Origin of the sequence: Limosilactobacillus reuteri (assembly GCF_013694365.1) — a bacterium.
GTDB classification, from domain to species: Bacteria; Bacillota; Bacilli; order Lactobacillales; family Lactobacillaceae; genus Limosilactobacillus; species Limosilactobacillus reuteri_E.
Window position 1 is genome coordinate 1960830 of the sequence record NZ_CP059275.1, and the last position, 41671, is coordinate 2002500.

The window sequence follows — 41671 nt, forward strand, 5'->3', positions numbered from 1 at the left end:
TAACGCTGTGGTTCTCAAGACAGGATCACGTTCTGCTGTACAAACTCAAGTAGCAAATGAGAATGCTCAATTACCACAAACTGGTAATGCTGATTCTGTTCTTGCACTCGCTTTTGGTAGTTTATTAGCAATGTTTGGAATTGGTGCTCTTCGGAAGCGGGAGTATTAGATGAGTAACAGTTTGAAAGGTCAGTTTGTTAAGGTTCCAGCGGTAAAAATCAATGAACTTGTGAATAATGTTGTTAATGTTGACCCTAAAAAAGCTATGAATGAACTACTTGAAGATCCTAAACTGGTTAAGACATTAAAGAAATTATCATTGGTTTAAATGCTTGGACAAGTGGATAATGGTTTCTTTGGATATACACCTTATCCCACAATATTGCATAAAGCTACATATTTTTGGTATACAATTTCAACTAAGCAAATGTTTAATAATGGCAATAAGAGAACAGCACTATTAACATCATTATTGTATTTAAAAATTAACGGTTTTTCTTTTGACATTTTGGATGAAGTTAAGTTATATAATATTTCGATTCAAGTAGCCAATAAACAATTCTCCTATAATCAGCTTTATCAATATATTCTTAGACATAGTTACATTGATTTTGAATTTTCTAAAAGAATTCTTTCAGATAAAAAAGCTTGAATGATTCAATTAGTAGAGTTGGTTACCGTTGATAATGAAAATTTAGCCTACCATTATGCTTCAGATGATATTGATGCTGTGTTTAATTACGAGAAGAAGTTTAATGACTTAACTAAGGATATTCCGCTTTCATTCAGTTCTCATATTTTGGCTACGGAAGATTCTACATTTGATTCTTTATGTGAAAAGGATCCGTACTTTAAGCAATTCAGAAATTATTCTGACTTAACGAGTTTCGTTAAGAAAACACAAGAAAAAAGTCAACTTACGGAAAGAACATTACTAACCGATGATGATATAAAGAATTATCATTATCTAGAACATAATTATGAGTGAGTGAATGCTGTTGACACGTTAAACAGAGTCATTCCACTTATCAATCAACTTTATTTGGATTATAATAAATATTATTTTAGTGGAAATCCGAAGATATACAGAATGAATAAGCTATCATGTACAGATACATTAAATGCAGGTATGCTTTAAATCGCGGTTTGTAAAATTAAGTTAGAAAAATAAAAAGCCATTTGTGGTAGACTTTTGAATACCCATACATCAAAAGAAAGGACACCACAAATGACCTACTATCATCTTACCATAGACGAACTAACGATGATCGCTAATTTTCGTGACCAAGGAGTAAAAGCCTACCGGGCCGCCAAACTTTTGCACCGGAGCTTAGAAACCGTCTACCGAGTTTATCGCTTTCTGGCATGACCTACTATCATCTTACCATAGACGAACTAACGATGATCGCTAATTTTCGTGACCAAGGAGTAAAAGCCTACCGGGCCGCCAAACTTTTGCACCGGAGCTTAGAAACCGTCTACCGAGTTTATCGCTTTCTGCCGCAAGGAGATTACCAAAGGTGAAGCTATAAATAACTATAGTAGTGCTCAGATCATAGCGACTAATGATTGGATGAATCACTATCCACGAGCTATGTTTAATGGACATTCGTCAATGGATATCTATTGTAAGGCCTTCTACCAAGAGATATCACAGCTCCATCAACCAATAATCAATTGGTCAGTATTATTTATTTGAGTCCAGTGGCTAACTTATTCTTGAAATTTAGGCGCAAGGAGATTACCAAAGGTGAAGCTATAAATAACTATAGTAGTGCTCAGATCATAGCGACTAATGATTGGATGAATCACTATCCACGAGCTATGTTTAATGGACATTCGTCAATGGATATCTATTGTAAGGCCTTCTACCAAGAGATATCACAGCTCCATCAACCAATAATCAATTGGTCAGTATTATTTATTTGAATGACCAAACAAGTTTTTGCCCTTTCTGGGGATTATGGCTACATTAACCAAATTGAAACAACCGCAAAATCCATTCTCTACCACAATTCGGGTGCTGAAATTTACGTTATCAATAAGGATATTCCCCAAGAGTGGTTTAGTAACATTAATAATAGGATTTCATCCATCAATAGTAAAATACATAACCTTAAAATTGATGAAAATATGTTAGCTGACGAACACGTTTCCCAGCCACAAATTAATGAAATGTCGTATGGACGCATCATGATTCCGGACCTCATCAAGGCTGACCGCGTCTTGTATTTGGATAGTGACATTGTAGTTGATCAGAATTTAGACGAACTATTCACGATGGATCTTGGTAATCATCCGATTGCTGCCATTCCCGATTTACTGTATGACAATAACTTCAATTCTGGCGTGCTCCTTTTTAATATGCCAAAATTAAAGGAAACACCAGATATCGTTTCGCAAATGTTAGCAGCTGGCAATAACGACCAGCTGATTGAAGGTGATCAATCTGTCCTGAATTTTTTCTTTGCCGATACATACCTTCATTTGCCGTTGAAGTATAACCTAGCAATCGGATATGATTTCCTATGCAATTATTACCCAGCATATGATCATAATTACTTTGAAAAAACTGGTAGCACGGTTGGCAGTGTTATTCACTTTACTAGTCCAACTAAACCCTGGCAGCAATTTTCATTTGGTCGGTACAGAAACAAGTGGTGGCAGTACCATGACTTAGAATGGTCTGAAGTGTGCCAGCATGCCCCACTACCGGCAATATTTGATTATCAAGAAAGTGGCCAAGTCCTGATCTTAACTAATAGTGAAAATATCAAGGACCTAGAAAAGTTGGTTCAAGCATTACCAATGGTGACCTTCGACATTGGAGCTTGGACTAACATGGGTGGTAAATTAATTCGGTTAATTACGTATCCAAACGTCCACCTGTTCCAGTCCACTGGACGACCGGTTACTGACCAATTAATCGAGAATGCTAATGCATACCTGGATATTAATTATGGTGCAAAAGATGATAACTTCATTGCCCGCTTCCAAGAAACCGGCAAACCGATTCTTTCCTTCGACGAGGTTAACTCGCAAATTAAAGATGCCATTAACTACGAGAGCTTTGCTAACGACGATGTCGATGGTATGGTGAATAAGATTAAAGCAATTATTAAAGGGTAGATGGTCATCAAGATGTACTCCAAGGGCGTCACAACTCGTGAAATCGCTGATATGGTTGAGAGAATGTACAGCCACTACTACTCACCAACCACGGTTTCAAACATCACTAAGCGGACGGAACACCTGGTTGAAGAGTTCCACGAGCGCAGATTCAAGTATTCACAGTACGTCTGTGTGTTCCTCGATGCTACTTACATTCCGTTACGCCGTGGTACCGTTGAACGAGAAGCCGTTAACGTAGCGATCGGAATTCGAAGTGACGGCGGTAAGGAAGTTCTTGACTACAGTATCGCACCGACCGAGAACGGAGCCGCTTGGTCTGAACTACTCCAGGGATTACGCGCACGGGGGATTAAAGATATTCAGTTATTCATCGCCGACGGTTTAGTTGGACTTCAATCTGCAATTGAGGCTAACTACCCGCAGGTGAAGTTTCAACGGTACTGGGTCCACGCAGAGCACAACCTTTTAGAGTACGTTCGCAAAAACGATCGCAGGGAGATTATCACCGACTTTAAGGCTATTCGGCAAGCAGAGAACCTACAAGCCGCCAAAGAACGATTGGCGGCTTTCAGTGCTAAGTGGGAGTCCAGTTATAAGCGTCGAATCAAGAATCTAGTCCAAATGGAGAAGCTATTCACGTTCTTCATTTTTCCAACTGCGATCCGTCAGACCATCTACTCGACGAACCTAATTGAGTCGTTCAATAAGAGCCTGAAGAAGATGGTCTGAATGAACCAGTTTAACAAAGATATTATCGCAGCGCTATCTTCCGACAAAGATATTACCCTGAATGAAGTCTTACGTCGTCAAATTGAAGTGGCCGCTAATCAGTTCCTTCAAAATGAACTGACTGCGGTGCTAGGCTACGAACCACATACTCGGATCGACCGATCAAAATACGACGTGAACTACCGGAACGGGACGAACACCCGCACTATCGACACTGAGTAAATGAAAAAAGTAATTGCCATTTCAACAGACCAAAATTATTTAATGCCAGTTGAAACCTTAATTAAGTCGATTGCGTACAATAATCGGAATTTAAAAATTTATGTTATTAATGAAGACATTTCACAAGAATGGTTTATTAATCTAAATCGACGTCTAGCACCGCTAAATATCACTGTTCAAGATGCTAAACTCGATCCGGCTATTATTCAAGATGAAAAAATCAGTGTTGATTACTTAAGTAAAATGGCATACGGACGAATTTTGATTCCAAAATTGATTCCCGAAGATCGGGCTTTATACTTAGATGCTGATACAATTGTTGACCGTAATCTGGATGATTTATTCAACATCGATATGCAAGGATATCCTGCCGGTGCAATTCCGGATTACTTTGGTGACTTCTTTAATTCTGGGGTAATGCTGTTTGATAACCAGCAATTACGAGAAACTAACTTTGTTCAGGATTTGCTTGAACGTGGTAAGACCGCCACTATTGATAATGACCAGACTTTACTTAACGAGGAGTTCAAGGGTAATTACTTAGTGCTACCAGGTACTTATAACGTCCAGGTTGGTGGCGACCTGGTTACCTTCTTCGATCCGAGCGACGTTGACCGCTATGAGAATGAGCTAAAAAAGAGTGAACCATATTCTATTATTCATTACACTACTAATGATAAGCCATGGAAGACGACCACTTCCTTACGGCTGCGCGATAAGTGGTGGCAATACCGGGAATTAGATTATAGTGAGATCGTTAACCATCAACCATTGCCGAATAATGATATTCCTAATAAGCAGGGAGTCTTATTTACATTCACCAACGATGAAAACATTAAGTATCTTTATGAACTAGCAGAAGCTTTACCAAACTATGAGTTTAATATAGCCGCCTATACTTTAATGGGCTTTAAGTTGATCCGGGCACTTCGCTATCCGAATGTACATCTGTATCCATCAATTACTTCTTACAATCGAAAGCGCTTATTAGCTAAGGCGGATGGTTACCTCGATATTAACTATGGGGGTAAAAACGAGGAAGTAATTCAAAAGTACGTTGATAAAGGCATTCCAGTATTATCATTTGATGAAGTGGCTACCGAAAGGTTTAAGAATGCTGATAATTACCAGACGTTTGCTAATGATGATTTGTCAGGGATGGTTGAAGCAATTCGAAAGCTTAAATAAATGAGTATGCGAAAAGACGTTTATGAAAGGATGAGATATTTTGTGTTAGAGAAGATAAAACCAAATTACTCCGCTATTGCACGACAATATGGTGTTGATCCACGAACTGTAAAAGCGGCATATTTAAGAGCTCAGAGTGGTGAAACAACAGTCGTTAGGAAGCGACGAAGCCGTCGTAGTAAGCTAGACGGATATCAAGATATCATTGAGGATAAATACACTGCCGGATGTTCTGCCAAATCGATTTATGACTTTATCGTTGAAAAAGGCTTTACTGGTAAATACACAATCGTCAAAGACTATTGTCGTCGGTTTCGTAAAGTGCAAACTAAGAAAGCAACGATTAGGGTTGAGCATACGATCGGCTTAAGTGCTCAAGTCGATTGGAAAGAACGAGTTACCATGACTGACCGAAACGGTGTTCCACATACTTTCAGTATTTTCTTGTATGTCTTACCCTATTCAAAAGGTTTAAATCTCCTCACTTCTGATATAATAACGGAAACAACTTAGATGGAAAAGAGCAATGAACAATTGAAGAAAGAAAACCAAGCACTTAAAGAACAAGTAGTTCAATTACAAACGATGGTTAAGTTACTTCAAAATCAGCTTTTTGGAAAAAAAACTGAAGTAATCGAAAAAGTAATTGATGGCCAACAATCATTATTTAATGATGATGAGCTTGATCAATTACAAGAATCAGCCACAACAATCACTGAAGTGATTGAAACAAAAGCAAGAAAAGTAGTGCGTCACCGGCAAGCAAAAGCAACTGGTCGACGGACTGCTTTTTTGGATCGTCTTCCCCAAATTAATGAAGAAATTGACTTAATCAATAAGAATTGTCCACATTGCCATCAGGAAATGAAATTAATTGGAAAACATCTCTATAGTCGTGAAGCACAGTTAAAGCCGGCTGAATTATATTGTAGGAATTTATTCCAAACTAGTTATAAATGTCTCGACTGTGAAGAAGCGGGAAAAGATGTAATTATTAGTAGTAAAATGCCACAATCATTAATTCCCCATAGCTACTTTTCCAGCAGTATTCTTGCCAAAGTAGCCGAGTATAAGTTTGAACTCGCATTACCCTTTCATCGACAGGTGAAACTTTGGCAAGCCATCGGTTTGCCAATCAAAGGGAAACAATTAGCTACTAATATAATTAAGCTAAGTCAGACATATCTTGAACCATTATATGAACAACTAAAGACGGAAATGAGTAAAGAACACGTCATTCATATGGATGAAACACCGTTTAAGGTAATTGAAGAGGACAAGACTAATAGTTATTTCTGGGTTACCAGGACAACTAAAGAATTTAGCCATCATCAACTAGCAGTTTTCCATTACCGAAATACGCGCTCCGGACAGACAGTTGGAGAGATTGTAGGTTCAGCTTATCAAGGGTTAATTATGTGCGATGGGTATGGCGGATATAGTGATCGACTTTATCCTTCGGCAAATTTTGGTTCGTGCTTAGTACATATTCGCCGAGAATTTGTTCGAATTGTGCAATCATTAAGGCCAAACAGACGTAATGATTCAAAAGCTGAGCAAGCAATCGCCTTATTAGCTCCGGTTTTCCATACGGAAAACCAATTAAAATACCAAACGAGTAGTGAGAAATGTAGCGAAAGGATTCGAAGGGTAAAGCCATTATTAGATAAGTTTTATCGTTACATTAACAACATTGAATTTCCTCAAGGTAAATTAAGAGCTGCCATTGGGAATGCCTTAAAGTTAAAAGAACGAGTATATCGGATTTTTGAAGATGGTCAATTACCGTTGACTAATAATCCGGTTGAACAGATAATTCGACCATCAACATTAATCCGTAAAAACAGCTTATTTGCGAAAAGCATTGCCGGTGCTCAGGCGAGCGCAATTTATTATAGTTTGACCGCCAGCGCCAAACTAAATCATTTAAATATCTATAAGTACTTCAAGTACCTGTTTGATCATTTACCAAATCAAAATAGGACAAGGCTTGAGGCTTATTTGCCATGGTCAAAAGAAGTACAAATAAATTGTCATGAAATCGAGTAGAAATCGAGTAGGAGATAATTGATTAGTTCGATTATCGACCTCTCACACCACCGTACGTACGGTTCCGTATACAGCGGTTCGACAACTTAATCACATTGAATTGACTGGAGCGTCTTGGACATATTCAATGATGAAGCGACCTGAATTTTTAGAAACTAAGCGGACACCGCGTTATAGTTTACGTAAGCTTAACGTTGGTGTGGCTTCGGTATTATTAGGAGTAACCATTTTTGGAATTAACTTTACAGATCATTCTGTAAAGGCAGCAACTACAGAAAGCGTTGCAACAGAAAAAGTTCAACAAACTACTACTCAGGAAGAAACTAGTGCAACAGGAGAAGTTCAACGAAGTAGTGGAAGTAACAATGCAACAGCTAATAATTCTACAAAAGCTGCGACAACCCCACAATCTTCACCAGAGACGCAAGGTAGTGCTGACACTGATATTAAATCATTAGATATTAGATCATTAACAGCTATATCAGCAGCGAAATTAGCAACTATGAATTTAATGCAAACTACTGGTATTAATGGTACTGATACTGACGGAAATGCAGCAGGTACACCTGATACTGACGGAAATGCAACAGGTACTTCTGGTACTAATACTGGTCGTGACAGAAGTGCAGCAGTTACAGTAAATCGAGATAACATTAATACTCAGCCAGCTAAAGAAAATCAAAAATTGGCCAATGAGCATAATCTGTCTTCTTCAGATAACTACAGTTCTAATATCTATAAAGGTACAGATGGAAAGTATTACAAGATTATAACTATTTATGGTAATGACTACGTTTACCGTGCTGCTGATATTCAAGCTAGTGGTGCTAATTTGCTGGGACGTCCTAAACAAACAGCTAAAGATATTAAAAATAATATCAATATTTCTAAAGAAGATTTAGGAAATGGTAAGACCCGTTGGACTGTTGTTTTCTTCCCTAATAAGGGATTACAAAATTATCACAGTACATTAAGTGGGTTAAGTAATGCAAAATTTGGTATTGCTCTCACTTCTGACTACCAAATCGTTGGTAATGTTGACATGGACGTAATTAGTGATCCTAAACAATCATTTGTGTCTCATACATTTAAGGACAATAGTAATAGCGCTACTGACATTCCAGTACAAAATCCATCACCTGAAGTGAAGTTTTCATTTAATCCTAACACAGATGTTGATCCAAATACTGGTTTAATTAATAGTAAAACTATGCCAGCTTATAACAATAAATATTTGCAAGGCCCATACTATTTCACTACTGCTACTAGTGCTGGTACTAATAACTTATGGCAGACTTACTTTAAAGATGCTGATGAACGTAAGAATGCATATGATGGTACGACCCCTTATCTAGGTGGCAATCATGACTTTCATGTTAATACTTTTAAAATTGCAAATGAAACTGGAGTTGACGGTGCAAAATATGCAGATTCAATCATTTATGACAAACGGGGTGGAGTTAACGGCGTATTTAGCAGTGATAACTTTAACCAAGCAATGGAATTTAAGTCACAAGGTTACACTGGTAATGGTCAATCACAATTTTCTTCTTATGTTATTTCCTTTACTACGCAACACACAGACTCTCATGAAGTAGAATTAACTACAGGTTCTACAGGTTCGAAAAATCAACAATTCTCAGGAATCTCAGCTAATATTTATTCTTTTCAGAATGGCTACTATAGCATGATGTCTAGCTTATATGGTGAGCAGAGAGCACTGGATCCAGCTGGTGCACTAGTAGAAGCTAAAAAAATTATTCCTCATTGGGGTGATGTCAAGCCTTATATGGATAAGATTAAGCAAGACTATTTAAATAATGCTCAAATTAATGTTTTGCGGAATAAAATTCTAAATAACATTACAGACCCTGCTGCTTTAAATAACATTGTTAGTGAAGGAAATTCCTTAAACGGTGCTATGAAAAAGCTTGGTAATAGTATCGGACAGTATGATGATGGCAATTTTGCTGATCACAAGGAAGATACAACAAAGGCATCTGATCGCTATAAATACGCAAGTCCAGATAAACAGGAAGCTTATGACAATGCAACTGAAGTAACTAAAGCTTTGATTAACAAAGATACAGGTACCTATGCAGATCAAGCGACGGTAGAAAAGCTTACTGAAGCTGAAAATGATGCATGGTCTGCTCTTGATGGTAAGAAGCCAACCGACGCTGAGAAGATCACACCAAATGTTCCAGCAACCAAGGTACCAGTAGCAGATACCACCAACTTAACTGAAACTGAAAAAGATCAAGTTAAGAAGAATGTGGAAGACGCTAATAAGGGTAACTTCCCAGATGGCACTACAGTTACAGTAGGTAATGACGGAACAGCTACAGTAACTTACCCAGATAAAGATAAGTCAAGTGATACAATCAACGGTAGCGATTTGGTACGTCCAGAAACCGACGCTGAGAAGATCACACCAAATGTTCCAGCAACCAAGGTACCAGTAGCAGATACCACCAACTTAACTGAAACTGAAAAAGATCAAGTTAAGAAGAATGTGGAAGACGCTAATAAGGGTAACGCTGTTCCGTCATTACCTACTGTAACTGTAGTGCCATCTGGGAAGTTACCCTTATTAGCGTCTTCCACATTCTTCTTAACTTGATCTTTTTCAGTTTCAGTTAAGTTGGTGGTATCTGCTACTGGTACCTTGGTTGCTGGACAACGCTTTCTGTAGTTGCTGCCTTTACAGAATGATCTGTAAAGTTAATTCCAAAAATGGTTACTCCTAATAATACCGAAGCCACACCAACGTTAAGCTTACGTAAACTATAACGCGGTGTCCGCTTAGTTTCTAAAAATTCAGGTCGCTTCATCATTATTTTTACCTCCCAAATTTAATAACTAGTGGTGTATTGCAGTACACCAGAACAATAGCTCTACCGTTAAGCTATCAGCCTAATTGTTGAGTATAATATTTCTTTTGGGTGACTACAGTTACGCTAGTAATAGATTAGGAAATTCGTTGGCAGTCTACATGCGCTATTATGTGAAACCATTTAACCGTGGATATGGTGAATTAATGGATCAGTACCTTAATATATAGATGGGGGGCGTTAATCGCCACTCACCTATTTTTCGTGATTTTAAATGGCCATTAAACTCATTTTTCTTTTCAGGAAACGAGTCACTTATTTTAAGAACCCAGTATCCTTCTGACTTAGTTATATTTGAATACCTTAGGGTCTGAACGCCGTTTGTAAAATTAAGTTAGAAAAATAGAAAAGCCATTTGTGGTAGACTTTTGAATACCCCTAAACAAAAGAAAGGAAACCACAAATGACTTACACCCATCTTACCACAAACGAGCTGACAATCATCGCCCATTCTTTCGTGCAAAAGCTTAAAGCGTACCGAGTGGCCCCAATGATCAACCGTTGTGCCGAAACCGTTTATCGCGTTTATCGTTACCTGGAAACCGGTACCTCAATTGCTGATTATCAAGATCACTATATGCGCAATAAGCAACGTTGTGGCCGAAAACGTACTCAGTTGTCACTGGCTGAACTCACTTATATCAACGACAAAATTGCCCAGGGGTGGACACCTGATACCATTATTGGGCGCGCTGAGCGCCCAATTAGTTGTAACCGGCGAACTCTTTACCGGATGTTTGAACGTGGCCAGTTCGGCTTCGATGTCCGTTCCTTGCCGATGCGAGGTAAGCTGCACCCGAATGGCTATGTCGAGCGCAGCGGGAAGGCTGGTCAATTGGGGCAAAGTATTCACGAGCGTGCCAAGGACTTTCCGCACTATGCCACTGAATTTGGGCACCTTGAAGCTGATACCGTCCAAGGCAAAAAGCACCAAGGGACGGTAATGACCCTGACCGAACGCCAATCGAAGGTCGAAATTGTACTCAATGTGCACGAAAAGACGGCTGATGCGATTAACCAACACTTAAGTCAGTGGCTTCGGAAATTCCCGCGGCACTTCTCCAAATCGATTACCTTTGACAACGGAAAAGAATTCGCCGGCTGGCGCGAGATTGCCAATCAATTTGACCTTCACACTTACTTTGCCGAGGTTGGTGCTCCCAATCAATGAGGGCTGAACGAAAACAACAACGGTCTTTTAGGCCGGGATGGCTTAACGAAACAGCTAGATTTCCGCAATCTTCCTGATGAATTGGTAACCCAACTGATGAGTAAGCGAAATAACCTGCCCCGTAAATCACTAGGCTATCGAACTCCATGTGAAGTATTTATGTCTTACGTCACTAATGAGCAACTATTTTCTTTCTAACTTAAATTGACATTTCGGGTATGACTTACACCCATCTTACCACAAACGAGCTGACAATCATCGCCCATTCTTTCGTGCAAAAGCTTAAAGCGTACCGAGTGGCCCCAATGATCAACCGTTGTGCCGAAACCGTTTATCGCGTTTATCGTTACCTGGAAACCGGTACCTCAATTGCTGATTATCAAGATCACTATATGCGCAATAAGCAACGTTGTGGCCGAAAACGTACTCAGTTGTCACTGGCTGAACTCACTTATATCAACGACAAAATTGCCCAGGGGTGGACACCTGATACCATTATTGGGCGCGCTGAGCGCCCAATTAGTTGTAACCGGCGAACTCTTTACCGGATGTTTGAACGTGGCCAGTTCGGCTTCGATGTCCGTTCCTTGCCGATGCGAGGTAAGCTGCACCCGAATGGCTATGTCGAGCGCAGCGGGAAGGCTGGTCAATTGGGGCAAAGTATTCACGAGCGTGCCAAGGACTTTCCGCACTATGCCACTGAATTTGGGCACCTTGAAGCTGATACCGTCCAAGGCAAAAAGCACCAAGGGACGGTAATGACCCTGACCGAACGCCAATCGAAGGTCGAAATTGTACTCAATGTGCACGAAAAGACGGCTGATGCGATTAACCAACACTTAAGTCAGTGGCTTCGGAAATTCCCGCGGCACTTCTCCAAATCGATTACCTTTGACAACGGAAAAGAATTCGCCGGCTGGCGCGAGATTGCCAATCAATTTGACCTTCACACTTACTTTGCCGAGGTTGGTGCTCCCAATCAATGATTGAAGATTTACGCTGGCATCAGTGGTTGGGGAGTGCTTGTCTTCTGGCTAATTGCCGTTATTTTAACTAGTGGTGATAGTAATGTCTTACAAGCAATTTCCTTTGTAGTTGATGTTATTGAATTTGTAATCTGGTGCTTACCATCCGGATACATTAATAAGCAAGGTTGGTGGAGTCCAAACTACGATAATGATGTTGAAGTACCTTCACTAAGAAACGAATAAATGACAGACAAACTAACACATTTCAATGACCAGGACCGAGCCCGCATGGTCGATGTTACCGCTAAAAAGGTTACCTTCCGTACCTCTACAGCTCAAGGACAAATCCATATGCAAGCAACCACCCTGCAACGAATTGAAGATGGCCAAATAAAAAAGGGCGATGTCCTCGCTGTCGCCCAGGTGGCAGGAATCATGGCCGCTAAACGGACTTCTGAAATGATCCCCATGTGCCACCTCATCCCCCTCACCGGTGTCGATATCCACTTCCACAATAACGGTCAGGATACTATTACTGCAGAGGCAACCGTTAAGACCAAGCACGTCACCGGCGTTGAGATTGAAGCCCTCCTTGTCGTGCAAATCGCCCTCCTCACCATCTATGATATGTGTAAAGCAATGGACCGGGGAATGGTCATTAGTGATGTTCATCTCGTTGAAAAAGACGGTGGTAAAAGCGGCCACTTCATCTTTGACCAACAATCTAAATAAATAATCGAGTAGGAGATAATTGATTAGTTCAATTATCGACCTCTCACACCACCGTACGTACGGTTCCGTATACGGCGGTTCGACAACTTAATCACATTGAATTGACTGGAGCGTCTTGGACATATTCATCAACCAATTAAGACCCTTTTTAGTAAATAACCAAAAATGCGAACTACAATTTTTGATTAAATCAAAAATCATAGTTCGCATTTTCTTAGTTAGAAGCTAGAAAATAATAGTTAATTCCCAGCCTCTTATGAAAACATTCGATTATGATGATATTCAGTTGGTCCCAAATAAATGTGTGATCAAAAGCCGTAAGGATGCAGATACAAGCGTCAAGTTTGGCCCTCACACATTCAAGATCCCTGTTGTACCTGCAAATATGGAGAGCGTCATCGATGAAGATTTAGCAATTTGGCTTGCCCAAAATGACTATTATTACGTGATGCACCGCTTTAATCCAGAGACACGAGCAGCTTTCGTTAAAATGATGCACGAAAAAGGATTATTTGCTTCGATTTCGGTCGGGATTAAGGATGATGAGTATAATTTTATTGATCAACTAAAATCCGAACAATTAAATCCAGAGTATATTACAATTGATGTTGCCCATGGTCATTCTGATTTTGTGATCAAAATGATCCAATACATCAAAGAAAAACTTCCCGACACTTTTGTAACCGCGGGGAACGTTGCAACTCCCGAAGCTGTTCGCGACCTTGAAAATGCTGGGGCGGATGCTACTAAGGTTGGGGTTGGTCCCGGTAAAGCCTGCATCACTAAGCTAAAGACTGGTTTCGGTACTGGCGGTTGGCAATTATCCGCTATTCGTTGGTGTGCTAAAGCCGCGCGGAAACCAATCATCGCTGACGGCGGTATTAGACATAATGGGGACATTGCTAAGTCTGTCCGTTTTGGCGCTTCAATGGTGATGATTGGCTCAATGCTTGCCGGTCACCTCGAATCACCAGGACATGTCATCAACATTGATGGAAAACAATACAAACAATATTGGGGTTCTGCATCTGAGGTTCAAAAAGGTGCTTATCGAAATGTTGAAGGAAAGCAGATGCTCGTTCCTTACCGTGGCTCCATCAAAGACACTTTAACCGAAATGCAGGAAGACTTACAATCATCCATCTCTTACTCGGGTGGTCGTGACCTTGAAGCTATTCGGAAGGTCGATTATATGATTGTAAAAGATTCAATCATGAACGGCGATTTTTAAATGTCATCAGTTGTTATTGTTGGTAGTCAATGGGGCGATGAAGGAAAGGGTAAGATGACCGATTACCTAAGCCAAGAAGCGGACGTTGTTGTTCGTTCACAAGGTGGTAATAATGCAGGTCACACAATTGCATTTGATGGTAAGAAGTTTGCCCTCCGTCTAGTGCCATCTGGGATTTTTGCTAAAGACAAGTTAGCGGTGATTGGTAATGGAGTGGTTATTAATCCACCTGCATTATTAAAGGAATTGCATTATCTTCAAGACAACGGGATCGACATTTCAGGTTTACGGATTTCTAGTCGTTCACACATCACCTTCCCATACCATATTCTTCTTGATAAATGTCAAGAAGAGGCAAAGGGTGATCACAAGGTGGGAACGACCAAGAATGGGATCGGTCCTACCTACATGGATAAGGTTTCTCGTGTTGGTATCCGGATGTGTGACTTACTTGAGAAAGACACCTTTAAGGAAAAGCTTGAACGTAACCTCGCTGAAAAGAACGAATTATTCACTAAGTTATACCATGTTGACCCAATTAACTTTGACGATATTTTTGAAAGTTACTACGAATATGGTCAAGAATTAAAGCAATACGTTACTGATACAGCTCAAATTGTCAATGATGCCCTTGATCAAGATAAGAAGGTCCTCTTTGAAGGTGCACAAGGGGTTATGCTTGATGTTGACCAAGGAACATATCCATACGTTACTGCTTCTAACCCAATTGCGGGGGGAGTATGTACTGGTGTTGGCGTTGGTCCTAACAAGATTGAAACCGTTGTTGGAATTTGCAAGGCTTACTCTACACGGGTTGGTGCTGGTCCATTCCCAACCGAATTAACTGATGAGATTGGTGATCAAATTCGTGAAACAGGTCATGAATACGGAACGGTTACGGGTCGGCCACGGCGCGTTGGTTGGTTTGATAGTGTCGCAATGCGTCATGCACGGCGGGTTTCAGGAATTAGTTGTCTTAGCCTTAACTTGCTTGATGTTTTGACTGGCTTGAAGACTGTTAAGATCTGTACTTCATACAAACTTGATGGTAAGCAAATTGATTACTACCCAGCTAGTTTGAAGGAACTTGAACGCTGTGAACCAGTTTATGAAGAACTTCCAGGATGGGATGAAGATATTACTGGTGCAAAGAAGTTTGAAGACTTACCAATTAATGCACAAAACTACTTGAAGCGGGTAAGTGAATTATCAGAATCACCACTTGCAACTGTTTCCGTTGGTGCTGATCGGATTCAAACGATTATCGTTAAGGATCCGTGGGAATTAGCACATAAATAAATGACACAGCCAACACTAACAGTAGAAAAACATTATTTAAATTGGCCACTTAACCGTCCTTTAAATCAAGCTGACATAATGCATGAGTTGGGTGTGCATGCATCCGATGAAAATGGCCAAGATTTAACGAGTAAGGTGATGATGAACCTAACTCAAGTGGATGTTAACAAAGTAGGAGAATACCCTGTGATGTTAAATGTAATGGATAATAACGGACAAAGTGCCCAGGCAAGCATTACCCTAAATATTCAACCGATGCGGACACAGAATGCACCTAAGGAAACTGCAACGTCCCCAAAGTCAAGACGGGGATGGTTATGGGTTATTATCGTAATCGTGGTTATCTTATGTGCATGGTGGGCGATCAGCTCTCATAACCGACAAGCGGCTAATCAAGCGGCAACTGATAGTCAGCAGAGCAGTCAAATAAGCAACAATTCAAGCAGTATCAGCGATTTAACAAAAGATAATCAACGTCTTGCTAGCCAAGTTGCAGAACTTAAAGGGGCAACCCAACAATATCAGAAAGACCATGATCAACAAGCGTTAGAAAGCCGACTTGATAAGATCCAAAGTCAAATCCAAGACTTGCAAAATCAAGTTCAAAGTAACAGCGTGAAGCAAGATTTAAACCAAGTTAATGAAACAGTTAATGAAGTACGGGAAAACCCAGATAATGGGACGAAAATTGTCAACAATCTAAAGAATAAAGGCGACTTTCAAGAAATTTGGGGAAATATTAGCCAAGAAGTCCAGAAGTGGTTAGACGAGTTTGCTAATTAGATGATGGCTCATGAGATCTTAGATGGCTCAAGTATGCAACGTGCATTGACCCGGATTACTTATGAGATTATCGAACAAAATAAGGGTGTCGATAACTTAGTATTTGTTGGAATTAAGACGCGGGGGGTATATTTAGCAAAGCGCCTCGCCAAGCGACTAAATCAGTTGGAAAATGTAGAAATTCCTGTGGCAGCACTTGACGTCTCTCTTTATCGTGATGACCGTCATGTACCAGATTATACTCAAGAACCAACCGTAAAAACTGATCAATTAGATATTGATATTACTAATAAACATGTTATTTTGGTTGATGATGTACTCTTCACTGGACGGACAGTTCGGGCGGCCTTAGATGCCTTAATGGATATGGGGCGGCCAAACCGAATTTCACTAGCGGTCCTTGTCGATCGGGGACACCGTGAATTACCAATTCGGCCAGATTTTGTTGGAAAGAATATCCCAACAGCAATGAATGAAACTGTTCATGTAGCAGTTGAAGAATATGATGGCCATGAAGATGTAACAATCGAGCATAATTAAATGCGTAATATAATTCTCAATCCAACTAAACGCCAAGTTCACAAGATTAATAAGCGAATTGAAGAAGTTTATCGTCCGCGACAAAAACAAGCATTAATAGTATTTACCACCAACATCAGTAATAATCCCATCTACAAAATTAGTCTCGATACATTCCCTGCTCTGGGAACAGGTATTTCGATGACCATGGTTAGTGAGATTCCAGTAGATGATATTAGTAAAGAACAATACATCCTTCTTCTCTATGCTCTTTATTCTCACTGGAAAAAATTACCATTAGTATTTCGGGGATTTACGCCCAAACAAGTCCGATGGTTTCAGAAAAAATTTGGTACCCGGGTATTTAATGAGCATTCAACGGTGGATTGGTGGCGAAAGCTAAGATAAATGCCAAACTGGTTTGCAATTTTTGGAATGGTCTTTGGTTTCGTGATTTTACCGTTAATTTTATTCTGGTTAACGCGTCGTGAGCGAGCTGAAAATGACGAACGAGTAAAATAGCCCGAAATGTCAATTTAAGTTAGAAAAAAAGTAGTTGCTCATCAGTGACATACTTCATGAATACCTCGTAAGGTGTTTGATAGCCCAATGACTTGCGAGGAATGTTGTTCCGGTAACTCATTATTTGATTGGAGCAGTACAAGGAATAATTCCGATTAACACGGCCACAAGTAGACCAATGGGACAACTTTTTAAGGCACTAACCCACTAAAACTGTATATTTAAAGGCTACCTATGAAAACTTGACAGATACGTTGACACTTTCAAAACTGCAAGATGGGAAAGTCTCAATGTGGCAATATAATCATATGCTAGCATTAGGCAAAAAGATGCGGTCTGGTAACTTTACTTATCAGATTGCCAATGCCGGTCAAGGAATTGATCATAAAGCGACTAAGTTTGAACAAATTCGATGAATGCTTAATAAATATTCAATCTCTACTAGTGGGCCGCAAAAAACAACCATCGCCCTTAAGCAAGCTGATTTAATTATTCTAACTCGGCCTACTGACGAAGAAATTCAACAACTTTGTCAAACATTTAACTTAAACAAATTTTCTTTTCGCTATCGCTCTTCACCTGAAGAAGTATCACGCTTTCACCGAACTACTAGTGGTGTGTTAGATAACCCCTTTTTCCTTGTAGTTTATGATTATATTTCTTCTTTCAAACATATTGAAAAACAACTTGCACCATCACTCATTATTTTTGATTCTGATCACCTTATTATTTGCACTGATAGTGAAGATAGCTGTAAAAATATTACTAATAGCAACTACTCTAATTTAAGTGAAATTCTTTTTAACTATATTTCGCAATGCCAATATAAAATTATGGATGTTCTTGTAAGCTATAAAAAACAAATTGATGACTTAGATAGTACTGCAAGACGTGGCTTTAGTAATACACGATTAAGAGAATTGACAACTCTTACCAGAAAACTAGTCTTTCTTGAGCATACAATGGTTGATCAAACGTCAACAATTGAAGCTTTAGTTAAGTCAGATTTTTGTCAGAATGTCCCACAAGACATCTGTCAAAATTTAACAGTTGAACAACAGCGGTTAACAAAAGCTATTCATATTTTTCGCGATTTATTAGACTCTATCAGTAGTCTTTTTACTGCAATGATGGATAGTAATCTTAATAACTTAATGAAATTTCTTGACTCAGCTGGGCTAGTAATTGCAGTAGCGGCATTAGTTACCGGCTTCATGGGAATGAATGTTGGTGGTCTTCCTTGGAAAAATGATTTGTATGGATTCTGGATAACGCTTGGGATCGCTTCTATCTTGTCATTGCTAATTGCCTACCTGCTTCATCGTAAACAATATCTTAAATAAATGGCAATTTACTTACGACGGGCAAACCAGGATGATCTTCAAAAGGTTATGGAAATTATTGAGCAAGCTCGAGCGCAACTAAAAGAGAAGGGTAATCCTCAATGGCAAGATGGGCATCCTTTCCGGGAAACGATGAAAAATGATATTAAAGCTGGTTATAATTGGGTGTTAATTGATAACCAAAAAATTGTTGGGACGGCTACTTTACAACTAACCCCGGAACAAACGTATGAAGAGATTAAAGATGGATCATGGTTAAAGCCGAATGAGCCATATGCGATCATTCATCGACTAGCAGTTCTTCCTTCTAAAAATGGTCAAGGTTTTGGAAAACACATCTTTTCTAACTTAATTACGGTTGGTTATTTGCAGGGCGTAAGGAATTTCCGCTATGATACGCATTATAAAAATATTCCCGTCCAAAAAATAGGCCAGGAGATTGGATTTATAAAACGCGGAACGATTTATATTGATGACAAAATCGACAATAAACATATGGGGTTTGAACTGAATTTAAAATAAATGCAACGACAGACAACAATTATCGAAAACAGCATGATTTGGTGTGGCGCCGGGATTTCAATTGCCGAAATCCTAACTGGGACTTACTTAGCTCCCCTTGGTTTTACAAAAGGGATCGCCGTAATTATCCTTGGCCACATTATCGGCTGTTTTCTGCTCTTTTTAGCTGGAATTATTGGCGGTCAGCAACGTCTTAGTTCAATGAACGCCGCAAAAATTAGTTTTGGCCAAAATGGCAGTAAGTTTTTTGCCCTATTGAATGTTCTCCAATTGATCGGTTGGACCAGCATCATGATTTATGATGGTGCATTAGCAGCCAATGGGGTCTGGCACCTTAATCAGGCATTATGGGTCATTTTAATCGGCGCCCTGATTATTGGTTGGCTGCTCGTCGGGGTTCGGCACCTTTATTACCTTAACCTTGCGACCATCTCAACATTATTAATTCTAAGCGGTCTCCTATGTGCCGCCATTTTTACCCACCATTCTACCAGTTCACCAACTGGTACATTGTCATGGGCTCAGGGGATGGAGCTAGTTATCGCCATGCCATTATCGTGGTTGCCACTTATTAGTGATTATACCAGTGTCGCTCACCGACCCGTGCCAACTAGCGGGATTAGTGCAGTTGTCTATGGCCTGACTAGTTGTTGGATGGCCTTCATCGGTTTAGGAGCTGCTATCCTTACTCATGACATTAACATCGCCACGATTATTTTACGGGCCGGCTTGGGAATTGCCGGTTTATTTATCATTATTTTTTCCACAATCACAACGACATTTATGGACGCTTATTCTGCTGGTGTTTCTTCAAAAACGATTTTCAGTAAATGGTCAGGAACAATGGCCGCAATTAGTGCAACAACTCTAGGAACAATTAGTGCGTTGATTTTCCCCATGGACAACTTCAGTAATTTTCTTTACCTTATTGGTTCTGTCTTTGCCCCAATGATTGCAATTCAAATTACAGATTACTTCATCTTGAAAGTAGATTATCGTAAACAAAATTGTCAATGGGCTAACCTAATTCTCTGGTTGATTGGGTTTATCATCTATCGAGTTCTGCTAAATTATTCATTTCCACTCGGCAGTACCGTTACCACAATCATTATCATCATCGCAATGACATGGGGCACCTGTCGCGTTATGAAATTAGTTAAAGCAAAATAGATGGCTAAATACACTGTTGAATTAAGTGAAGAAGATATCCAAATGATTAAGGATTGTCATTCAAAGAATCCTTCTATCATGAAGGCAATGAACGACGCTAAAAAAGTTGAAGATTAACCCGAAATGTCAATTTAAGTTAGAAAGAAAATAGTTGCTCATCAGTGACGTAAGACATGAATACTTCATATGGAGTTCGATAGCCTAGTGATTTACGGGGCAGGTTATTTCGCTTACTCATCAGTTGGGTTACCAATTCATCAGGAAGATTGCGGAAATCTAGCTGTTTCGTTAAGCCATCCCGGCGTAAAAGACCGTTGTTGTTTTCGTTCAGCCCTCGTTGATTGGGAGCACCAACCTCGGCAAAGTAAGTGTGAAGGTCAAATTGATTGGCAATCTCGCGCCAGCCGGCGAATTCTTTTCCGTTGTCAAAGGTAATCGATTTGGAGAAGTGCCGCGGGAATTTCCGAAGCCACTGGCTTAAGTGTTGGTTAATCGCATCAGCCGTCTTTTCGTGCACATTGAGTACAATTTCGACCTTCGATTGGCGTTCGGTCAGGGTCATTACCGCCCCTTGGTGCTTTTTGCCTTGGACGGTATCAGCTTCAAGGTGCCCAAATTCAGTGGCGTAGTGCGGAAAGTCCTTGGCACGCTCGTGAATACTTCTCCCCAATTGGCCAGCCTTCCCGCGGCGCTCAATATAGCCATTCGGGTGCCGCTTACCTCGCATGGGCAAAGCACGGACATCCAAACCGAACTGCCCCCCGTTCAAACATCCGGTAAAGAGTTCGCCGGTTACAACTAATTGGGCGCTCAGCGCGCCCAATAATGGTGTCAGGCGTCCACCCCTGGGCAATTTTGTCGTTGATATAAGTAAGTTCAGCCAGTGACAACTGAGTACGTTTTCGGCCACAACGTTGCTTATTGCGCATATAGTGATCTTGATAATCAGCAATTGAGGCACCGGTTTCCAGGTAACGATAAACGCGATAAACGGTTTCGGCGCTACGGTTGATCATTTGGGCCACTCGGTACGCTTTAAGCTTTTGCACGAAAGAATGGGCGATGATTGTCAGCTCGTTTGTGGTAAGATGGGTGTAAGTCATTTGTGGTTTCCTTTCTTTTATTTAGGGGTATTCAAAAGTCTACCACAAATGGCTTTTCTATTTTTCTAACTTAATTTTACAAACGGCGTTATTTGGATGTCCGTGCTTTGCCCATGCGAGGTAAGCGGCACCCGAATGGCTATATTGAGCGCCGCGGGAAGGCTGGCCAATTGGGGAGAAGTATTCACGAGCGTGCCAAGGACTTTCCGCACTACGCCACTGAATTTGGGCACCTTGAAGCTGATACCGTCCAAGGCAAAAAGCACCAAGGGGCGGTAATGACCCTGACCGAACGCCAATCGAAGGTCGAAATTGTACTCAATGTGCACGAAAAGACGGCTGATGCGATTAACCAACACTTAAGCCAGTGGCTTCGGAAATTCCCGCGGCACTTCTCCAAATCGATTACCTTTGACAACGGAAAAGAATTCGCCGGCTGGCGCGAGATTGCCAATCAATTTGACCTTCACACTTACTTTGCCGAGGTTGGTGCTCCCAATCAACGAGGGCTGAACGAAAACAACAACGGTCTTTTACGCCGGGATGGCTTAACGAAACAGCTAGATTTCCGCAATCTTCCTGATGAATTGGTAACCCAACTGATGAGTAAGCGAAATAACCTGCCCCGTAAATCACTAGGCTATCGAACTCCATATGAAGTATTCATGTCTTACGTCACTGATGAGCAACTATTTTCTTTCTAAATGACTTACACCCATCTTACCACAAACGAGCTGACAATCATCGCCCATTCTTTCGTGCAAAAGCTTAAAGCGTACCGAGTGGCCCAAATGATCAACCGTAGCGCCGAAACCGTTTATCGCGTTTATCGTTACCTGGAAACCGGTGCCTCAATTGCTGATTATCAAGATCACTATATGCGCAATAAGCAACGTTGTGGCCGAAAACGTACTCAGTTGTCACTGGCTGAACTTACTTATATCAACGACAAAATTGCCCAGGGGTGGACGCCTGACACCATTATTGGGCGCGCTGAGCGCCCAATTAGTTGTAACCGGCGAACTCTTTACCGGATGTTTGAACGGGGGGCAGTTCGGTTTGGATGTCCGTGCTTTGCCCATGCGAGGTAAATGATGGCTGATAAGGTAATGACGAGGGATGAACTAGCAAAGTACAATGGCCAAGCTGGTCAACCGGCCTACGTAGCAGTTGAAGGTGTAATCTATGACGTCTCTGCTAACCCGGCCTGGCAGGGTGGCCGCCACCATGGAAACTTGGCCGGCCAGGACTTGACCGACGTTTTGCTTGAAAAGTCACCCCATGGTAAACGGGTATTAAAGGATCTGCCAGTCGTCGGTAGACTTGCTGAATAGTAAATCCTAAATTTCAAGAATAAGTTAGCCACTGGACTTAAATAAATAATACTGACCAATTGATTATTGGTTGATGGAGCTGTGATATCTCTTGGTAGAAGGCCTTACGATAGATATCCATTGACGAATGACCACCATTACCAAATGGTAATTAAGTAAGTATACTGAATGCTGATTTCTATCTAATTCTATTGTTATCACCACATTTTATAGATATATACTAAATATATCATAGAACAAAAGAAAAAGCACTAACGCACTTTAAGAGAGCGATTCATCCCCTACTTATAGAAGTGGGGGTATTCTCGCAAATTTATGGATAAAATATGCTTTCGGGAATGTTAGTAGGCGCATTGAGTCCTAAATTGCAAAAGATTCCATTAACTACTCGCTATAAAACTACCCTTATCTGTCTTACTCTTGGCTTATTCTTAACGTATACCGATTACCTATATTTGCTTGGGACCGCGATAACAGTCTTTTGTGCCATCTTATTAGGAAAGTGGGCACGAAAACAAGTTCCCGATAAATATAGCAGTATCGATTAAGTGCTAGCAATTATTGGGATTATCCTTGAACTACGAAATATTCTGGGACAACCTTTTAAACTATTTCGTATTTGGCTCGGAGCGATCAAGAATTATGTCATTATCTATACTTTACTATTTGCTTTTCAACAGAATAAAGCTTATTGAATGAAGAAAATTTTAGCAATTAACCATGAATTTGTTGCTCGAAGCTATATTCTATTTCCAACGTTGCTATTTGCATTCTCTATCATTGCCCATGCAAATATAATCACATTTGTTTGGCCGTTCATTTTTGTTTACACCGTTGAAAAAGTAATGCCCTTTATTCTCGATGGACGCCTAAATTTAGCTTCTTGGTCTGGTGTTACTAAGTTTTGTTCGGTTATTGCTTTTATTGGGGGAACCCTTGCTTCTATTGGAATTTATTTTCGCTTTGAGCGGCTTGCTAGCTTGGCGGCGATCTTGATCGGTTTTGGCGTGACAGGATTAAAATTGCTCGGCGATCCCAATAAGGAAATTTCCGGGATTGATTTGAAGCAAGTAAATGTTATTGCGGGCTTTAGTGTAATTATCGGACTGATCGCCCTCGGGATTTTACTGATGAAGCTGCCGTTAGTTGTCGGTTTTGTTTTTTATACTTTTTTCCTGGGCTTGGAAGTTATTTACGCTTACGTTGTTGTTAAACGAGATAAGACACCATTGGATTTAAAATTCTCTTTTAATTTAAAAACGGCTTTTCCTGCCATCGCTGTGCTTACCGTGGTTTTTATTATTAGTTTCTTTAAGAAGACGGGTCAAATTTCTGATTTTGGCTAGATGAAAAAGATATTTACTGCATTCCTCGCAATTGTCGTTATTTGTATTTTGCTAGCGCTTGGGGATGTTGCTTTCAACCAGCAAAAAACTGGTGGTGGAAAACAAACTCTGACAATTTACAATTGGGGAGACTATATTGATCCAGCATTGATAACGAAATTTGAACATCAAACTGGCTATCATGTAGATTATGAAACCTTTGATAGCAACGAATCAATGTTAACCAAGATTCGGCAAGGCGGGACTAATTATGATGTTGTTGTGCCGAGTGAATACACTGTTCAACGGATGAAAAAGGAGCATTTAATTGCACCTCTTAACCATCAGAAATTACCTAACCTTAAGTATATTGATCCGCAATTTTTAAATCGTTCTTTTGACCCCGAGAATCGTTATTCTGTACCATACTTTTGGGGAACGTTAGGTATTATCTACAATGATCAAAAAGTAAATGGCAAAGGCGTCCAGCATTGGGAACAACTTTGGAATCCGCGCTTAAAGAATAATGTCATGCTGATTGATAGTGCGCGGGATGTGTTTGCGGTTGCCCTTATTACCCAGCATCATTCTGTTAATACGACTAACTACCATCAATTGAAGCTTGCGCAGGCCCATTTAAAGCAGTTGACGCCCAATGTAAAAGCGATTATTGCTGATGAGATGAAGATGTACATGGAGCAAAATGAAGCAGCCGTGGGTGTGACCTATTCTGGTGACGCGCGCAAAATGATGAATATTAATCCGCACCTTCACTATGTTGTGCCAAGCGAAGGAAGCAATATATGGTTTGATAACATGGTGATTCCTAAAGCAGCACGTAATAAAAAGGCGGCTTACGAATTTATTAACTTTATGTTAGATCCCCAAAATGCGGCTCAAAATGCTCAATACGTTGGATACGCGACACCAAATAAAGCGGCTAAAAAAGAATTACCTAAGAAAGTTACTAATGACAAAGCTTTTTATCCTCCTGAAACAACGATGAAGCATTTGCAAGTATATCGTGATTTGCCATTACGCGTTTTAGGTGAATACAATGATTTATTTTTAGAATTTAAGATGTTTGCTAAATAAATGAAAAAGCAGCGATGGTCATGGGGAAAAGCGTACCTGGCATTAGTTTTTGTGATCTTATATGCGCCAATTTTGTATCTAGTTGTTTTTTCCTTTAGCAGCGGACAAACAATGGAAAAATACCATGGCTTTTCTTGGCAACACTATGCGGATTTGCTTGCAGATACGCGAATGATTACCATTGTTATTAATACCTTGTTAGTAGCATTTTTGGCGTCACTATTAGCAACGATTATCGGTACATTAGGAGCCTTGGCAATTAAGGATGCACGGCGCCCGTGGAAGAATAGTTTATTATCCTTGAATAATGTTTTAATGGTCTCGCCCGATGTAATTATTGGGGCAAGCTTTTTAATCTTTTTCACCATGCTGGGGGTAAGACTAGGCTTTGTCTCAGTCCTCTTAAGCCATATTGCCTTTTGTATTCCAATTGTTGTTTTAATGGTGTTGCCAAAATTAAATGAAATGTCCCCAACATTAGTAGATGCTGCCTATGATTTAGGGGCCAGTCGCTGGCAAGTTCTTTCTCGGGTAGTACTGCCGTCAATTGCCCCGGGTATTTTTGCGGGCTATTTTATGGCTTTTACGTATTCACTTGATGACTTTGCTGTGACCTTCTTTGTTACTGGAAATGGCTTCTCGACATTATCGGTGGAAATATATTCGCGGGCGCGGCAAGGAATTAACCTTGAAATCAATGCCCTCTCTACGTTGATGTTTATTGTTTCGCTTCTGTTAGTAATTGGCTATTACCTTATTAGTAAACGGGGCGGTCGACGGACACGGATTGTGGCTGTTAAAGAGGGGGATGCACAATGAATGCGGCAAAAAGCGATGTTTATCGTCCCATATGCATTGTGGATTATCCTATTTGTGATTGCGCCATTGGTATTGATCTTTTATCAATCATTTTTTAATATCAATGGTCAGCTGACCCTTAATAACTATGCTGAATACCTGACATCGGGTGTTTATCTTAAGATGACGCTTAACTCTGTCTGGTATGCCTTTTTGATTACCTTTGTGACATTGGTGATTAGTTATCCGACAGCTTATGTTTTGAATAGGTTACCTAACAAGCAGTTTTGGCTATTACTGGTGATTTTACCAACATGGATCAACTTATTATTGAAGACGTATGCGTTTATTGGCTTGTTTAGTCGAACAGGGACAATTAACGGTTTCCTCCAGTTTATGGGCCTTGGGAGTCATCAGCTTTTGTTCACGGATGCCAGTTTTATGTTTGTGGCTGCTTATATTGAAATCCCGTTTATGGTGTTGCCGATTTTCAATAACCTGGCTGAAATAAACCCGTCACTAATAAATGCTAGCTATGACTTGGGTGCTACTCATTGGCAAACCTTTCGTCGGGTGATTTGGCCGCTTTCTATGCCGGGCGTAAAAGCTGGAATTCAAGCGGTCTTCATCCCATCGCTCTCCCTCTTTATGATTACCCGTTTGATTGGTGGAAATCGTGTAATTACTTTAGGGACTGCGATTGAAGAACATTTCCTCACAACGCAAAATTGGGGAATGGGTTCAACGATTGGGGTCGTGCTGATTATCGCAATGTTTATTATTATGTTTATGACTGGTGATAAGAAACAGAAAGGAGGACGCCATTAAATGGTAAAAAACATAATGGAATTTCAGCATGTAAGCAAACAGTATGATGATAACGTTGTGTTGCGTGATATAAGCTTTGAAATTGAGGCCGGTAAATTCTATACCTTATTAGGACCATCGGGATCAGGAAAGACAACGATTTTGCGCTTAATTGCTGGTTTTGATCATCCTAGTAGTGGAAAAATTTATTTTGATGGAAAGCAAATCAATGATATTCCAGCCAATCAACGGCAAGTCAATACCGTCTTTCAAGATTACGCCCTTTTCCCTCATATGAATGTGGCAGAAAACGTTGCCTTTGGATTACAAATTAAGGGTGTCAAAAAAGCAGAAATTAAACAACGCGTAAAAGAAGCTTTGCACCTGGTTCAATTAGATGGCTATGATGATCGGGAAATTACCGCAATGTCTGGTGGGCAAAGACAGCGAGTTGCCATTGCCCGGGCAATAGTTAATAAGCCGAAAGTACTATTGTTGGATGAAGCCTTGTCTGCGCTGGACCATAAGTTACGAGTTCAAATGCAGACTGAATTACGGCAATTGCAACGGCGGCTAGGGATTACATTTATCTTTGTTACTCATGACCAAGAAGAAGCATTAGCGATGAGCGACCAGATTATGATTATTAATGATGGTAAGATTCAGCAGAGTGGGACGCCCGTTGATATTTATGATGAACCGCTTAACCATTTTGTGGCTGATTTTATCGGTGAAAGCAATATTGTCCCGGGCATTATGAAAAAAGACTATGTAGTTTCAATCAATGGTCAAGACTTTGATTGTGTCGACGCGGGGATGAAACCAAACGAAAAGGTTGAAGTTGTCATCCGGCCAGAAGACCTTGACATTACGACGGTTGAGAAAGGAAAATTAGTCGGCACTGTTGAAACCCAGCTTTTCCGTGGCGTTGATTATCAAATTACGGTGATTGACCAACGTAACCATAAGTGGAAGATCAATTCTATTCATAAAACAAAGGTCGGGGCTAAAGTAGGGATTACATTTGATCCCGAAGATATTCACGTTATGCGGTATAACGAAAGTGAAGAAGATTTTGATGCTCGCCTTGATAGCTATGAGGAGGGGGACTAATTATTTTGAACTACTCCCATTTAGCTAAACCTACGGTTTAATGCTTGAAGTGGGAGATTCTGGAAACATCGCATACTTACCCTACCGATTCTGAACGAACCTTCAAGCAGAGGTTACGACTATTAGCCAAGGCTCGTCCCGAGCCTACTTAGTATTCGACACACTAAAGGCTACTGGTCTTTTCTTTTTTTGTAAATAAGTAAATTGGTCTACAAAAAAGATTTCCACGACCAGATGAATTATTCATCCAACCTATGAAAATCTTACACTAACAAATGGATAATAACAATAATCACGAATCACGGGAACATTACCGTAAACGGATGGAAGAACGTATCCAACGTGACGTTAATGAGCGTAAACGGCGAGAACGCGAAGAAGCACATAATAATCGTGAAAATCGATTGCGGCACGAAGAAGCACAATCATCACCAGACTTTCAGCCACCGCAAAAACACCACTACCGAACTCCTAATTGGGTACGGCTCCTGATTGGTCTCCTAATCTGCCTTGTGGTTGCTGGTGGATTTTACGAATATCATAAAGTTCACTCAGTTGCCAAAGGAGTGTTTGGCGCTGGTGATGGTAAGATTAGTAAGAAGCTGCAAAAAGGTGAGCCTGTCTCTGTTCTTACGATGGGAACCGATGTTGGTGCCCTAGATCGGGGTAACAAGGGTGGTAATACCGATTCACTAGAATTATTCACCATTAATCCAAAGAACAAAACAATCACAATGACGAGTATTCCCCGTGACATTTTAGTTCGTGTCGAAACTAGTGATGGTCCAGACTATGTCAAAATCAATGCGGCTTATGCAATTAATGGCCCTAAGCAAACCGTTAAACAAGTATCAGAACTACTTGATGTGCCAATCGATTACTATGCCGTTATCAACATGGGAGTTCTCGAAAAAGTTGTAAACTCTGTTGGCGGAGTTGAAGTCAATAATCCATTTGCCTTTGACTATGAAGGTCATCACTTCAAAAAAGGAAAACAACACCTTAATGGAACAAACGCGTTGAAGTACTCACGGATGCGGTACGATGATCCAAATAATGACTACGGTCGGCAAAAACGGCAACAACAGATTCTGAAGAGCGTTATCAATAAATTCAAAACTTCCGGATCAATTGGAGCAGCTAATAAGATTCTTGATGCTGTTGGGGATGGGGTTAAAACTAATATTCCGATTGACGACATTGCAACCCTTTATGGTAACTACCATGGAGCAATGAATAACGTTAAAACGTACCATTTCCAAGGTCAAAACTCAACAATCGAAGGAGTATCCTTCCAAATTGCCAGTCCAAAAGAAATCAACCGGGTATCTAAATTAGTTCGTGCGCAACTGGGCTTAAAAGCTAAAAATGTTGTTAATCACGAAACTAAGATGTACAAGTCGCAACCACACTACAACGGATATAATGAAACTAACTTCATTCTTCCAGGTGGTGCAAGTTACAACGATCCTGGTAGTGGTAATGGTAGCGATGAGGTTACTGGCTCTAGTCACCATTCACAAACTAGTCAAAGCGAAGGAGAAAGTACCTCAGTAAACAATAGCAGCGAAGCATACAGTGAATCACAAGCTGTTCCTGCTACAGAAAATCATGCACAGGCTGCTACTACCCAACGTTACTCAACACCGCAATATCACACTTATCGCAGTTATAATAATGGTTATCATTCAACCTACACTCACCCAGCATACGGTAACCATTATGGATATACACATCGATATTATTAAATGTCTAAGCAAAAATTTTATCATTGGCTTTTTTGGCCGTTAATGTTATTGTCGATAGCAACTTTAATCTGGATGTGTACGAAAATCCAGTTTGTATTTCAACCATTTTTAACTTTTATTTCAGTTGTTTTTGTTCCCCTGATTATCTCTGGCTTCTTGTATTATATGTTAAATCCGGTTTTAAAGCTTTTTATGAAGATTAAAATTGGTCGTTTTCGGATGAACAAGGGGCTAGCTAGTTTATTAATTGTGCTGTTGCTAATTGTGATTATTGTCGGGGGGATAACGATGCTGATTCCGCCGGTAGTAAAGGAAATATCTTCCTTAGTTCGTCATTTACCGCAAACAGTTACCGGATTACAGCATTTAATTAATGATACTATTCAACACTCATTTTTAAGGAACGTTGATTTAAATTCTTATTACCGTCAGTTTGATCACCAGTTAGCTGGCTATGCTCAAAAAGTTCTACAGGGACTATCTGAACGGGTGGGTGATATTATCGGGATGTTGACAAACGTTACTGTTGTGACTATTACTGTTCCCGTAATGCTATTCTACATGCTTAAGGATGGTTCTAAGCTTATTCCAAGTATTCAGAAATGGCTTTCACCGCATCATGCTAAAGAGGTGAATGAGCTTCTTGGGAAGATGAATTCCACCTTGTCCTCATATATTTCCGGACAGATGATCGAGTGCCTATTTGTTGGTGTGTTTACATCAATTGGTTATGTAATTATCGGCCAGCCATTGGCAATCGTGCTAGGAATTGTTGCTGGACTAACTAATATTATTCCATACATTGGGCCTTATATTGGGATTGCACCTGCCTTATTTGTGGCATTAACAATGGCGCCAAATAAAATTATTTGGGTAATCATTGTTGTAATTGTTGTTCAACAGGTAGATGGAAACATTGTTTATCCAAACATTATTGGTAAGACATTACAAATCCACCCGTTAACAATTATTATGCTGTTGCTTGCTGCTGGTCATATTGCTGGAATTGGTGGAATGATTCTTTGTATTCCATTCTATGCGGTTATTAAGACCATTTGTGAATACTTCTTTGATATTTACCGAATTGAACATCCAATAAAGGAAGAACAAGAGTAAATGAAATTAAATAAATTATTTACAACTTTAGCTGCTGGGACCTTAATGTTAACTTTAGCTGCGTGTGGTAATAATAGCGCTTCTGATAATTCTGATAGTAGTTCTGAAGTTACCTCAAGTAAGGTTACTAAGAAGCACCATTCTAATAAAGATAAGGTTAGTTCTGAAAAAGAAACTGCAAGTAATAGTAATGAAGATTCTCAAACTAGTGAAAATAGCGCATCTTCTAAGAATAGTACTTCTAGTGCAAGTAACTCATCAAGTAATGCTAATTATGCTGTTTCTTCAACAACGACATCAAGTAACAGCGGTTCTGCTAAGTCAAGCGTAAAACAAAGCTCTAATGCCCAACAGTCAACAATGACTGCTACCGATGCGCGGAATATTGTTAAGGAACATATTGGTAACCAATTAAATGATCGTGGGGTAGCAGGAAAGTCTACTGATGATTTGCCATCAATTGATTCAGTAGATGGTTACACTGCTACGCAAAACGGTACTAATAATTGGACTGTATCTGGAAATGGTCATACTTACCATGTTACTGCCAATTCTGTTACAGGTAATTAAATGGGAGAACAGAAACACTACAAAATGTTTAAGAAGGGCAAAAATTGGTGCTACATGGCAATCGCTACAGCAGCAATTGCATTTGGAGTATCAACTACTAGTGTAGCTAATGCTGACACAACAGATGCAGCAACTACACCAGTAACTTCACAACAAGTTGAAGTTTCTGATCAAACAGCTATCAATAATAGTACGGCTACTGATAATACATCACAGATAGGTAACCAAGCTCAGTCTAGTCAAGTTGCTCAACCGGCAAGTCAAGTAACTCAGTCAGCAAGCACCAGTACAAGTATTGCTACTGATGCTGTAGCCGTTAAGCCTCAAGCAGCTGCACCGGCTCAATTAAATGGTTGGCAAACAGAAAATGGTAACACTTATTACTACAGTGATGGTCAAAAAGCAACTGGTGTTAAAGACATCAACGGCTCACAATATTACTTTAATGATCAAGGCCAACAACAAAAGGATTATTTCTTAAACCAAAATAATCATACTTACTACTTCCAAGCCGATGGTACGCGGTTAAATGATGGCTTCTATAACAATTGGGGTCACACCTATTACTTCCAAGCTGATGGAACACGTTTAGACGATGGTTTCTACAATAACTGGGGTCATACTTATTACTTCGGTAAAGATGGCGCCCGTTTAGATAATGGTTTCTACAACAATTGGGGTCATACTTATTACTTCCAAGCTGATGGGTCACGTTTAGACGATGGTTTCTACAATAACTGGGGTCATACTTATTACTTTGGTAAAGATGGCGCTCGTCTAGATAATTCAGTTTATACTAATTGGGGCCACCAATATTACTTTGGTAATGACGGTGCTTTAGTTCAAAATAATGATGTAACAGTTAATGGTAAGAAATATCATGCTGATTCAGCAGGTGTTTTAACCGTAAAGAATAATACTGATGCTAAAGTAGATCGTGCGTTATCACAACGCGGTGTTCCTTATGTCTGGGGTGGAAACACCCCAGCTGGTTTTGATTGTTCTGGTTTAGTTCAATGGGCTTATGGTTTAGGGGCATCATACCGGACTACTTACCAACAAGCTACTTTAGGAATTCACAAGCGTGATGTTATGAATGCGCCAAAAGGTTCATTATTATTCTTTGGTAGTGATGGTGCACCATACCACGTTGCTATTTCTCTTGGTAATGGTACTTATGTTCATGCCCCAGAACCAGGTGACGTTGTAAAGATCGGTTACTCAAAATACTTTAAGCCAAGCTTCTACATCAATATGTAAATAATCGAGTAGGAGATAATTGATTAGTTCAATTATCGACCTCTCACGCCACCGTACGTACGGTTCCGTATACGGCGGTTCGACAACTTAATCACATTGAATTGACTGGAGCGTCTTGGACATATTCATAAGTCCAAGACGCTCCAGTTTTCTATTAGTTAGAGAATAGCTCAAGGTCTTACTATGTGCAGTTTGCCAGTAGCCCTTGCGGGTACTAGCGAAGACATATGCATCACGCTGGGACAGCCCCAATTTCTGTAAGTTAGTTACCTTAGTTTTAAACTTTTTCCATTGCTTCCAGATATACTGCCTTATTCGGACCCTCAACCACTTGTCGAGGCGTTGAATAAAGTTAGTTAGTTTCCCAATTGAGTAGTACTTACTACTCAATTGGGAAACTAACTAACTTTATTCAACGCCTCGACAAGTGGTTGAGGGTCCGAATAAGGCAGTATATCTGGAAGCAATGGAAAAAGTTTAAAACTAAGGTAACTAACTTACAGAAATTGGGGCTGTCCCAGCGTGATGCATATGTCTTCGCTAGTACCCGCAAGGGCTACTGGCAAACTGCACATAGTAAGACCTTGAGCTATTCTCTAACTAATAGAAAACTGGAGCGTCTTGGACTTATGAATATGTCCAAGACGCTCCAGTCAATTCAATGTGATTAACATCGATGCAGTACTTTGCCTTAGACTTCCTTCAGATTCCACCTCACGGTGGACACCCTTGTCCTCAGCTCATGGTTCCGACTACTACGGCCCATAGCGGACTTTCACCACCTAGCTAATACCCATGACGGGCGCACTAAAAAAGTCGATGCAGTACTTTGCCTTAGACTTCCTTCAGATTCCACCTCACGGTGGACACCCTTGTCCTCAGCTCATGGTTCCGACTACTACGGCCCATAGCGGACTTTCACCACCTAGCTAATTGGAATGTTACAAACTAGCAATTGACGTAGCTATTTATATTCATGAAGATTATCGACAGCAACATCTTGGCCGTGATTTATTAACATATGCGCAAAAACAAATTGAAGATCATCTAGATATAAGAACCGTAATTGCGTATATTTATATTGAAAATCAAGCAAGCTATCATCTTTTTACCTCCTGTGGGTACAAAGAATGGGGTAAATTACCACAGATTTCTGAAATAAATGGTCAAATGCGATCCCTTTATATGATGGGCAGGTATTTTAATGAGTAATTGTTAAGCTACTTTAAGTCTAGTTATGATCGCCATGATTTTCAAGCGGTTTTTGCCTACACTTGTTCTGAATTACAACAGTTGATGCAAGATTTTGTCCCACGAAAATTTATGGAACGGCGCAATATTGAACACGTCAAACTATCTGACGCTGAGATAATGGCCCTAATGCTCCTCAAAACGCAATATCATGTTCCAACTTGGACGGCCTTTTACGATTTAGTGCAAGCTACGATCCCTTCGTTACCCTTGTTGGAGTATTCCCGCCTAATCCGTCGGATTAACCAGGTCACACCAGTTTTTCAAGCAATTCGCCGAGGATTGCTAACGTGGACTACGCCTTCCCAAACAGCCATTATCGATAGTTATCCGCTCCCGCTTTGTCAAGGGGTTCGTAATGCTCGAGCTCGCTTGTTTGCTGGGATTGCTAACATTGGCTATAACGCTACGAAACAGCTGTACTTCTATGGTTTCAAAGTTCACATGATCGTAGAACCTAGCGGCCTGATTCTCGATTATGAAGTGACACCAGCTTCAATCCATGACGTTAAGGCTGCTCCAGAATTGATTCAAAACTGCCCTTGTCCACAAATTCTAGCTGACGTCGGCTACGTCGGTAAAGACTTACGAAGTAAGGTTAAGCAACAAGGTCACGACATCTGGACGCCGTATCGTTCAAATATGAAAGGTGCAAAACAGCATAATCGGTCAGCCCGTAAGCGGACGCGTCGCCTTATTGAGACTTCATTTGCTAAATTGAAACTCTTGGGAAGCGAACAGACTTATGCTCGTAGTTTGGTGGGATTGCAAGCACAGATCGAGGCACTTGTCATGACGAATAATCTAGCAAAATTTGGAATGTTACAAACTAGCAATTGACAACGTTTTCTATGGTTGCTGCCTTTACAGAATGATCTGTAAAGTTAATTCCAGAAATGGTTAACTCCTAATAATACCGAAGCCACACCAACGTTAAGCTTACGTAAACTATAACGCGGTGTCCGCTTGGTTTCTAAAAATTCAGGTCGCTTCATCATTATTTTTACCTCCCGAATTTAATAACTAGTGGTGTATTGCAGTACACCAGAACAATAGCGCTACCGTTAAGCTATCAGCCTAATTGTTGAATATAATATTTCTTATGATGAAGCGACCTGAATTTTTAGAAACCAAGCGGACACCGCGTTATAGTTTACGTAAGCTTAACGTTGGTGTGGCTTCGGTATTATTAGGAGTTAACCATTTCTGGAATTAAGTGCTTTTGATTCCCAGCTTTAACTTGGTCGCGCGGCCCTTAAATGCCTTAATCTTTGCGGCCTTTATTTCGGCGAACCCCCTCTGGATTGGGCTGGCCTGTGGGAGCTACTTAATCGCCAGTGTCGCCTTTCGCCGGCACCGGACGCAAGTGTAGACGTCCAGTGCAACGCTAGGCGGGGAAGCACCAGCCACGTCAGCTAGTGGCGCAGCGGGCGAAACGCCAACATCCGGAACGGATACGCCGGTGACGAGCGGCGACAAGCCAACGTCCAGTGCAACGTCAGGCGGGGAAGCCCCGGCAACGTCCGGCAGTACTTCAGCGGGTGAAACGCCAACGTCCGGGACGGACACGCCAGCCACGTCGGCTAGTGGCGCAGCGGGCGAAACGCCAACGTCCGGGACAGACACACCAGCCACGAGTGGTGACAACCCAACGTCTGGTTCTGGGGCCAGCGGCGAGCAACCCCAGTCGATCGACGAGGTGAAACCAACCCCTCGCCCGCAACCGAAAATTGATCTCCAACCGTTGCAACGGCGGTTGTTGACGGGTCAAAATGTGATGACCACGGCCGCGTATTACAATGCGGATGCTGCCAAGCAATTAGCTTACCGGACCGCTTTAGCTGCTGCGAGCCAGTTGCAATACGATCCGCAAGTTACGGCGGAGCAAATGCAGGCCGCCATCGCGCAAATCGACACGGCCCAAGCCACGTTGGATGGTCAGGCTACGGACTTTAAGGCGGCGACGATTTTGCTGAAGCGGTATGACCAACGGGACCAAGATCCGCGCTACCATAATGCTACGACGACGGCGCAAGCCCCGTATGACGAAGCCGTGGCGGCCTTACAAAAACTGATGACCACGCCGGCGGTGACGCAGGCGATGCTGGATGCTGCCGTGGCGCAAGTTGAGGCCACCCAGGCCAAATTAGACGGCGCGATTTTGAGTCCCGCCGAGCAGGCCAAAGTGGATGCGATCAATGAATTTAAAGCTACGGTCGCCTACTATCAAACCGCCTTGCAGTATGTCAGTCCTGAATACTTACCGTATGCGCAAAGTATGCTGCAATTTCGAGGCACGAATGTCTTACCATATCTGAATACTTATACCACGGAAGATATTCAGAAAAATCAGACGATACTGAAACAAAGCATGGATTTATATATCCAAAGTTCGGCCCAACAAATGCAGGGGCGGCGCGATTTGGAAGCCGCCGTGACCGCCTTGCAAAACTTAGTTGCGACGCGGTTGACCTTATACAATGAAATCAACCGGGTCAATGACTTCATCAAGGGCGCGCAAGCGATGCTGGCCGATCCCGACCAGGCCTATCAGTATGAAAGTCAAGCGGCCACATTACAGGAGGTCTTGACCAGTGCGGAAGCCGCCCAAGCGGCCGCGGATAAATTGATCGCGGACAACAATGTGCGGCGGCAAGAAGCCTTGAAGCAACTAATGGCCGAGCAGGTGCCGGGAACCAGTACCTATGTCCAATATGCCGATGAACACTACAAACTCACGACCACATTGAAGAAAGTCGTGGAACGGGCCGAATTAGTCAATGCGACCTTGCCATACCAAGGGAGCGTCTATGAAGGGGCCCCGCTGGATCCGGAATATCTGCAATACCGAACGGTTGAAGATTACTTACAAGTGGGGACCCCCGCTTATGATCAGCTGGTGGCTACGGTGGACCGCTTAAAGGGGCAATTGCAAGCGGAACTGGAAGCCGGCCGTGGCGGCCAGGATGCGATCAATGGGGATGTCACCAAGGCGATTCGGACGGTGCCAACGGATGCCGATGTGGCCGCGTTAAAGCCGCTCCTCAATTTGGCGGATGCTTACAGTCAGCGGATGTTAAAGACCGTCAACTTGATGCGCTTTGCCATCGGTGAACGCCCATTGGAATTAGCGCCCCTCAATGATAAGCGCAAGGCAATGTTGGCCGTGCATGCGTTAGCGGAATACCAAGCTGGGCTGATGCCGCAATTTGCCGGTTACTCCCACTTGGGATCGATTGCCGTGTTGTTGGCGCCGCATACCATGACGGCGGGGTACAACGAAAATACTTATCCGTCCGGTAATCCGCCGGTAATTTCGCAACATTTAACGCCGGAGTACTTGGCCGATATGGAATCACGGTTAGTCCTGATGGAAGGGATTAAGTACTTTGAAGGCTTCTTTACCGACAAAGAGGCCAAGAGTGGGCACTTTACCACGATTATTGACATGGATCACCAGTACTTCTATGGGGTGCCAATCATTGGCACGATGGATCAAGTCGGCAACGGCTTTACCAAGTACCGGATCTCGTCCACGGGCTTGTTCTACCAAGTCGCCGACGATAATTATAAATGGTGGTTACGGCACTTTGACAGTTGGCCAAAAGTCAATCCGGATACGGATTTAGATAAAACTGATTTTAGCAACTTATAAGCTTGTCGCCGCTCGTCACCGGCGTATCCGTTCCGGATGTTGGCGTTTCGCCCGCTGCGCCACTAGCTGACGTGGCTGGTGCTTCCCCGCCTAGCGTTGCACTGGACGTTTAGCTTTACTGAGACCAACTTCGAGTAGTATTGGACTTCAACTTGTCTAGCAGCCTTATCCAGTTAATTTCAGCCTTATAGCTACTTCTTGTTCATCGATGCAGTACTTTGCCTTAGACTTCCTTCAAATTCCACCTCACGGTGGACACCCTTGTCCTCAGCTCATGGTTCCGACTACTACGGCCCATAGCGGACTTTCACCACCTAGCTAATACCCATGCCGGGCGCACTAGGTGGCCGACTCACTCGCACTTGTTGATGAACTTTCACTTGCGCTCGTTGAGGCTGATTCGCTTGCACTAGTAGAAGCGGGTTTACTTGCGTTCGTTGATGCCAATTCGCTTGCGCTCGTTGAGGCACTTTCGCTTGCACTTGTCGAGGCCGATTCACTGGCACTTGTTGAGGCACTTTCGCTTGCACTAGTAGAAGCGGGTTCACTTGCGTTCGTTGATGCCGATTCGCTGGCACTAGCAGAAGCGGATTCACTGGCACTTGCTGATGCCGATTCGCTGGCACTTGCTGATGCTGATTCGCTGGCACTAGCAGAAGCCGATTCACTGGCACTTGCTGATGCTGATTCACTGGCACTTGCAGAAGCCGATTCGCTTGCTGATGCCGATTCGCTGGCACTAGCAGAAGCCGATTCACTGGCACTTGCTGATGCCGATTCGCTGGCACTTGCTGATGCTGATTCACTGGCACTTGCTGATGCTGATTCACTGGCACTTGCTGATGCTGATTCACTGGCACTTGCTGATGCTGATTCGCTTGCACTTGCTGATGCTGATTCGCTGGCACTAGCAGAAGCGGATTCACTGGCACTTGCTGATGCTGATTCACTGGCACTTGCTGATGCTGATTCACTTGCTGATGCCGATGCTCTTTCACTTGCAGATGCTGATTCACTGGCACTTGCTGATGCCGATTCACTGGCACTTGCTGATGCCGATTCACTGGCACTTGCTGATGCTGATTCGCTGGCACTTGCTGATGCTGATTCGCTGGCACTTGCAGAAGCGGATTCACTGGCACTTGCTGATGCTGATTCACTGGCACTTGCTGATGCTGATTCGCTGGCACTTGCAGAAGCCGATTCACTGGCACTTGCAGAAGCCGATTCGCTTGCTGATGCCGATTCACTTGCTGATGCCGATTCGCTGGCACTAGCAGAAGCGGATTCACTGGCACTTGCTGATGCTGATTCACTGGCACTTGCTGATGCCGATTCGCTGGCACTAGCAGAAGCGGATTCACTGGCACTTGCTGATGCCGATTCGCTGGCACTTGCTGATGCTGATTCACTTGCTGATGCCGATTCGCTGGCACTTGCTGATGCTGATTCACTTGCACTAGCAGAAGCTGATTCACTGGCACTTGCTGATGCCGATTCGCTGGCACTTGCTGATGCTGATTCACTGGCACTTGCTGATGCCGATTCACTGGCACTAGCAGAAGCGGATTCACTGGCACTTGCTGATGCCGATTCGCTGGCACTTGCTGATGCTGATTCACTTGCTGATGCCGATTCACTGGCACTTGCTGATGCTGATTCGCTGGCACTAGCAGAAGCTGATTCGCTGGCACTTGCTGATGCTGATTCACTGGCACTTGCTGATGCTGATTCGCTGGCACTTGCTGATGCTGATTCGCTGGCACTTGCTGAAGCGGATTCACTGGCACTTGCTGATGCCGATTCGCTGGCACTTGCTGATGCTGATTCACTTGCTGATGCCGATTCGCTGGCACTTGCTGATGCCGATTCGCTGGCACTTGCTGATGCTGATTCGCTGGCACTAGCAGAAGCGGATTCACTGGCACTTGCTGATGCCGATTCACTTGCTGATGCCGATTCGCTGGCACTTGCTGATGCTGATTCACTTGCTGATGCCGATTCGCTGGCACTTGCTGATGCTGATTCGCTGGCACTAGCAGAAGCGGATTCACTGGCACTTGCTGATGCCGATTCGCTGGCACTTGCTGATGCTGATTCACTGGCACTTGCTGATGCTGATTCGCTGGCACTTGCTGATGCTGATTCGCTGGCACTTGCTGATGCTGATTCGCTGGCACTTGCTGATGCTGATTCGCTTGCACTAGCAGAAGCGGATTCACTGTCACTTGCTGATGCTGATTCGCTTGCACTAGCAGAAGCGGATTCACTTGCTGATGCCGATTCACTGGCACTTGCTGATGCCGATTCGCTGGCACTTGCAGAAGCCGATTCACTGGCACTTGCTGATGCTGATTCGCTGGCACTAGCAGAAGCTGATTCGCTGGCACTAGCAGAAGCTGATTCACTGGCACTTGCTGATGCCGATTCACTGGCACTAGCAGAAGCTGATTCGCTGGCACTAGCAGAAGCTGATTCGCTGGCACTTGCTGATGCTGATTCACTGGCACTTGCTGATGCTGATTCGCTGGCACTTGCTGATGCTGATTCGCTGGCACTAGCAGAAGCTGATTCACTGGCACTTGCTGATGCTGATTCACTTGCTGATGCCGATTCGCTGGCACTTGCTGATGCTGATTCGCTTGCACTAGCAGAAGCGGATTCACTGGCACTTGCAGAAGCCGATTCACTTGCTGATGCTGATTCACTTGCTGATGCCGATTCGCTGGCACTAGCAGAAGCTGATTCACTGGCACTTGCTGATGCCGATTCGCTTGCACTTGCTGATGCTGATTCGCTGGCACTAGCAGAAGCTGATTCACTGGCACTTGCTGATGCCGATTCACTGGCACTTGCTGATGCTGATTCACTGGCACTTGCTGATGCCGATTCACTGGCACTAGCAGAAGCGGATTCGCTGGCACTAGCAGAAGCGGATTCGCTGGCACTTGCTGATGCTGATTCACTGGCACTAGCAGAAGCGGATTCGCTGGCACTTGCTGATGCCGATTCGCTGGCACTTGCTGATGCTGATTCGCTGGCACTAGCAGAAGCCGATTCACTGGCACTTGCTGATGCCGATTCACTGGCACTTGCTGATGCTGATTCACTTGCTGATGCTGATTCACTTGCTGATGCCGATTCGCTGGCACTTGCTGATGCTGATTCACTGGCACTTGCTGATGCTGATTCGCTGGCACTTGCTGATGCTGATTCGCTGGCACTTGCTGATGCTGATTCGCTGGCACTTGCCGATTCACTGGCACTTGCTGATGCCGATTCGCTGGCACTTGCTGATGCTGATTCACTGGCACTTGCTGATGCTGATTCACTGGCACTTGCTGATGCTGATTCACTGGCACTTGCTGATGCTGATTCGCTTGCACTTGCTGATGCGATTCACTGGCACTTGCTGATGCCGATTCGCTGGCACTTGCTGATGCTGATTCACTGGCACTTGCTGATGCCGATTCACTGGCACTAGCAGAAGCGGATTCACTGGCACTTGCTGATGCCGATTCGCTGGCACTTGCTGATGCCACTTGCTGATGCCGATTCGCTGGCACTTGCTGATGCTGATTCGCTGGCACTAGCAGAAGCGGATTCACTGGCACTTGCTGATGCCGATTCACTTGCTGATGCCGATTCGCTGGCACTTGCTGATGCTGATTCACTTGCCACTTGCTGATGCTGATTCGCTGGCACTTGCTGATGCTGATTCGCTGGCACTAGCAGAAGCTGATTCACTGGCACTTGCTGATGCTGATTCACTTGCTGATGCCGATTCGCTGGCACTTGCTGATGCTGATTCGCTTGCACTAGCAGAAGCGGATTCACTGGCACTTGCAGAAGCCGATTCACTTGCTGATGCTTTGTCCCTTCGGACGAGAGCTTGTGCTCTCAAAACTAAATCCTATCTATTCTCTTCCAATAAACCTTACCGCTCCTTGGTTAAGTCCTCGACCGATTAGTAATGGTCCGCTCCATGCCTCACGGCATAGGTTAAGTTATGAAGGGCGCAT

The 41671-nt window shown here is 42.3% G+C and carries 41 protein-coding genes, 1 rRNA gene and 18 pseudogenes (2 of these 60 only partly in view); 52 read left to right on the forward strand and 8 right to left on the reverse strand.

What is annotated here, in order from left to right:
- From HHK02_RS11310 to HHK02_RS11370, 15 genes and pseudogenes are all read left to right on the forward strand, one after another.
- Positions 1-169, forward strand: the 3' end of a protein-coding gene (locus tag HHK02_RS11310) for an LPXTG cell wall anchor domain-containing protein (protein ID WP_181462460.1). It extends 719 nt beyond the left edge of the window; 169 of the gene's 888 nt are visible here — the last part of the coding sequence; the start codon falls outside the window, past its left edge; it ends in the stop codon at positions 167-169.
- Entirely contained in the window at positions 170-328 is a 159-nt protein-coding gene (locus HHK02_RS11315) for a hypothetical protein (protein WP_003672316.1), read from the forward strand.
- A complete protein-coding gene (locus HHK02_RS11320) occupies positions 329-652 on the forward strand; it encodes a Fic family protein (RefSeq protein WP_181462461.1) in 324 nt (107 codons plus the stop codon). It abuts the gene before it with no gap.
- The gene (locus HHK02_RS11325; RefSeq protein WP_003672313.1) at positions 653-988 is read left to right on the forward strand and encodes a hypothetical protein; all 336 of its coding nucleotides are present in this window, start codon (positions 653-655) and stop codon (positions 986-988) included.
- 240 nt (positions 989-1228) lie between these two features.
- Positions 1229-1363 (forward strand): annotated as a pseudogene (locus HHK02_RS11330) (IS30 family transposase); the annotation flags it as partial.
- A gap of 2 nt (positions 1364-1365) precedes the next feature.
- Positions 1366-1509 (forward strand): annotated as a pseudogene (locus HHK02_RS12725) (IS30 family transposase); the annotation flags it as partial.
- Positions 1496-1699: pseudogene (locus HHK02_RS13035) on the forward strand (IS30 family transposase); the annotation flags it as partial. The pseudogenes HHK02_RS12725 and HHK02_RS13035, both read left to right, overlap by 14 nt.
- Before the next feature lie 5 nt (positions 1700-1704).
- Positions 1705-1929: pseudogene (locus HHK02_RS11335) on the forward strand (IS30 family transposase); the annotation flags it as partial.
- Complete coding sequence (locus tag HHK02_RS11340; protein ID WP_181462462.1) at positions 1930-3129, forward strand: glycosyltransferase family 8 protein; 1200 nt, start codon at positions 1930-1932, stop codon at positions 3127-3129. It begins immediately after the preceding pseudogene.
- Positions 3130-3858: pseudogene (locus HHK02_RS11345) on the forward strand (IS256 family transposase); the annotation flags it as partial.
- A 3-nt stretch (positions 3859-3861) separates the two neighbouring features.
- Complete coding sequence (locus tag HHK02_RS11350; RefSeq protein WP_231124858.1) at positions 3862-4083, forward strand: transposase; 222 nt, start codon at positions 3862-3864, stop codon at positions 4081-4083.
- Positions 4084-5271, forward strand: a complete 1188-nt coding sequence (locus HHK02_RS11355) for a glycosyltransferase (protein WP_181462463.1) — start codon at positions 4084-4086, stop codon at positions 5269-5271. It abuts the gene before it with no gap.
- Positions 5272-5784, forward strand: a complete 513-nt coding sequence (locus tag HHK02_RS11360) for a hypothetical protein (RefSeq protein ID WP_231124859.1) — start codon at positions 5272-5274, stop codon at positions 5782-5784.
- Complete coding sequence (tnpC, locus tag HHK02_RS11365; protein ID WP_181462464.1) at positions 5785-7320, forward strand: IS66 family transposase; 1536 nt, start codon at positions 5785-5787, stop codon at positions 7318-7320.
- A gap of 130 nt (positions 7321-7450) precedes the next feature.
- A pseudogene (locus tag HHK02_RS11370) lies at positions 7451-9829 on the forward strand (LEA family epithelial adhesin); the annotation flags it as partial.
- Here HHK02_RS11370 and HHK02_RS13165 read toward each other — a convergent pair.
- Both HHK02_RS13165 and HHK02_RS11375 read right to left on the reverse strand, forming a co-directional pair.
- Positions 9820-9939 (reverse strand): annotated as a pseudogene (locus HHK02_RS13165) (hypothetical protein); the annotation flags it as partial. The pseudogenes HHK02_RS11370 and HHK02_RS13165 sit on opposite strands and share 10 nt — an antisense overlap.
- Positions 9940-9977: 38 nt before the next feature.
- Positions 9978-10154, reverse strand: coding sequence for a YSIRK-type signal peptide-containing protein (locus HHK02_RS11375; protein ID WP_231124861.1), 177 nt, complete (start codon positions 10152-10154; stop codon positions 9978-9980).
- A 463-nt stretch (positions 10155-10617) separates the two neighbouring features.
- Here HHK02_RS11375 and HHK02_RS11380 point away from each other — a divergent pair.
- The 4 genes and pseudogenes from HHK02_RS11380 to moaC all read left to right on the forward strand — a co-directional run bounded on the left by HHK02_RS11380 (position 10618) and on the right by moaC (position 13085).
- Positions 10618-11583, forward strand: a pseudogene (locus HHK02_RS11380) (IS30 family transposase).
- A 20-nt stretch (positions 11584-11603) separates the two neighbouring features.
- A pseudogene (locus tag HHK02_RS11385) lies at positions 11604-12368 on the forward strand (IS30 family transposase); the annotation flags it as partial.
- A 3-nt stretch (positions 12369-12371) separates the two neighbouring features.
- Positions 12372-12596: a hypothetical protein gene (locus tag HHK02_RS11390; RefSeq protein ID WP_152720735.1), complete on the forward strand. Its 225-nt coding sequence runs from the start codon at positions 12372-12374 to the stop codon at positions 12594-12596.
- Entirely contained in the window at positions 12597-13085 is a 489-nt protein-coding gene (gene moaC / locus HHK02_RS11395) for a cyclic pyranopterin monophosphate synthase MoaC (RefSeq protein ID WP_152720733.1), read from the forward strand.
- A gap of 87 nt (positions 13086-13172) precedes the next feature.
- Here moaC and HHK02_RS12960 read toward each other — a convergent pair whose 3' ends face one another.
- Complete coding sequence (locus HHK02_RS12960) at positions 13173-13295, reverse strand: hypothetical protein (protein ID WP_269204218.1); 123 nt, start codon at positions 13293-13295, stop codon at positions 13173-13175.
- Positions 13296-13341: 46 nt separating this feature from the next.
- Here HHK02_RS12960 and HHK02_RS11400 point away from each other — a divergent pair, with 46 nt between their 5' ends.
- The 5 genes from HHK02_RS11400 to HHK02_RS11420 are packed head-to-tail and all read left to right on the forward strand — an operon-like array spanning position 13342 to position 17325.
- Positions 13342-14316, forward strand: coding sequence for a GMP reductase (locus HHK02_RS11400; protein WP_003669595.1), 975 nt, complete (start codon positions 13342-13344; stop codon positions 14314-14316).
- On the forward strand, positions 14317-15615 hold the full coding sequence (locus HHK02_RS11405; protein ID WP_003665344.1) for an adenylosuccinate synthase: 1299 nt from the start codon (positions 14317-14319) through the stop codon (positions 15613-15615).
- Positions 15616-16398, forward strand: coding sequence for an immunoglobulin-like domain-containing protein (locus tag HHK02_RS11410; protein WP_181462465.1), 783 nt, complete (start codon positions 15616-15618; stop codon positions 16396-16398). It begins immediately after the preceding gene.
- Between the two features lie 3 nt (positions 16399-16401).
- Positions 16402-16938, forward strand: coding sequence for a bifunctional pyr operon transcriptional regulator/uracil phosphoribosyltransferase PyrR (pyrR, locus tag HHK02_RS11415; RefSeq protein ID WP_003670286.1), 537 nt, complete (start codon positions 16402-16404; stop codon positions 16936-16938).
- On the forward strand, positions 16939-17325 hold the full coding sequence (locus tag HHK02_RS11420; RefSeq protein WP_035159715.1) for a hypothetical protein: 387 nt from the start codon (positions 16939-16941) through the stop codon (positions 17323-17325).
- A gap of 133 nt (positions 17326-17458) precedes the next feature.
- On the opposite strand, the pseudogene HHK02_RS12730 reads toward HHK02_RS11420, so the two are convergent.
- Positions 17459-17566: pseudogene (locus HHK02_RS12730) on the reverse strand (IS30 family transposase); the annotation flags it as partial.
- Positions 17567-17693: 127 nt separating this feature from the next.
- Between HHK02_RS12730 and HHK02_RS11425 the strand changes: the two are divergent.
- From HHK02_RS11425 to cytX, 4 genes are read left to right on the forward strand one after another with little or no spacing between them, the layout of a single operon-like run.
- On the forward strand, positions 17694-17855 hold the full coding sequence (locus HHK02_RS11425; RefSeq protein WP_231124862.1) for a hypothetical protein: 162 nt from the start codon (positions 17694-17696) through the stop codon (positions 17853-17855).
- Complete coding sequence (locus HHK02_RS11430; RefSeq protein WP_181462466.1) at positions 17856-18782, forward strand: magnesium transporter CorA family protein; 927 nt, start codon at positions 17856-17858, stop codon at positions 18780-18782. It begins immediately after the preceding gene.
- Positions 18783-19304 (forward strand): GNAT family N-acetyltransferase, encoded by a 522-nt coding sequence (locus HHK02_RS11435; RefSeq protein WP_181462467.1) that lies wholly within the window; start codon positions 18783-18785, stop codon positions 19302-19304. It abuts the gene before it with no gap.
- Entirely contained in the window at positions 19305-20474 is a 1170-nt protein-coding gene (cytX, locus tag HHK02_RS11440) for a putative hydroxymethylpyrimidine transporter CytX (protein WP_181462468.1), read from the forward strand.
- A 136-nt stretch (positions 20475-20610) separates the two neighbouring features.
- Here cytX and HHK02_RS11445 read toward each other — a convergent pair.
- Positions 20611-21577, reverse strand: a pseudogene (locus tag HHK02_RS11445) (IS30 family transposase).
- A 95-nt stretch (positions 21578-21672) separates the two neighbouring features.
- Here HHK02_RS11445 and HHK02_RS11450 point away from each other — a divergent pair.
- The 3 genes and pseudogenes from HHK02_RS11450 to HHK02_RS11460 form a co-directional block, all read left to right on the forward strand.
- Positions 21673-22281, forward strand: a pseudogene (locus HHK02_RS11450) (IS30 family transposase); the annotation flags it as partial.
- Positions 22282-22669: pseudogene (locus tag HHK02_RS11455) on the forward strand (transposase); the annotation flags it as partial.
- The gene (locus HHK02_RS11460; protein ID WP_003671505.1) at positions 22669-22911 is read left to right on the forward strand and encodes a cytochrome b5 domain-containing protein; all 243 of its coding nucleotides are present in this window, start codon (positions 22669-22671) and stop codon (positions 22909-22911) included. The pseudogene HHK02_RS11455 and the gene HHK02_RS11460, both read left to right, overlap by 1 nt.
- Before the next feature lie 129 nt (positions 22912-23040).
- On the opposite strand, the pseudogene HHK02_RS13270 reads toward HHK02_RS11460, so the two are convergent.
- Positions 23041-23112, reverse strand: a pseudogene (locus HHK02_RS13270) (IS200/IS605 family transposase); the annotation flags it as partial.
- A gap of 137 nt (positions 23113-23249) precedes the next feature.
- Here HHK02_RS13270 and HHK02_RS11465 point away from each other — a divergent pair.
- The 11 genes from HHK02_RS11465 (at position 23250) to HHK02_RS11520 (ending at position 32743) form a co-directional block, all read left to right on the forward strand.
- Entirely contained in the window at positions 23250-23459 is a 210-nt protein-coding gene (locus HHK02_RS11465; RefSeq protein WP_143449342.1) for a hypothetical protein, read from the forward strand.
- Positions 23460-23606, forward strand: coding sequence for a hypothetical protein (locus tag HHK02_RS11470; protein WP_003670056.1), 147 nt, complete (start codon positions 23460-23462; stop codon positions 23604-23606). It abuts the gene before it with no gap.
- Positions 23607-24257, forward strand: coding sequence for a hypothetical protein (locus tag HHK02_RS12735; RefSeq protein ID WP_225441096.1), 651 nt, complete (start codon positions 23607-23609; stop codon positions 24255-24257).
- Positions 24258-25331, forward strand: coding sequence for an ABC transporter substrate-binding protein (locus HHK02_RS11485; protein ID WP_181462469.1), 1074 nt, complete (start codon positions 24258-24260; stop codon positions 25329-25331).
- Positions 25332-26150 carry an ABC transporter permease gene (locus tag HHK02_RS11490; protein WP_003670050.1) on the forward strand — a complete coding sequence of 273 codons (819 nt, stop codon included), beginning with the start codon at positions 25332-25334 and terminating at the stop codon, positions 26148-26150.
- Positions 26151-26957, forward strand: a complete 807-nt coding sequence (locus HHK02_RS11495) for an ABC transporter permease (RefSeq protein ID WP_181462470.1) — start codon at positions 26151-26153, stop codon at positions 26955-26957. It abuts the gene before it with no gap.
- The gene (locus HHK02_RS11500; RefSeq protein WP_003664847.1) at positions 26958-28049 is read left to right on the forward strand and encodes an ABC transporter ATP-binding protein; all 1092 of its coding nucleotides are present in this window, start codon (positions 26958-26960) and stop codon (positions 28047-28049) included.
- A gap of 275 nt (positions 28050-28324) precedes the next feature.
- Positions 28325-29797, forward strand: coding sequence for an LCP family protein (locus HHK02_RS11505; protein ID WP_181462471.1), 1473 nt, complete (start codon positions 28325-28327; stop codon positions 29795-29797).
- Complete coding sequence (locus HHK02_RS11510) at positions 29798-30913, forward strand: AI-2E family transporter (protein ID WP_181462472.1); 1116 nt, start codon at positions 29798-29800, stop codon at positions 30911-30913. It abuts the gene before it with no gap.
- Entirely contained in the window at positions 30914-31483 is a 570-nt protein-coding gene (locus tag HHK02_RS11515) for a hypothetical protein (protein WP_181462473.1), read from the forward strand.
- Positions 31484-32743, forward strand: coding sequence for an NlpC/P60 family protein (locus HHK02_RS11520; protein WP_181462474.1), 1260 nt, complete (start codon positions 31484-31486; stop codon positions 32741-32743).
- Positions 32744-32830: 87 nt separating this feature from the next.
- On the opposite strand, the pseudogene HHK02_RS11525 reads toward HHK02_RS11520, so the two are convergent.
- A pseudogene (locus HHK02_RS11525) lies at positions 32831-33124 on the reverse strand (group II intron maturase-specific domain-containing protein); the annotation flags it as partial.
- Here HHK02_RS11525 and HHK02_RS11530 point away from each other — a divergent pair.
- The 3 genes and pseudogenes from HHK02_RS11530 to HHK02_RS11540 all read left to right on the forward strand — a co-directional run.
- Positions 33124-33414: pseudogene (locus HHK02_RS11530) on the forward strand (group II intron maturase-specific domain-containing protein); the annotation flags it as partial. The pseudogenes HHK02_RS11525 and HHK02_RS11530 sit on opposite strands and share 1 nt — an antisense overlap.
- A gap of 289 nt (positions 33415-33703) precedes the next feature.
- Positions 33704-33955, forward strand: a pseudogene (locus HHK02_RS11535) (N-acetyltransferase family protein); the annotation flags it as partial.
- Positions 33956-34834 (forward strand): IS982 family transposase, encoded by an 879-nt coding sequence (locus HHK02_RS11540; protein WP_152700266.1) that lies wholly within the window; start codon positions 33956-33958, stop codon positions 34832-34834.
- A gap of 44 nt (positions 34835-34878) precedes the next feature.
- On the opposite strand, the gene HHK02_RS11545 is transcribed toward HHK02_RS11540, so the two are convergent.
- Entirely contained in the window at positions 34879-34989 is a 111-nt protein-coding gene (locus HHK02_RS11545) for a YSIRK-type signal peptide-containing protein (RefSeq protein WP_231124864.1), read from the reverse strand.
- A 110-nt stretch (positions 34990-35099) separates the two neighbouring features.
- Here HHK02_RS11545 and HHK02_RS11550 point away from each other — a divergent pair, with 110 nt between their 5' ends.
- The 7 genes and pseudogenes from HHK02_RS11550 to HHK02_RS11575 form a co-directional block, all read left to right on the forward strand.
- Positions 35100-35210 carry a YSIRK-type signal peptide-containing protein gene (locus HHK02_RS11550; RefSeq protein ID WP_231124864.1) on the forward strand — a complete coding sequence of 37 codons (111 nt, stop codon included), beginning with the start codon at positions 35100-35102 and terminating at the stop codon, positions 35208-35210.
- Positions 35211-35366 (forward strand): annotated as a pseudogene (locus tag HHK02_RS13175) (PTS galactitol transporter subunit IIC); the annotation flags it as partial.
- A 372-nt stretch (positions 35367-35738) separates the two neighbouring features.
- A complete protein-coding gene (locus HHK02_RS11555) occupies positions 35739-37649 on the forward strand; it encodes an HlyD family secretion protein (protein ID WP_225432181.1) in 1911 nt (636 codons plus the stop codon).
- A gap of 343 nt (positions 37650-37992) precedes the next feature.
- The gene (locus HHK02_RS11560) at positions 37993-41133 is read left to right on the forward strand and encodes a cell envelope integrity TolA family protein (protein WP_181462475.1); all 3141 of its coding nucleotides are present in this window, start codon (positions 37993-37995) and stop codon (positions 41131-41133) included.
- Between the two features lie 27 nt (positions 41134-41160).
- On the forward strand, positions 41161-41337 hold the full coding sequence (locus HHK02_RS11565; protein WP_181462476.1) for a hypothetical protein: 177 nt from the start codon (positions 41161-41163) through the stop codon (positions 41335-41337).
- Entirely contained in the window at positions 41288-41620 is a 333-nt protein-coding gene (locus HHK02_RS12500; protein ID WP_191997670.1) for a hypothetical protein, read from the forward strand. The genes HHK02_RS11565 and HHK02_RS12500 overlap by 50 nt, the downstream gene beginning before the upstream one ends.
- Before the next feature lie 29 nt (positions 41621-41649).
- A 23S ribosomal RNA gene (locus HHK02_RS11575) occupies positions 41650-41671 on the forward strand (it continues 2901 nt past the right edge of the window).

Excerpts from the sequence above, each read along its gene's own strand:
- HHK02_RS11420 (WP_035159715.1), top strand. The coding sequence starts at position 16,939 with ATGCGTAATATAATTCTCAATCCAACTAAACGCCAAGTTCACAAGATT.
- HHK02_RS11410 (WP_181462465.1), top strand. The coding sequence starts at position 15,616 with ATGACACAGCCAACACTAACAGTAGAAAAACATTATTTAAATTGGCCA.
- HHK02_RS11325 (WP_003672313.1), top strand. The coding sequence starts at position 653 with ATGATTCAATTAGTAGAGTTGGTTACCGTTGATAATGAAAATTTAGCC.
- HHK02_RS11465 (WP_143449342.1), top strand. The coding sequence starts at position 23,250 with ATGTTAGTAGGCGCATTGAGTCCTAAATTGCAAAAGATTCCATTAACT.
- HHK02_RS11545 (WP_231124864.1), bottom strand. The coding sequence starts at position 34,989 with ATGAAGCGACCTGAATTTTTAGAAACCAAGCGGACACCGCGTTATAGT.
- HHK02_RS11405 (WP_003665344.1), top strand. The coding sequence starts at position 14,317 with ATGTCATCAGTTGTTATTGTTGGTAGTCAATGGGGCGATGAAGGAAAG.
- HHK02_RS11485 (WP_181462469.1), top strand. The coding sequence starts at position 24,258 with ATGAAAAAGATATTTACTGCATTCCTCGCAATTGTCGTTATTTGTATT.
- HHK02_RS11350 (WP_231124858.1), top strand. The coding sequence starts at position 3,862 with ATGAACCAGTTTAACAAAGATATTATCGCAGCGCTATCTTCCGACAAA.
- HHK02_RS11520 (WP_181462474.1), top strand. The coding sequence starts at position 31,484 with ATGGGAGAACAGAAACACTACAAAATGTTTAAGAAGGGCAAAAATTGG.
- HHK02_RS11500 (WP_003664847.1), top strand. The coding sequence starts at position 26,958 with ATGGTAAAAAACATAATGGAATTTCAGCATGTAAGCAAACAGTATGAT.
- tnpC (WP_181462464.1), top strand. The coding sequence starts at position 5,785 with ATGGAAAAGAGCAATGAACAATTGAAGAAAGAAAACCAAGCACTTAAA.
- HHK02_RS12735 (WP_225441096.1), top strand. The coding sequence starts at position 23,607 with ATGAAGAAAATTTTAGCAATTAACCATGAATTTGTTGCTCGAAGCTAT.
- moaC (WP_152720733.1), top strand. The coding sequence starts at position 12,597 with ATGACAGACAAACTAACACATTTCAATGACCAGGACCGAGCCCGCATG.
- HHK02_RS11460 (WP_003671505.1), top strand. The coding sequence starts at position 22,669 with ATGATGGCTGATAAGGTAATGACGAGGGATGAACTAGCAAAGTACAAT.
- HHK02_RS11495 (WP_181462470.1), top strand. The coding sequence starts at position 26,151 with ATGCGGCAAAAAGCGATGTTTATCGTCCCATATGCATTGTGGATTATC.
- HHK02_RS11505 (WP_181462471.1), top strand. The coding sequence starts at position 28,325 with ATGGATAATAACAATAATCACGAATCACGGGAACATTACCGTAAACGG.
- HHK02_RS12960 (WP_269204218.1), bottom strand. The coding sequence starts at position 13,295 with ATGCGAACTATGATTTTTGATTTAATCAAAAATTGTAGTTCGCATTTT.
- HHK02_RS11320 (WP_181462461.1), top strand. The coding sequence starts at position 329 with ATGCTTGGACAAGTGGATAATGGTTTCTTTGGATATACACCTTATCCC.
- HHK02_RS11315 (WP_003672316.1), top strand. The coding sequence starts at position 170 with ATGAGTAACAGTTTGAAAGGTCAGTTTGTTAAGGTTCCAGCGGTAAAA.
- HHK02_RS11435 (WP_181462467.1), top strand. The coding sequence starts at position 18,783 with ATGGCAATTTACTTACGACGGGCAAACCAGGATGATCTTCAAAAGGTT.
- HHK02_RS11515 (WP_181462473.1), top strand. The coding sequence starts at position 30,914 with ATGAAATTAAATAAATTATTTACAACTTTAGCTGCTGGGACCTTAATG.
- pyrR (WP_003670286.1), top strand. The coding sequence starts at position 16,402 with ATGGCTCATGAGATCTTAGATGGCTCAAGTATGCAACGTGCATTGACC.
- HHK02_RS11400 (WP_003669595.1), top strand. The coding sequence starts at position 13,342 with ATGAAAACATTCGATTATGATGATATTCAGTTGGTCCCAAATAAATGT.
- HHK02_RS11550 (WP_231124864.1), top strand. The coding sequence starts at position 35,100 with ATGAAGCGACCTGAATTTTTAGAAACCAAGCGGACACCGCGTTATAGT.
- HHK02_RS11490 (WP_003670050.1), top strand. The coding sequence starts at position 25,332 with ATGAAAAAGCAGCGATGGTCATGGGGAAAAGCGTACCTGGCATTAGTT.
- HHK02_RS11360 (WP_231124859.1), top strand. The coding sequence starts at position 5,272 with ATGAGTATGCGAAAAGACGTTTATGAAAGGATGAGATATTTTGTGTTA.
- HHK02_RS11340 (WP_181462462.1), top strand. The coding sequence starts at position 1,930 with ATGACCAAACAAGTTTTTGCCCTTTCTGGGGATTATGGCTACATTAAC.
- HHK02_RS11355 (WP_181462463.1), top strand. The coding sequence starts at position 4,084 with ATGAAAAAAGTAATTGCCATTTCAACAGACCAAAATTATTTAATGCCA.
- HHK02_RS11375 (WP_231124861.1), bottom strand. The coding sequence starts at position 10,154 with ATGAAGCGACCTGAATTTTTAGAAACTAAGCGGACACCGCGTTATAGT.
- HHK02_RS12500 (WP_191997670.1), top strand. The coding sequence starts at position 41,288 with ATGCCGATTCGCTGGCACTTGCTGATGCTGATTCACTTGCCACTTGCT.
- HHK02_RS11565 (WP_181462476.1), top strand. The coding sequence starts at position 41,161 with ATGCCGATTCGCTGGCACTTGCTGATGCCACTTGCTGATGCCGATTCG.
- cytX (WP_181462468.1), top strand. The coding sequence starts at position 19,305 with ATGCAACGACAGACAACAATTATCGAAAACAGCATGATTTGGTGTGGC.
- HHK02_RS11510 (WP_181462472.1), top strand. The coding sequence starts at position 29,798 with ATGTCTAAGCAAAAATTTTATCATTGGCTTTTTTGGCCGTTAATGTTA.
- HHK02_RS11430 (WP_181462466.1), top strand. The coding sequence starts at position 17,856 with ATGCTTAATAAATATTCAATCTCTACTAGTGGGCCGCAAAAAACAACC.